At 44.6% G+C, this 49,264-nt stretch carries 39 protein-coding genes (1 of these 39 running past the window's edge); 18 read left to right on the forward strand and 21 right to left on the reverse strand.

Features of this window, described 5'->3' with window-relative positions; genetic code table 11:
• The 5 genes from ACRD6K_RS17360 to ACRD6K_RS17380 all read right to left on the reverse strand — a co-directional run.
• Positions 1 to 579, reverse strand: the 5' portion of a protein-coding gene (locus ACRD6K_RS17360; RefSeq protein ID WP_430974306.1) for a rhomboid family intramembrane serine protease. 294 nt of this gene lie to the left of the window's left edge; 579 of the gene's 873 nt are visible here — the first part of the coding sequence; it begins with the start codon at positions 577 to 579; the stop codon falls past the left edge of the window.
• Positions 580 to 588: 9 nt separating this feature from the next.
• A complete protein-coding gene (locus ACRD6K_RS17365) occupies positions 589 to 1,329 on the reverse strand; it encodes a rhomboid family intramembrane serine protease (protein ID WP_299583205.1) in 741 nt (246 codons plus the stop codon).
• Between the two features lie 82 nt (positions 1,330 to 1,411).
• Positions 1,412 to 3,286, reverse strand: a complete 1,875-nt coding sequence (gene mutL, locus ACRD6K_RS17370; RefSeq protein ID WP_430974307.1) for a DNA mismatch repair endonuclease MutL — start codon at positions 3,284 to 3,286, stop codon at positions 1,412 to 1,414.
• A gap of 9 nt (positions 3,287 to 3,295) precedes the next feature.
• Entirely contained in the window at positions 3,296 to 3,592 is a 297-nt protein-coding gene (locus ACRD6K_RS17375; RefSeq protein WP_299583199.1) for a hypothetical protein, read from the reverse strand.
• A gap of 112 nt (positions 3,593 to 3,704) precedes the next feature.
• Positions 3,705 to 4,502, reverse strand: a complete 798-nt coding sequence (locus ACRD6K_RS17380) for an ion transporter (RefSeq protein WP_430974308.1) — start codon at positions 4,500 to 4,502, stop codon at positions 3,705 to 3,707.
• A gap of 119 nt (positions 4,503 to 4,621) precedes the next feature.
• On the opposite strand from ACRD6K_RS17380, the gene ACRD6K_RS17385 reads away from it, so the two are divergent.
• From ACRD6K_RS17385 to pbpC, 3 genes are all read left to right on the forward strand, one after another.
• Positions 4,622 to 6,160 carry a YifB family Mg chelatase-like AAA ATPase gene (locus tag ACRD6K_RS17385; RefSeq protein WP_430974309.1) on the forward strand — a complete coding sequence of 513 codons (1,539 nt, stop codon included), beginning with the start codon at positions 4,622 to 4,624 and terminating at the stop codon, positions 6,158 to 6,160.
• Between the two features lie 143 nt (positions 6,161 to 6,303).
• Positions 6,304 to 11,862 (forward strand): alpha-2-macroglobulin family protein, encoded by a 5,559-nt coding sequence (locus ACRD6K_RS17390; RefSeq protein ID WP_430974310.1) that lies wholly within the window; start codon positions 6,304 to 6,306, stop codon positions 11,860 to 11,862.
• Positions 11,863 to 11,943: 81 nt separating this feature from the next.
• Positions 11,944 to 14,244, forward strand: a complete 2,301-nt coding sequence (pbpC, locus tag ACRD6K_RS17395; RefSeq protein WP_430974311.1) for a penicillin-binding protein 1C — start codon at positions 11,944 to 11,946, stop codon at positions 14,242 to 14,244.
• On the opposite strand, the gene ACRD6K_RS17400 is transcribed toward pbpC, so the two are convergent.
• Complete coding sequence (locus tag ACRD6K_RS17400) at positions 14,241 to 14,921, reverse strand: hypothetical protein (RefSeq protein ID WP_299583181.1); 681 nt, start codon at positions 14,919 to 14,921, stop codon at positions 14,241 to 14,243. The genes pbpC and ACRD6K_RS17400 overlap by 4 nt on opposite strands.
• Positions 14,922 to 15,327: 406 nt before the next feature.
• Between ACRD6K_RS17400 and ACRD6K_RS17405 the strand changes: the two genes are divergently transcribed.
• A complete protein-coding gene (locus ACRD6K_RS17405) occupies positions 15,328 to 15,993 on the forward strand; it encodes an inorganic pyrophosphatase (protein WP_299583178.1) in 666 nt (221 codons plus the stop codon).
• A 50-nt stretch (positions 15,994 to 16,043) separates the two neighbouring features.
• Here ACRD6K_RS17405 and ACRD6K_RS17410 read toward each other — a convergent pair whose 3' ends face one another.
• From ACRD6K_RS17410 to ACRD6K_RS17430, 5 genes are all read right to left on the reverse strand, one after another.
• On the reverse strand, positions 16,044 to 16,538 hold the full coding sequence (locus tag ACRD6K_RS17410) for a dihydrofolate reductase (RefSeq protein WP_430974312.1): 495 nt from the start codon (positions 16,536 to 16,538) through the stop codon (positions 16,044 to 16,046).
• 13 nt (positions 16,539 to 16,551) lie between these two features.
• Positions 16,552 to 17,346 carry a thymidylate synthase gene (locus ACRD6K_RS17415; protein ID WP_430974313.1) on the reverse strand — a complete coding sequence of 265 codons (795 nt, stop codon included), beginning with the start codon at positions 17,344 to 17,346 and terminating at the stop codon, positions 16,552 to 16,554.
• A 165-nt stretch (positions 17,347 to 17,511) separates the two neighbouring features.
• Positions 17,512 to 18,507, reverse strand: coding sequence for a substrate-binding domain-containing protein (locus ACRD6K_RS17420; protein WP_299583169.1), 996 nt, complete (start codon positions 18,505 to 18,507; stop codon positions 17,512 to 17,514).
• A 208-nt stretch (positions 18,508 to 18,715) separates the two neighbouring features.
• The gene (locus tag ACRD6K_RS17425) at positions 18,716 to 20,173 is read right to left on the reverse strand and encodes a NupC/NupG family nucleoside CNT transporter (RefSeq protein WP_430974314.1); all 1,458 of its coding nucleotides are present in this window, start codon (positions 20,171 to 20,173) and stop codon (positions 18,716 to 18,718) included.
• A 17-nt stretch (positions 20,174 to 20,190) separates the two neighbouring features.
• Positions 20,191 to 20,769 (reverse strand): bifunctional nuclease family protein, encoded by a 579-nt coding sequence (locus ACRD6K_RS17430; RefSeq protein ID WP_299583163.1) that lies wholly within the window; start codon positions 20,767 to 20,769, stop codon positions 20,191 to 20,193.
• Between the two features lie 266 nt (positions 20,770 to 21,035).
• Between ACRD6K_RS17430 and rplU the strand changes: the two genes are divergently transcribed.
• The 3 genes from rplU to serS all read left to right on the forward strand — a co-directional run bounded on the left by rplU (position 21,036) and on the right by serS (position 23,144).
• The gene (gene rplU / locus ACRD6K_RS17435; protein ID WP_299583160.1) at positions 21,036 to 21,347 is read left to right on the forward strand and encodes a 50S ribosomal protein L21; all 312 of its coding nucleotides are present in this window, start codon (positions 21,036 to 21,038) and stop codon (positions 21,345 to 21,347) included.
• A gap of 18 nt (positions 21,348 to 21,365) precedes the next feature.
• Positions 21,366 to 21,635 carry a 50S ribosomal protein L27 gene (gene rpmA, locus ACRD6K_RS17440; RefSeq protein WP_299583157.1) on the forward strand — a complete coding sequence of 90 codons (270 nt, stop codon included), beginning with the start codon at positions 21,366 to 21,368 and terminating at the stop codon, positions 21,633 to 21,635.
• A 234-nt stretch (positions 21,636 to 21,869) separates the two neighbouring features.
• Positions 21,870 to 23,144, forward strand: a complete 1,275-nt coding sequence (gene serS / locus ACRD6K_RS17445) for a serine--tRNA ligase (protein ID WP_299583154.1) — start codon at positions 21,870 to 21,872, stop codon at positions 23,142 to 23,144.
• Between the two features lie 83 nt (positions 23,145 to 23,227).
• On the opposite strand, the gene ACRD6K_RS17450 is transcribed toward serS, so the two are convergent.
• The 4 genes from ACRD6K_RS17450 to ACRD6K_RS17465 all read right to left on the reverse strand — a co-directional run bounded on the left by ACRD6K_RS17450 (position 23,228) and on the right by ACRD6K_RS17465 (position 27,124).
• The gene (locus ACRD6K_RS17450) at positions 23,228 to 24,490 is read right to left on the reverse strand and encodes a diaminopimelate decarboxylase family protein (RefSeq protein ID WP_430974315.1); all 1,263 of its coding nucleotides are present in this window, start codon (positions 24,488 to 24,490) and stop codon (positions 23,228 to 23,230) included.
• 114 nt (positions 24,491 to 24,604) lie between these two features.
• Positions 24,605 to 25,465 carry a diaminopimelate epimerase gene (dapF, locus tag ACRD6K_RS17455; protein WP_430974316.1) on the reverse strand — a complete coding sequence of 287 codons (861 nt, stop codon included), beginning with the start codon at positions 25,463 to 25,465 and terminating at the stop codon, positions 24,605 to 24,607.
• A gap of 133 nt (positions 25,466 to 25,598) precedes the next feature.
• On the reverse strand, positions 25,599 to 26,165 hold the full coding sequence (locus ACRD6K_RS17460; protein ID WP_430974317.1) for a hypothetical protein: 567 nt from the start codon (positions 26,163 to 26,165) through the stop codon (positions 25,599 to 25,601).
• 41 nt (positions 26,166 to 26,206) lie between these two features.
• Positions 26,207 to 27,124 (reverse strand): lysophospholipid acyltransferase family protein, encoded by a 918-nt coding sequence (locus tag ACRD6K_RS17465; RefSeq protein WP_430974318.1) that lies wholly within the window; start codon positions 27,122 to 27,124, stop codon positions 26,207 to 26,209.
• Between the two features lie 132 nt (positions 27,125 to 27,256).
• On the opposite strand from ACRD6K_RS17465, the gene ACRD6K_RS17470 reads away from it, so the two are divergent.
• On the forward strand, positions 27,257 to 28,033 hold the full coding sequence (locus ACRD6K_RS17470) for a glycerophosphodiester phosphodiesterase (protein ID WP_430974319.1): 777 nt from the start codon (positions 27,257 to 27,259) through the stop codon (positions 28,031 to 28,033).
• Between the two features lie 109 nt (positions 28,034 to 28,142).
• On the opposite strand, the gene ACRD6K_RS17475 is transcribed toward ACRD6K_RS17470, so the two are convergent.
• Positions 28,143 to 29,024, reverse strand: coding sequence for an N-acetylmuramoyl-L-alanine amidase-like domain-containing protein (locus ACRD6K_RS17475; protein ID WP_430974320.1), 882 nt, complete (start codon positions 29,022 to 29,024; stop codon positions 28,143 to 28,145).
• Positions 29,025 to 29,194: 170 nt separating this feature from the next.
• Between ACRD6K_RS17475 and ACRD6K_RS17480 the strand changes: the two genes are divergently transcribed.
• From ACRD6K_RS17480 to ACRD6K_RS17500, 5 genes are all read left to right on the forward strand, one after another.
• Positions 29,195 to 29,683, forward strand: a complete 489-nt coding sequence (locus ACRD6K_RS17480; protein WP_430974321.1) for an RNA polymerase sigma factor — start codon at positions 29,195 to 29,197, stop codon at positions 29,681 to 29,683.
• Positions 29,680 to 30,576, forward strand: a complete 897-nt coding sequence (locus ACRD6K_RS17485) for a FecR family protein (protein ID WP_430974322.1) — start codon at positions 29,680 to 29,682, stop codon at positions 30,574 to 30,576. Before ACRD6K_RS17480 ends, ACRD6K_RS17485 begins: the two co-directional genes overlap by 4 nt.
• Before the next feature lie 6 nt (positions 30,577 to 30,582).
• Complete coding sequence (locus ACRD6K_RS17490; RefSeq protein WP_430974323.1) at positions 30,583 to 33,102, forward strand: TonB-dependent receptor plug domain-containing protein; 2,520 nt, start codon at positions 30,583 to 30,585, stop codon at positions 33,100 to 33,102.
• A gap of 168 nt (positions 33,103 to 33,270) precedes the next feature.
• Entirely contained in the window at positions 33,271 to 33,924 is a 654-nt protein-coding gene (locus tag ACRD6K_RS17495) for a hypothetical protein (RefSeq protein WP_430974324.1), read from the forward strand.
• Between the two features lie 90 nt (positions 33,925 to 34,014).
• Complete coding sequence (locus ACRD6K_RS17500) at positions 34,015 to 34,920, forward strand: hypothetical protein (protein ID WP_430974325.1); 906 nt, start codon at positions 34,015 to 34,017, stop codon at positions 34,918 to 34,920.
• 17 nt (positions 34,921 to 34,937) lie between these two features.
• Here the strand turns inward: ACRD6K_RS17500 and ACRD6K_RS17505 are convergent, their stop codons facing one another.
• The 3 genes from ACRD6K_RS17505 to ACRD6K_RS17515 are packed head-to-tail and all read right to left on the reverse strand — an operon-like array spanning position 34,938 to position 37,300.
• Positions 34,938 to 35,618 carry an NAD(P)H-binding protein gene (locus tag ACRD6K_RS17505; protein ID WP_430974326.1) on the reverse strand — a complete coding sequence of 227 codons (681 nt, stop codon included), beginning with the start codon at positions 35,616 to 35,618 and terminating at the stop codon, positions 34,938 to 34,940.
• Entirely contained in the window at positions 35,615 to 36,679 is a 1,065-nt protein-coding gene (locus ACRD6K_RS17510; RefSeq protein ID WP_430974327.1) for an SDR family oxidoreductase, read from the reverse strand. Before ACRD6K_RS17510 ends, ACRD6K_RS17505 begins: the two co-directional genes overlap by 4 nt.
• 57 nt (positions 36,680 to 36,736) lie before the next feature.
• On the reverse strand, positions 36,737 to 37,300 hold the full coding sequence (locus ACRD6K_RS17515) for a TetR/AcrR family transcriptional regulator (RefSeq protein WP_430974328.1): 564 nt from the start codon (positions 37,298 to 37,300) through the stop codon (positions 36,737 to 36,739).
• A 313-nt stretch (positions 37,301 to 37,613) separates the two neighbouring features.
• Between ACRD6K_RS17515 and acs the strand changes: the two genes are divergently transcribed.
• From acs to ACRD6K_RS17530, 3 genes are all read left to right on the forward strand, one after another.
• Positions 37,614 to 39,527: an acetate--CoA ligase gene (gene acs / locus ACRD6K_RS17520; RefSeq protein WP_430974329.1), complete on the forward strand. Its 1,914-nt coding sequence runs from the start codon at positions 37,614 to 37,616 to the stop codon at positions 39,525 to 39,527.
• 281 nt (positions 39,528 to 39,808) lie between these two features.
• Positions 39,809 to 43,279 (forward strand): PPi-type phosphoenolpyruvate carboxykinase family protein, encoded by a 3,471-nt coding sequence (locus tag ACRD6K_RS17525; protein WP_430974330.1) that lies wholly within the window; start codon positions 39,809 to 39,811, stop codon positions 43,277 to 43,279.
• A 141-nt stretch (positions 43,280 to 43,420) separates the two neighbouring features.
• Positions 43,421 to 44,347: a putative 2-dehydropantoate 2-reductase gene (locus tag ACRD6K_RS17530; protein WP_430974331.1), complete on the forward strand. Its 927-nt coding sequence runs from the start codon at positions 43,421 to 43,423 to the stop codon at positions 44,345 to 44,347.
• A gap of 95 nt (positions 44,348 to 44,442) precedes the next feature.
• Here the strand turns inward: ACRD6K_RS17530 and ACRD6K_RS17535 are convergent, their stop codons facing one another.
• Both ACRD6K_RS17535 and ACRD6K_RS17540 read right to left on the reverse strand, forming a co-directional pair.
• Entirely contained in the window at positions 44,443 to 46,152 is a 1,710-nt protein-coding gene (locus ACRD6K_RS17535) for a peptide MFS transporter (protein ID WP_430974332.1), read from the reverse strand.
• Positions 46,153 to 46,332: 180 nt separating this feature from the next.
• On the reverse strand, positions 46,333 to 47,856 hold the full coding sequence (locus ACRD6K_RS17540; RefSeq protein ID WP_299583102.1) for a peptide MFS transporter: 1,524 nt from the start codon (positions 47,854 to 47,856) through the stop codon (positions 46,333 to 46,335).
• Between the two features lie 645 nt (positions 47,857 to 48,501).
• On the opposite strand from ACRD6K_RS17540, the gene ACRD6K_RS17545 reads away from it, so the two are divergent.
• Together ACRD6K_RS17545 and ACRD6K_RS17550 are read left to right on the forward strand one after the other, a co-directional pair.
• Complete coding sequence (locus ACRD6K_RS17545) at positions 48,502 to 48,966, forward strand: hypothetical protein (protein ID WP_430974333.1); 465 nt, start codon at positions 48,502 to 48,504, stop codon at positions 48,964 to 48,966.
• A gap of 62 nt (positions 48,967 to 49,028) precedes the next feature.
• On the forward strand, positions 49,029 to 49,264 hold a 236-nt coding region (locus ACRD6K_RS17550), incomplete at its 3' end, for a PadR family transcriptional regulator (RefSeq protein WP_430974334.1).

Consider the following 49,264-nt stretch of genomic DNA (forward strand, 5'->3'; position numbering starts at 1 on the left):
GTTGCCGCCTGAGTTGGATGAAGCAATGCCAATAACATACATGGCCAGCGAGACCAACGCAATGTATTTCATGCGCACAGGCCCGATGAATAGCAGGTTGATGGTGTGATTGGGCGCCCACATGGCCACTGCAATTACAATGGCGATAACCGAGGCTGAGGCTCCCAGCAAACGGGAAAAAACAACCACTTCGGTAAAGGCAGGAAAGAAATTATAGGCAGCCAGAAAAAAGATTCCACCGGCTAGCCCTCCCAGCAGGTAAATGCCCAGCAATTGCTTTTCGTTAAAGTAGAACAGAAATATTTTACCAAGCCAATACAGCCACAGAATATTAAATAAGATGTGGAGAAAGTCGAAATGTAAAAACATGTAAGTGGCCAGTGTCCAAGGCTTGTAGGCCAGCTGATGAATGTCAGCCGGTAGGGCTAGCCAGTTCAGTACCGAGAAATCCTGGTCAAGCAAGAAGAAAAACACATTAATGATGCGAATAAAAAGGAAAACGCCAAGGTTTACGTAGATCAACCGGGTGAGGACTGAGCCCTTTTTGAAAGATTCCTTTATTTCGTCAATAATACTCATAAGGCTTTTTTAATAGAAATTTCGACTGTTCTTGTTCCAGTAGCGAATAAGCAGGTAGCCAAAAAGCATCCCTCCAAGGTGTGCAAAGTGAGCTACGTTACTTCCCGGACGAGCCAGCCCCAAGTACAATTCAAGAACGCCATAACCAATAACAAAGTATTTGGCTTTGATTGGAATTGGTGGGAAAAGTAGCATCAGTTGCGTGTTGGGGAACAACATTCCGAATCCAAGCAACACGCCAAACACGGCTCCTGAAGCTCCAACCGTAGGAACATTGAGCAATAAGTTGAGTTTGCCCATCAGCGGGTCGGTGTAGTTTTTCCCCTGCATCCAGATGTCGGCTCCGTTTTGCATGACCAAATCAATATGTTCTGGCGACATTTTTGAAATCACCGACTGGTATTCAATAAAGTTGACAAACGTGTGCAAAACGGCAGCTCCTAATCCAGTTGCAAAATAATAGATAAAAAATCGCTTGGGCCCCCAAACGCTTTCCAGCACACGGCCAAACATCCATAGGGCAAACATGTTGAACAAGAGGTGGGTGAAGCCACCATGCATGAACATGTGGGTGACAATTTGGTACGGCTCAAATTTGGGTGAAGCAATATAATGTAGCCCGAGAATCCGCGTTAAATCAATGTTTTGCATGCTTAGAACAAAGGTTGCAAAAAGCATCAGCACATTAATAATGATCAGGTTTTTAACAACCGGAGGTATCGAGCCAAAAGAGGGTCTGAAATTCTGCATAGCTGAAAATTTAGTTGCGGGCCACAAGAGCCACGCCAAAAATGGTTTTCAATACAAAGTAAACAATTCTATAGACAATTTGTCACTTCAAAAGTTTTTCAAAATGTTCAATCGGCATGATTGTTAACACTTGTTTTCCCGTGGGCGAAAAGTTTGGTGTTGAACAGGCAAAAAGCTGGTCAATCAACTGGTTCACCTCTTCTTCTTTCATCACATAGCCATAGGAAATAGCCGAAGCTTTGGCCAGTGAGGCGGCAATTTTTTCGCGCGCTTTTTCCTGCAAATTGTCCGCCGAACTTTTGATGTCTTCCAGCAAGCTTTCAACGACGGACTGGGGCGATGAATTGTCAAGCATGCCCGGTGTGCCGTGAATGATAAAGCTGTTGTTGCCAAAATTGCTGATGTCAAAACCAAGGGCTCTAAGATCGTTTAGTACGGAATTCAGCAACTGGGCATCAGCCGCATTAAGGTCGAAGGTATGCGGAAACAGTTGCTTCTGACTAACAATTTCATTGCTGTCAATAACACTCATGAAATTCTCAAAGAGAATTCGCTCATGAGCCCGTTTCTGGTCAATCACCATCAAACCCGATTTGACAGGAGTTAAAATGTATTTGCCTTTAAACTGGAAGAATGTTTTCCCCGAGTATGTTTCTTCATGCTGAATTTCATGATGTGTAGCCGGCTCCAATTCCTGAGACTGCAGTTCTTCCTCTTCTTCGGGAAATTCGTCCTCCTCGTGTTCCTTTTGCGTGAAATCCTGGTATAACTTTTCCCAGTATTGCGCTTTTGGTGTTTTTTTTGGTGTTTGGTTAAATGGATTGGTTCCGGTAAAAACCACTTCTTTTTCAAAGGGGTTATAGGTCGGATCAATCTCAATTTCCGGTGGGCGGATATCGTCAGAACTTTTGGGCGCAACCGGAATGTCAAAGCTGCCTGCCTGATCAAAATCAATGGAAGGAATAACATTGTGTTTTCCCAATGATTCGCGTACGGTAGCCTTAATCATTTGCCAGATAGCTGATTCATCTTCAAACTTGATTTCTGTTTTGGTGGGGTGAATATTGATGTCGATATTTTCAGGATCCACCTCAAAAAATAAGAAATAGGAAGGAATACTGTCGGGCGGCAGAATTTTCTCATAGGCTTGCACCACCGCTTTGTGAAAAAACGAATGACGCATAAATCGCTTGTTGACAAAGAAAAACTGCTCTCCAAAAGTTTTGCGGGCATGTTTGGGTTGACCAATATACCCGGTTATTTTCACCAGGGTTGTGTCGGTATTTACCGGAATAAGCTTTTGAATACTGTGCTTTCCGAACAGGGCGACAATACGTTTGCGAATATTGTCCTGTCCCAGTTCATAAACCGGTTGCTTGTTGTTGATCATGGAAAAGGCGATGTCTGGGTTCGCCAGAGCTACGCGCTGAATTTCATGAATAATGTGTTTGAGCTCAGCAGCATTCGATTTTAGAAATTTGCGACGGGCGGGCACATTGAAAAACAGGTTCTTAACCATGAAGTTGGTTCCGCTGGCACAGCTGGTTGGTTCTTGTTTCAATACATTTGAACCATTGATGTGGATGAACGTGCCGATCTCCTGATCGTGCTGTTTTGTATACAGTTCCACATCGGCAATGGCAGCGATAGAAGCCAGTGCTTCACCACGAAAACCCATGGTTCGGATGGCGAATAAGTCGTTGGCTGCTTTTATTTTTGAGGTGGCGTGGCGTTCAAAAGCCATGCGCGCATCGGTATCCGACATGCCACAACCGTTATCGCTGATTTGGATGAGCGTACGGCCGGCGTCTTTCAGGTTAATTTTAATATGCGAGGCCCCGGCATCGATGGCATTTTCCACCAATTCTTTAACAACGGAGGCAGGGCGTTGAATAACTTCTCCTGCAGCAATTTGGTTGGCAACGGAATTAGGAAGTAATTGAATTATATCTGGCACGGACGATTTTTAAAATTTAAATAAAAGGTATGCGGCAATTGAAATAATAACAATCAACAAAAGCAATCGGGTATTGGAACGGCGCCTGGAATCGGAGGCCGATTTCGACGAATGATTCATTGATCGGCGAAACTGCCCTTTAATGTTGGGTCGATAATTTTCGCCTGTTTCTTTTTTTTCATGAATCCCCAGTTCTTTCTTTATTCGGTCTTCACGGTCTTGCATCTCTTCTTTCTCCGGGTTGTAATACCGAAAGGGCATGCTGAAACGGCGATGCTTGGGTAAATGAAAAAAACTTCCGATCATGATTTTAAATTATTGATTGACTTGCAAAAATACAAAAATCAAGCCAGATCATGAAGGGGCAATGGTAAAAAGTAAGAAAACTCCTGACTTACGGAGTGGAGCTAAAAATGCCCTAATTGAGTTGTTTTCCGCACTTTTTGCAGAAAATAGCATCGTTCTCATGTTGATCGTGCAAGCAGTGCGAACAGACTTGGGTGTTTGATTTTGATGAGGAGCGTATCATCTCGGCTGTGACAATTCCGGTAGGAACTGCAATAATGGCATAACCCGCGATCATTAAGGCGCTGGCCAACATTTGTCCGGTAGGAGTTTGCGGTGAGATGTCGCCATAACCTACAGTGGTCATGGTTACAATGGTCCAGTAAATACTCGTAGGAATGCTGGTAAAACCATTTTCTGGTCCTTCAATCAGGTACATTAGGGTGCCAACAATCACAATGATGTTGAGCACGAAAAACAGGAATACAAATATTTTTTCGCGGCTTTGGGCGAGGGCTCGCCTTAGGTTGTTCCCAGCGGCGGTGTAGCGGTTAAGCTTCAGAATCCGAAAAACCCGAATAAGCCGAATGGCCCGGATGACGACTAAACTTTGGCTTCCGACAAAGAACAAGGTGAGGTAAGACGGGAGAACGGCCAGAAAATCGATGATGCCATAAAAGCTGAAGATGTATTTTGAGGGACGCTGAACGACCAGGATACGAAGCAGGTATTCGGCTGAAAAAAGGATCGTAATGATCCATTCCATGAGCCGCAAAGCTTCCCGGTGATCGGCATTGATGGAAGGAACACTCTCAAGCATGACCAGTGCGATGCTTAAAAGGATAACCACCAATAAAACGACATCAAAGAGTTTTCCTTTTGGGGTGTCGGCTTCAAAAATTACCTCGTATACTTTTTGTTTTAACGTCATGTTTTTGAGCTTGAATAGCGTTTAAAGATAGGAAAATGCCGGCTAGGAATAAAACTTGCAATTCACACTTAGTCCTTGTAAATTTATGTTTTGTATCGATATTTCCTAAATCCACTTCTATGATGATCAAAACTTTTGCTGCCGCGGTTCATGGAATAGATGCGACGACCATCACCATTGAAACCGATGTATCACAGGGAATTAAGTTTTTTCTGGTAGGACTGCCCGATAGCGCCGTTAAAGAAAGTCAGCAGCGTATTGAATCGGCTTTACGGTTGAATAACTTTAAATGGCCGCGCAAAAAAATCGTGATCAATATGGCACCGGCTGACATTCGAAAGGAAGGGTCAGCTTACGATCTTCCGTTGGCTATTGCCGTTCTGGCGGCTTCAGAGCAGTTGGTCTCGGAAAAGCTTGAGCGTTACCTGTTGATGGGAGAGTTGTCGTTGGATGGAACGCTTCAGCCCATAAAAGGAGCTTTGCCCATTGCGATTAAGGCACGCGAAGAAGGTTTTGAAGGGTTTATTCTTCCCAAAGAAAATGCCCGAGAGGCTGCTGTGGTAGATCAGCTGAAGGTTTATGGTGTGGAGAACTTGATGCAGGTTGTCGATTTTTTCAACAATGAAGGAGAACTGGAAGAAACAGTTGTCAATACGCGTGAAGAATTTTATCAGAAACTTAATGATACCGATTTGAATTTTTCGGATGTGAAAGGCCAGGAGAATGTAAAACGTGCCTTGGAAATATCTGCGGCGGGCGGACACAATGTGATCATGATTGGACCTCCAGGTGCGGGGAAAACAATGTTAGCCAAGCGGATTCCAACAATCTTGCCTCCTTTTACCTTGCATGAGGCTTTGGAAACCACCAAAATTCATTCGGTTGTGGGAAAGATTGACCGGGATACTTCGCTGATGACCGAGCGTCCATTTCGTAGTCCGCACCACACCATATCTGATGTAGCGTTGGTAGGGGGTGGAACCTATCCACAGCCTGGCGAAATCAGTTTGGCACACAATGGCGTGTTGTTTTTAGATGAGTTGCCGGAGTTTAAACGGACTGTTTTGGAGGTGATGCGACAGCCGCTTGAAGATCGGCGAATAACTATTTCCCGGGCAAAGTTTTCAGTAGACTATCCAGCCAGTTTGATGTTGGTGGCCTCCATGAATCCGTGTCCTTGTGGGTATTACAATCATCCGACCAAGGAGTGCGTTTGTGCTCCGGGCATGGTGCCGAAATACCTCAATAAAATATCTGGTCCATTGTTGGATCGGATTGACATTCATTTAGAAGTGGTGCCCGTTCCGTTCAAAAAATTATCCGAATTGGATGAGACCGAAAGTAGTGAAACAATTCGGGAGCGGGTGATTCATGCCCGTGAAATTCAATCTGTGCGCTATCGGGAAGTGGAGGGTGTATTTTGTAATGCTCAAATGTCATCCCGGCAAATTCGCGACTATGTGGAGCTGGATGAAGCTAGCAATTCGTTGCTGAAAAATGCGATGGAGAAGTTGGGGCTTTCTGCCCGTGCTTATGATCGTATTCTGCGTGTGGCGCGCACCATTGCCGATCTGGATGATTCAAAACCCGTTGATGCCCACCATATTTCAGAAGCCATTCAATACCGGAGTTTGGATCGGGAGAATTGGGGAAGCTAACAGGCTCCAGTTTTTCGAAAATTAAAATAAAGTAACTTTTGACTAATTTGAAGCAATCCTGACAACAATTGCTGTTCATTATAGTTAATACTCTTATTTTAGTCATTGCTTTTTTAAAAATCAAGCTAACCAAATTATTTACGATGAAGAGTTATACTCGCCTTCCTTTTATTTTTTTCGTTTTAAGTTTTGTCGTTGCGGCTTGTGGCGATCAAAAGTCAAAGCCAAGTGCTGCTGTCGACAGTGGTTTTACGCAGTTTGTAAGCAGTTACACCAGTGGTGTAATTTCGTGCAAATCACCAATCTTGGTTGAATTTAGCCAAGATCCCTTGCATCCGGGACAGCCGGGCGAGGAAGCAGCTGCTGAGCTGATCAGCCTTTCGCCTAAAGTGAAAGGAAAGGTGCAGTGGGTTGATGGAAATACCCTGGCTTTTATACCTGGGGAAAAAATGAAGTCGGACACCGATTATGAGGTGCATGTGGCTTTGGCTAAAGTGCTGGGGGTGCCTACTGAATACAAAACCATGAAGTTTGTGGTGAAGACCATCAAGCAGTCTTTCAACCTGAATAATTTGGCTGTAAAGGCGTATGACAGTCAATCGCTGGAAATGCAGTATTTGTCGGGAGTTGTATATACGGCTGACTGTGCCGAGGACAAGCAAGTGGAATCGCTTGTGAAGGTGAGTAAAGACAATCGTCAACTAAGCTTAAATTGGACTCACAATGCCAATGGAAAAGAGCATACTTTTCGGGTAGATAGCTTGAAACGAACGGAGGAGACCCAGAAGATTCAGGTGGAATGGGATGGTAAAGCGATTGGCGATGAGAAACAGGGGAGTGAAGAAGTCGAATTGCCAGCGTTGGATGTTTTTAAAGTGGTTGATGTGCGTGTTGTTCAACAACCTGAACAGTACTTGTTGGTGCGCTTTTCCGATCCTTTGTTGCCGGGACAAAACCTGACTGGACTGGTAACGATCGATCAACTTGATAATTTGCGCTATCAATTGGATAACAATGAGCTAAAGGTGTATTTGCCATCGCGACTGGCAGGAGATCATGAGGTGTATATTTCCAGCGGAATACGAAATGCACTTAGCTTCAAACTGAAAGAATCTACGACTTTGCAGGTGCGCTTCGAGGATCTAAAACCTGCCGTTCGCCTTGTGGGAAAAGGAGCGATTGTCCCTTCTTCCGGAGAATTGGTTTTCCCTTTTGAAGCAGTTAACCTGCGATCGGTTGATTTGCGGATTATCAAGATTTTTACCAATAATATTCACCAATTTTTTCAGAGTAATAACTACGACCAGAGTTCGGATGTTAAACAGGTTGGACGCTTGGTTTATCAGGATAAAATTGATTTGGATGTGGCTTCTTTTGCTGAGTTAAAGCGATGGAATACCTACCGGGTTGACCTGACAAAACTGATTCAAGTGAAGCCAGGTGCCATTTATCGTGTGCAGTTACGATTTAATAAAGATTATTCGCTGTACGGACAAGAACAATTGCCGGATAAAAAGATGGTTTCGTCGGCGGAGAAACTAATGGCTGATCAGGAGTTGAAGAATGAAATGGACGAATGGGATCGTCCGGGATGGTATTCCGACTATTATTACCCTGACGGTTTTCAGTGGCGTGAGCGCGAAAACCCGGATCATATTTCGTATTATAATTCGGACCGCTTTGTTGCGCGCAATTTGTTTGCAACCAATTTAGCCGTAATTGCTAAAGGAGGAACAAATCAGCGCATGCGTTTTGTGGTGACCAATTTGGTGACAGCGGAGCCAGAGGCTGGTGTGACGCTCAAGGTTTATAGCTTTCAAAAGCAATTGATGGAAACTGTTTCAACAACGGCTGATGGGATGGCGATGGTTGAGTTGAAGCATAAACCCTTTTTGCTGGTGGCCGAAAAGAATGGCCAGTTTGCTTACCTACGTTTGGATGATGGCTCTTCCTTGTCGCTCAGTAATTTTGATGTAAGCGGGAGTGTTGTTCAAAAAGGAATTAAAGGGTATGTCTATGGCGAACGTGGTGTGTGGCGGCCGGGAGACAAGATTTTTCTGACCTTCCTTTTAGAGGATAAACAAAACAACTTACCGGATGATCACCCGGTCATCTTTGAGTTGATTAATCCCAAAGGACAAGTAGTGAGCCGCCAGGTTCAAAGCCAGGGGATGAATGGTTTTTATTGTTTTACAAGCGAAACCGATGCCGAAGCTCCAACAGGAAACTGGACAGCCATGTTGAAAGTTGGGGGACAGTCTTTCAGTAAGCGAATTAAAGTGGAAACGGTAAAACCCAATCGATTAAAAATTGACTTGAAGTTTGATACTGACCCATTGTCAATTGATCAGGGGAATGCCGAAGGACAACTAAAAACAGCTTGGTTGCACGGAGGTATAGCGAAGAATCTGAAAGCCCAGGTTTCATTAAGCTTTTCCAAGTCAAAGACTGCATTCAAAGACTTGTTTAACTATGTATTTGACGACCCGGCCAAAGACTTCTATGCGGAAGAACAGGAGGTGTTTAATGGCAAGGTGGATGAGAAAGGGAATGCAGATGTCAACTTCAAACTACCCAAAATAAGCTCGGCTCCGGGAATGCTGAATGCCCATTTTTCAACGCGGGTTTATGAAGAAACCGGAGACTTCAGCATTGATGTGCAAACGATACCCTATGCGCCGTACGCTTCTTTTGTTGGGGTGAAACTGCCGGCATCCGAATCAAATTGGTATAAAACAGATACAAGCTATCCATTGGATTTGGTAACAGTGGATGGAAAAGGAAATAAGATTGACCGAAAAGGACTGGAAGTAACGGTTTATAAGGTCGATTGGCATTGGTGGTGGGACTCAGGCGAGGACAACCTGGCCAGGTATGTAAACAACTCCTACAATAAGCCAGTCATGCGGGCTAAAGTGGCTACGAAGAACGGACTGGCCAGTTTGCCATTGCAAATAAAATACACGGACTGGGAAGATAATGGCCGGTACCTGATTCATGTGAAAGACCCGGAAAGTGGGCACAGTACTGGTTTAACTGCCTATTTCTCGAAATGGGGGTATTGGGCGGCTGATGGCATGCAGGGCGCAGCTACGATGCTGTCGTTTAAAACCGATAAAGATAATTACCAGGTTGGTGACAAGGTTACGGTTACCATTCCTTCCGGGAAACAAGGAAAAGCCTTGGTCAGCATTGAAAACGGTTCGGATGTGCTGGATTTGTTTTGGGTGGAAACGAAGGAGAAAAATACGGTCTTTAGCTTCGAGGCAAAAGCAGAAATGGCACCCAATGTGTTTGTGCATGTTTCTTTAATACAACCGCATGCGCAAACCGAAAACGATGCACCAATTCGCTTGTATGGCGTAATTCCAGTGTTGGTTGAAGATCCGGAAACGCATCTCACACCTCAGATTAAGATGAAGGATGAACTGGAGCCAGAAGAAGAATATGAGGTGAAAGTGTCGGAGAAAGATGGACGGAAAATGACCTATACCTTGGCTGTTGTTGATGAAGGCTTGTTGGATCTGACTCGTTTTGGTACGCCTGACCCGTGGCCGTCGTTTTACGCTCGCGAAGCTCTGGGGGTGAGAACCTGGGATTTTTATGATGATGTGATTGGAGCATACGGTGCACGCCTGGAGCGGGCCTTTGCCGTTGGTGGTGATGAGAACCTGACAGCTTCGAAACGGAAAAAGGTGAACCGTTTTAAGCCGGTGGTTTCATTCATCGGGCCTTTTTCTCTGGATAAAGGAAAAACCAATAAGCATAAACTGAACATGCCAAACTATGTGGGAGCTGTTCGGGTGATGGTTGTGGCCGGAAATCAGGGAGCTTATGGAAATGCAGATAAATCGGTTAAAGTTTTAAAACCATTGATGTTGCTGGCAACCTTACCACGTGTACTTGGTCCGGGCGAGGAAGTGATGCTTCCGGTGAATGTTTTTGCGATGAAGCCGGATGTTAAAAATGTTACCCTGAGCATTGAACCAAATGAGTTGCTAAGTCCCGTGGATGGAAAAACGCAGCAAGTGAAATTTTCAGAGGTGGGTGACCAGATTGCTGGATTTAAGCTGAAGGTGGCTGAGAAATCGGGTGTCGGAAAAGTGAAGATTACAGCTCAAAGTGGGAATCACAAGGCTTCTTATGAAATTGAACTTGAAGTACGTCTATCCAACCCTCGCATTGTAAATAATGAAGAAACCGTCATTCAACCTGGAGAAAAATGGGAAATGGCAGTGACAGCTCCGGGAATGGAAGGAACCAACTCGGCCCGTCTGGAGTTGTCAACAATCCCGCCGATTGACTTAAGTCGTCGTTTGAATTATCTGATTCGCTATCCACATGGATGTATTGAGCAAATTACCTCGGGCGTATTTCCGCAGTTGTTGCTTAATCAACTTACTGAAGTTTCGGATGAGCAAAAGCAAGAGATTGAAGTTAATATTCGGACTGCGCTGAATAAATATCCTCGCTTTTTAACTTCGGAGGGTGGCTTTGCCTATTGGCCCGGAAGTCGTTACTCGTCGTCGTGGGGAACAAATTATGCAGGGCATTTTATGTTGAAAGCTGAAGAGGCCGGATACAGCCTGCCATTTGGCCTGAAAGAAAAGTGGTTGAACTACCAGAAAAATGCCGTGCGCAATTGGCAGCGTTCTGAACGGACTTATGAGCGATCAGAACTGGTTCAGGCTTATCGTTTATATACCTTGGCTTTAGCGCAGTCGCCTGATTTTGGTGCCATGAACCGCCTGCGCGAAGAGAAGGGCCTTGATGCAATTGCACAGTGGCGTTTGGCAGCGGCCTATGCTTTGGCTGGGCAACCTGAAGTTGCTGAAAAAATGATTGCCAGCTTGAGTAAGCGTATTCAGCCCTTCCGTGAACTTTCCTATACTTTTGGATCAGATGTTCGAGATAAAGCGATGATCCTGGAAACTTTGGTATTGCTGAATAGGCAAAAAGAAGCTTTTCCTTTGGTGACCGAACTTTCTGAAGAGCTTTCGGCTGATTCCTGGATGAGCACACAAACAACCGCTTACTCCTTGTTGGCAATAGCCGAGTTTGCAGGAGGTAAGTTGGACGATAATCCACTAAAAGCAGGCGTCTCAATAAATGGATCGTCGTCAAAAACGATTTCAACAAATGCTCCGGTTTGGCAGGGCGAAGTAGCCTTTAAAACTAATCAAACAGCAACGGTTGAAGTTGAAAATAAGACTGACAAGGTGATGTATGCCCGTGTGATGAGTGAAGGAATTCCGGTGACCGGAGATACGACATCGGCTCAGAATAACCTGTTTATGGAAGTGGCTTACACTGATATGCAAGGCCAAAAGGTAAATCCTGAAAAATTGACGCAAGGGACGGATTTCGTCGCAGTAATTCGTGTTCAAAACCCTGGGCAGCGTGGTGTTTATAAAGAAATGGCTTTGACAACGATTTTCCCATCCGGTTGGGAGATTATCAATCATCGTTTAAATGATATTGATAGTCCGTTAAAGAGTGATGTTTCAAATTACCAGGATATTCGGGATGATCGGGTGTTGACTTATTTTGATCTGAAAGCGAATGAGAAAAAGACCTTCCGGATTCTTCTGAATGCGTCGTATGAAGGAAAGTTCTATTTGCCATCTGTTCAGTGCGAGGCGATGTATGATAATCGAATCAATGCGCGCCAGCCAGGCCGCTGGGTGGAAGTGGTGAAGTAGGTAGTATTCAGAATTACTGGGAGCTGGAAGAAAAAATTGGAAAAGGTAAAGAATAGATTTAGGGTCGGAGCTGTCATTTTTATGGCAGCTTTCCTTGTTTGGTGGTTTAGCTTGCCGTCACCGTTGTTTTCTGATCCTACGTCCACGGTCATTGAAAGTCGTACAGGGGAGCTTTTAGGCGCACATATTGCCGAAGATGGCCAATGGCGTTTCCCGGAGGTTGAGGCGGTACCGGAGAAGTATACAACCTGTTTATTAACCTTTGAAGATCGTTATTTTTACTACCATCCCGGATTTAATCCGGTTTCGCTGGGACGGGCACTGATCCAAAATATTCGCAATGGGCGAGTGGTTAGCGGAGGAAGTACGATAACCATGCAGTTGATTCGCCTGTCAAGAAAAGGGAAAGCCCGAACGGTGAGTCAAAAGCTGATTGAGTTATCATTAGCCATACGAGCAGAACTCTCTTATTCCAAAGAGGAATTGCTTCGGCTGTATGCATCCAATGCGCCATTTGGCGGAAATGTGGTTGGCCTTGATGCTGCTGCCTGGCGCTATTTCGGACGAAATGCGGCAGACCTTTCATGGGGGGAATCCGCAATGCTGGCCGTCTTGCCCAATGCCCCTTCATTGATCTATCCGGGAAAGAAAAACAACTTGCTGCTACAAAAGCGAAATCGCTTGCTTGACTTGCTTTACGAAAACGGGGAACTGGATGAAACAACATTGGAATTAGCCAAGTTGGAACCTTTGCCCGAGAAGGTTTATGCTTTGCCTCAAGTGGCTCCCCATTTGATGAATCGTGTTTTAACTGAACACAATGGCGAGCGGATGATCACCACAATTGATGGTGACTTGCAGCAGCATGTAAACGATTTGGTGCGGCAGTATTTGGTAAAACTCCGTGCCAATGAGATTCACAATGCGGCTGTGTTGGTGTTGAATGCCGCCTCAGGAGAAGCGCTGGCCTATGTTGGTAACTCCCCGGATATGGCTGAAGGACAACATGGAGAGCAGGTGGATATTATTGGGGCTCCCCGGAGTTCCGGAAGCATTTTAAAACCGTTTCTTTATGCAGCCATGCAGGATGACGGGCGGATATTGCCCCATACCTTGGTGGCAGATGTGCCAACCCAGATTGGGGGCTTTAGTCCTCAAAATTTTAATTTGAGCTACGAGGGAGCTGTTCCGGCATCCAAAGCTTTGTCCAAGTCTCTCAATATTCCGGTTGTTCGAATGTTGCGTGACTATGGTGTTGAACGCTTTTATTCGCTTCTAAAGAATTTACACTTTTCAACCATGAATCGTCCAGCCGATCATTACGGGTTGTCTCTTATTTTGGGAGGAGCAGAAGTTAACCTTTGGGATTTGGCGGGTGCTTATTCCTCGATGGCTCGATTACTGATTCATTATGAGGAGAATGATGGCTTGAGTTTTAAAGATGACTTTCGGCAACCAAGCTATTTGCCAGTAGTTTATTCAGAAGAGGAAGCCTTGACGAATTCAATTTCTGCCGGTGCGTCGTGGTTAATAATGGAGGCGCTTGTGCAGGTCAATCGGCCGGATGAAGAATCGGGGTGGGAGTCGTTTTCATCATCGCGGCAAGTTGCATGGAAAACCGGAACCAGCTTTGGCTTTCGCGATGGTTGGGCTGTTGGGCTCGATCGAAATTTTGTGGTTGCTGTTTGGTGTGGAAATGCCGATGGCGAAGGCCGTCCGGGCTTGACCGGTACTTCGGCTGCTGCTCCCCTGATGTTTGACGTGTTTAATTTATTGCCGGCTGGAAAATGGTTCACCCAACCTGTTGATGAGATGGAGCAAGTTCCGGTTTGTGCGACCAGTGGTCATCGCGTTGGACCCTACTGTGAGCAAACGGATTCGGTTTGGATTATGCAAAAGGGCTTAACGACTTCAGCCTGTCCCTATCATCGTTTGGTTCATCTCGATCCAACAGGGCAGTTTCAGGTAACGAGTAAGTGCTTGTCGGTGGATGAGATGAAGCATCAATCCTGGTTTGTTTTGCCTCCGGCCATGGAATGGTATTATAAACAACGCAATCCGTTTTATCGGTCGTTACCTCCATTTATGTCGGGCTGTTCGGAAGAGGTTCAGGCGGTGATGGAAATGATTTATCCGCGGGAGAATAACCAGGTGTTTGTGCCTGTGCAGTTGGACGGAACTCCCGGGCAAGTTATTTTAGAGGCAGCACATGCCTCTTCTGAGTCCATTGTATATTGGCATCTCGATGAGCAGTACTTGGGGCAAACCTCGGGCCTTCATCAGATGCCGGTTCATCCGCAGCCCGGTGTGCATCGCGTGACCTTGATTGATGATCAGGGAAATGTTTTTCAACTGCGCTTGCAGGTTGCAGCCAAAGATTAAAGCTTGCTATCTTGATAAATTGAATACCCAGACATGAGTGTCGATAACTGCTTGGGTTTGTAGTAAATCTTTCGTTTGTATTTTTTGTATTTCTCTGACACCCGATCATCTTGTAAAACATATTCTGAAAACTCCTTGACTTGGTGTCCAAGTCCATGGGCAATGGTTATCTCATCCACTTTGTGTTCCAGCTTTCGGCGCAAGGGATGAAAGAGGTAGCCAATTCCGGTAAGCACGACACCCATGGTTGTTTTATTTTCATAGTCAACAATGTGTGCAAGCTCGTGCCCAATTACCCCAACCTGCGCGTCATGCGGAACATCACTAAGGAGCAATCCTTGGCCGTTTTTTACTTGGGTGTCAATATAAATTCGGTATCGTCTGTTTTTCTTTTTTCGAAAAATGAAATCGAATGTTGGACGGGAAGCCATCGTTGTTTTTATGTTTTTTCGGACAAACTCGATGCTCACTCCTTTTAATTCAGGATAATGACTAATGGCTATTTGTGCTTGCTCCTGGTAGGAAGCGTCCAGCTTTGTGTTTTGATAGGATTCTGCAGATTGTTTGTTTTGGCGGACTGTTGCTGAATCGGTAGTGAGCACGGAGGTGGGATGGGGTAACAAAGCCTGTGAATGGGCTAAAATCAAACTAAAAATAAGGGTTAAAACGTATTTCATGGGGGGCGAAACTAATTAATATTTGCTGCGATTCCAAATCTGCCCTGGAGACTTATGTTGTTGATTAGTAGTTGTTATGTTTTTCAAAACAACATTCTGATGAGGAGGTCTTAAGTTGGATTAATTTCATGGACTGGGTTTGCAAAACTGCTCATCCCGTTTGATATTGGGAGTTATTATGACAGGCTGAAAAAGAAAAAAGAACTGAAAAGAGATTGTTGTCTCTAGTATTGAATTCTGTGCTCGATTTTTCTGAAATCATGCATCAGGATTAAATTCAATGAAAACAGGCTTGTTTAGCCTGAGATAGCTGGCACTCCTTTTTATTTTGCTTAAATTGCGGGTTCTTTAGAACATTTTTGTTTTAATCAGGTTTTACACTCTAAACGAATAAATTAAACTAAATATGGTTGACAAATTATCTGATCCTATCGGCCGATTGATGGGACTGCGTTATAAGTCACATCCATGGCATGGTATTTACATCGGTAAAGATGCTCCGGAAAAGGTCACCGCTTTTATTGAAGTTGTGCCAACGGATACGGTGAAGTATGAAATAGACAAAGACAGTGGATACTTGCGATTGGACCGTCCGCAAAAATACTCGAATGTAGTTCCTGCCCTTTACGGATTTATTCCGCAAACTTTTTGTGGCGATGAGGTGGGAGAATTTTGCATGCAAAAAACCGGGAAGAAAGGTATCAAAGGAGATGGTGATCCGATTGATATTTGTGTGCTGACAGAAAAGGACATCACCCACGGAGATATTTTGGTACATGCGCGCCCGATTGGAGGTTTTCGGATGATTGATGGCAATGAAGCCGACGACAAAATTATTGCTGTATTAAGCAATGATGTGGTGTACGACACATATAAAGATATTACTGATCTCCCATCGATTGTTATTGAGCGGTTAAAGCATTACTTTTTGACATATAAAGATATGCCCGGACGTAACAAGGACACAGAGATTACCCATACCTATGGGGTGGACGAAGCCCTTGAAGTGATTCGTTATTCGATTAGCGATTATCAAAAGCGCTTCGATAACTTAGGAAAACTAATGTACTAGTGATATAAAAAAAGTCCGGTTAGAGCCGGACTTTTTTGGTTGTATCGTGATTACTTTCTTACCAGGTTGATGTAGGAATAGTCAAACCCATTTTTTTCGTCGTGAAAATCTTCGCGGCTTTCCTGTTCCCAATTGCTGTAGTCAATCTCAGGGAAGTAAACATCTGCTTCGAAATCCTGATGAACCACAGTGAGGTAAAGCTTATTGGCCAGTGGATAAAACTGCTTGTATATCATTCCTCCGCCAATGATGAAAGCTTCCTTTTCATCTTTTACTTTTTCAATGGCTTCTTCAATGGAGGCCACCATTTCGCAACCTTCAAAACAGTCGTCAGGCTGATCGCTGATGATAACATGGCGACGGTTGGGTAACGGCCATTTGGGTAATGAAAGCAGGGTGTTTCTACCCATAATAATGGTATGCCCGGAGGTGATTTCCTTGAAGTGTTTCAAATCGTTTGGCAGATGAAACAACAGGTCGTTGTTTTTGCCAATAGCAAAGTTTTGGGCGATGGCTACAATAATGGAAATATTTTTGTGAATCATAAATTAGTGTGTTTTATACTGAGACCTTTCCTGGAATATGAGGATGAGCATCGTAGTTAACCAGTTCAAAATCTTCGTATTTGAAGTCGAAAATAGAAGTCACTTCAGGATTGATTTTCATCTGTGGCAGTTTTTTAGGCTCCCTTGTTAACTGAAGTTGTACTTGTTCCAGGTGATTCTTGTAAATGTGAACGTCTCCTCCGGTCCAAACAAATTCGCCGGGTTCCAGTCCGGTAACCTGGGCCATCATCATGGTCAGTAGGGCATAAGAGGCAATGTTGAAAGGAACGCCCAGAAAAACGTCACAGCTGCGCTGATACAACTGACAGCTCAATTTTCCATCAGCCACATAAAACTGGAAAAGCAAGTGGCAGGGAGGCAGATTCATCTGATCCAGTTCGCCCACATTCCAGGCGCTTACGATGAGGCGACGCGAGTCGGGATTGGTTTTAATAGCGTTGACCACTTCTGAAATCTGATCAATGTGTCTGCCATCAGGCGTTGGCCATGAGCGCCACTGGTAACCGTAAATATGACCTAAGTCGCCATCCTCGTTGGCCCACTCATTCCAAATACGAACCCCTTTTTCTTTCAAGGTGTTGTTGTTGGTGTCTCCATCCAAAAACCACAACAGCTCATGAATGATGGATTTTAGGTGGAGTTTTTTGGTGGTCAGTACCGGAAAGCCTTCTGCAAGATTGAACCGCATTTGATAGCCAAAAACACTAACGGTTCCGGTTCCGGTTCTATCATCTTTTTGGGTGCCATTCTTTGTGACATGATCTAGTAAGTCAAGATATTGCCTCATGATTTATCTTTCAACAATGTTTGTAATCTGTCTGTTTTTTTGAGTGGGGAAAGTTACGCTTTTTGCTTGAATGGGGAAAGTAAACTTATTAACAGCAGGAATAGCAGCCATAAAAAGAGCGCAAGCAAAACGCCCGCGCTCTTTCGCAAAATGACCGGTTTGGTATCATTCAAATACTTCCTGTTCGGCTACAAAACCTTCAGAAATGACGGTCATTCGTACGTTTTGTTTGTTCACAATTTGTCCTTCCAGAAGAATGGCTGGAACCAAGCGGTGCCCATTGTTAACTGTGAAACTCATGTTGTCAGTTGGGTCTTTTCCCTTGGCCATTTTTACTGCTGCAATAGCTGCGTTAAAGGCCAATGATTCCAGCGGTTTATAAACCGTAATGGTTTGGTTCCCAAAAACAATGTTACGAATGGCATTGATGTCAGCATCTTGTCCGGCAATCAACACCTGCCCGTCCATTTCCCGTTCATGCAGCGCCTGAATGGCTCCACTGGCCAGTGCGTCGTTGCCTGCAATGATGGCATCAATCGTTTCTCCTTTGTCCAGCAAGCCTTTGACGACTTTATAACCTTCTTCGGGCTGCCACTTATCGACAAAGGTGTTGGAAATAATGTTGATATCTCCTTTGTCAATCAAAGGCTGGAGTACATTCATCCAACCCAGGTACAGCTGAACCGAGTTGTTGTCGGTTGTTGGGCCGCCAATTAAGGCATAATTACCTTCGGGTTTGGACTTTGTCAGAAATTCAGCCTGCTTTTCGCCGATTTGAATATTGTCGGTGGAGATGTAAAAATCCAGATCGCAATCCCAAATCAGGCGGTCATAGGCCAATACGGGAATACGTGTTTTTTTGGCTGTTTTTACAATTCCTGCGGCTACGGTTTTATCGACTGGAATAATAACAAGAACATCAATTCCTTCATTGATTAAATCAAGCGCTTGCTGAAACTGAACAGAAGGATCAGAGTCGGCAATTTTTACGATCACAGAGCCGCCCAATTCATTCACTTTTTCAACAAACAGGTCTCTGTCTTTTGCCCATCTTTCGCGTTCTATGGTGTCCATTAAAAGACCCACAACAGGTTTGGTATTGCAACCGGAAAATAGAAAGATCAACAAGAAAAATCCGAAAATTACGTTGATGTGTTTCATAACGGAAAGTTTTTGAATGATTTATATAACTGATCATACGTTGATAACCATTTGATTGTTAGCTATTCAAAAACATGGGGAGCATTGTAACATTTTCCGGAATTGGGCTAGAAGGCTGTAGCAGTGTTTTTTAATTCAACTTACGAAGGGCATAAGTAGGGCAGAATAAGCCATGTCAGCCGGCAAAGAGCTCCTTTTAGCGTTCCTGTTAACCTAAAATCATGCCGATAATGGTGGCCGACATCAGTGAAGCCAGAGTGCCTGCAATCAATGCAGGGAGTCCGTATCTGGATAAGGTGACGCGTTTGCTTGGAGCCAAGGCTCCAATACCGCCAATTTGAATGCCGATGGATGCAAAATTGGCAAATCCGCACAGGATGTAGGTTGCCATGATAATTGATTTTTGCTCAACAAAGGCGCCGGCTGTTTTTAGTTCGGAAAGGCTGATGTAGCCAATAAATTCAGTGAGGATCAGTTTCTCGCCAAGCAGACGACCAACCAGGATAATGTCTTGGGTGTTGATGCCAATTAACCACATAAAAGGCGCAAACAGGTAGCCCAGTAAAAACTGCAGTGAAAGCTCAGTGAATCGGCCGTCTGTTCCCTGGATAATCAGCTCATTGATTCCGGTCCAGTGCCCTACCTTACCAAAAATGAAATTGAACATGGCAATCAAGGCTAAAAAGGCCAACAGCATAGCACCAACATTGACGGCCAGTTTCAGACCCTCAGAGGTTCCGTTGGTGATGGCATCCAAAATATTGCTGCCAATGCGGTCCTTGCTAACTTCAATGTCCTTATTGACTTTGTCCGGGTTGGGAACCATAATTTTGGAAAAGATGACGGCTCCGGGAGCGGCCATCACAGAGGCGGTGAGCAGGTGTTTGGCAAATTCAAGCCGAAGGACGGGGTCGTTACCGCCAAGCATACCAATATAAGCTGCCAGTACAGCTCCGGCCAGGGTGGCCATGCCACCGGTCATGACGAGCATAATCTCTGAATTATTCATTTTCGAGAGGTAAGCTTTAATCATCAGCGGAGATTCGGTTTGTCCCAGAAAAATATTGCCGGCAACCGAGAGTGCTTCAGCACCCGATAGTTTCATTAATTTAGTGAAAACCCAGGCTAGCGCCCACACCACACGTTGAATGATTCCCCAGTAGAACAATAAACTGGTTAAGGCTGAAAAGAAAATGATGGTTGGCAGGATCTGAAAGGCGAAGATCATCCCAAACTGATTGAAGTCAACCAGATTTCCGAATAAAAATTCGCTGCCTACTTTGGTGAAGTCGAGTACTTTTACGAAGATTTTGCCGAAAAAATCAAATCCACTTCGAATAAAAGGAACGTAAAGAACGCTTAAGGCAAGCACAATTTGAAAAATCAGGCCAACGCCAACTGTTTTCCATGGAATGTTTTTGCGGTCTTTGGAAAGCAACGCGCCAAGACCTACCAGAACCAGCATGCCCATAAGGCCTCGAAGAATGGAGTTGAAGTTAAAGCTGCGTTCGCCGGAATGCGAAAGCAGTACGTTTGCGTTGGATGGAGACTGCGTTTGAACCAGTGTCACCTGATCATTCCCTGTTGGTTCAGCCGAGTAAGACAGTTGTGGCAAACTAAGCATCAAGCAACAGGTTGCCAGAAGTAGGATTAGCAGTCTAGTCATTTTTTTTCAGCGGTTTGTTATTTTTCCCGTCGTTTCAGTTCATCTCTGATTTTGGATGCCCGTTCGTAGTCTTCGTTGTTGACTGCCTCATTGAGCATTTCGTTCAACTCATTCTCATTGTAACTCTCAAATTCACTTTTAGGTCCTGAAGAACCTTCTTCAGCATGAAGGGGGCTATCTTCTTCGGTATCCATAACAATGCCCGCTTTGTTGAGAATATCTTCGTTGGTGTAGATGGGGCATTTGAAGCGAAGGGCGAGGGCAACGGCATCCGAGGTGCGCGAGTCAATTCGGATTTCTTCTTCGCCCATGGTGCAAATTAGCTCCGAATAGAAAATACCTTCTTCCAGTTTATAAATAACCACTTCAGACACGTTGATGTCGAAGGCAAAGGCCAGGTTTCTGAACAAATCATGCGTGAGTGGACGGGGAGGTCTCAATCCTTCCAATTGGATGGCAATGGCTTGGGCTTCAACTGGTCCGATGATGATTGGGATGCGTCGGTCTCCGTTTTCTTCTGCTAAAACCAAGGCATAAGCGCCTGATTGTGTCTGACTAACTGAGAGTCCAAGGATGTTTAGTTTTTTTTTCTGCATAAGCGTCGAACATCAGCAATGTTTGCTAGCAAATATAACAATAGTTTTAGTGTTTTATTAAATTCTGCGACTGTTTCTTAAACAGCTCATCAACTGAATCCTTGATCCGAAACGTAATTCAATTAGACTCAGTAAAAAAGATGCCGGAATCTTTGCTTGTCAATAAAAAATATCTACTTTTGCAGTCCGAAGTTTTCGAGTAGGCTCTAAAAAGTGGAGTGAGGTATTGTTCCCGCCTGCCGGAGGAAATTATAAAAGTATAGAACATGTACGCTATTGTAGAAATTGCCGGACAGCAATTCAAAGTAGAAAAAGACAAAAAGATTTTTGTCCACCGTCTTCAGGAAGAAGAAGGTGCAAGTGTTGAGTTTAGTAACGTTCTTTTGGTTGACAACGATGGTGAAGTCAAAGTTGGAACTCCAAAAGTTGATGGCGCTAAAGTTAGTGCAAAAGTAGTGGAGCACTTGAAAGGTGACAAAGTAATCGTCTTCAAAAAGAAAAGAAGAAAAGGTTACAAAAAGAAAAACGGTCACCGTCAGTATTTGACTCAGATTCAGATTGAAGAAATTATTGGATAACCCTAAAAACATTAGACCATGGCTCATAAGAAAGGTGTCGGTAGTTCGAAAAACGGACGCGAATCGGAAAGTAAACGACTTGGTGTAAAAATTTACGGCGGTCAGGTTTGCAAAGCTGGAAACATTATTGTTCGCCAGCGCGGAACTTCTCATCATCCTGGGAATAATGTCGGTATGGGAAAAGATCATACATTATTCGCCTTGATTGATGGAACTGTTGTTTTCAGAAAGAAAAGAGACAACAAATCGTATATCTCTGTTGAACCTGTTGTGGCAGCAGAAAACTAGACGATTTTAACGATATGTTTAGGAAAATCTCCTGTCTTGATTAGGCAGGAGATTTTTTATTTTATAGCTGTATCAAACCGATTGCTGTTTTGAAAGTGATTGGTGATTTCGTTTTATCCAGGCATTGATCGGTCGGGAAATCAATGCGTGATTCTAAAAAAGGCTGAACATAGAAGTATACAGCTAGTCATTATTTTATAACTTTGCCCGACAAAATTAAAAACCTCTTCAGAAATGCTCAATTTACGTTTTATCCAGGAAAACCCGGAATTGGTTGTTGAAAAGCTTAAAAAGAAAAATTTTGACGCTTCGGCGATTGTAAGCCAGATTAGTGATTTATATAAAAGCAAGAATGAAATTCAGGTTAAAGCCGATCAGTTCAAATCGGAAATGAACAAGCTGTCGAAGGAAATCGGGCAGTTATTCCGCGAAGGAAAGCAGGAGGAAGCCAATCAGGCTAAAGCCCGCACTTCGGAACTGAAAGATAATATTAAGCAACTGGATGATGACTTTGCCCAAATTGATGAGCAGGTTTTTGCTTTGCAGGTGCAGCTCCCCAACTTACCAGCCGATATTGTGCCTGCAGGAAAAACTCCGGAAGATAACGAGGTTGTAAAAACCGGAGGAGAACAGCCTAATTTAGGAGCCGATAAATTACCTCACTGGGAATTGGCTGAAAAATATGACTTGATTGATTTTGAATTGGGTGTGAAATTAACGGGTGCCGGATTCCCCGTTTATAAGGGAAAAGGATCGCGTTTCCAACGGGCTTTGATCAATTTCTTTTTAGACGAAGCTCAGAAAGCTGGTTATTTGGAAGTACAGCCTCCGCTGGTGGTCAATGAAGACAGTGGTTTTGGTACCGGACAGTTGCCTGACAAAGAAGGGCAGATGTATCACATTACCGAAGATAACCTGTATTTGATTCCAACAGCCGAAGTGCCGGTGACCAATTTGTACCGCGATGTTATTTTGGATGCCAAACAACTTCCGGTTAAAAATACGGCCTACAGTGCCTGCTTCCGTCGCGAAGCAGGTTCGTACGGAAAAGATGTTCGGGGTTTGAATCGTTTGCACCAGTTTGACAAAGTTGAAGTGGTGCAAGTGGCACATCCGGACCAGAGCTATGCTATTTTGGATGAAATGGTGGCGCATGTGGAAAGTCTGGTGAAAAAGCTGGGATTGCCTTACCGTATTTTACGCCTTTGCGGTGGCGACATGAGTTTTACTTCAGCGTTGACTTACGATTTTGAAGTCTACTCTGCAGCTCAGGAAAAGTGGTTGGAAGTAAGCTCTGTTTCTAACTTCGAATCCTTTCAGGCCAATCGTTTGAAACTGCGTTTCCGCGAAGAAGGTCAGAAAAAACCACAAGTGGCGCATACACTGAATGGAAGTGCCTTGGCACTGCCACGTATTGTAGCTGCTTTGCTTGAAAATTACCAAACTGCTGATGGCATTAAGGTTCCGGATGTATTGGTGCCTTACTGTGGTTTTGATATGATTAACTAGTATCGAACTTGTTAAACGAAATAGAAAAAGGTCATTTCACTCGTGAAATGACCTTTTTTCGTATGTTTTATTCTGTTGTCGTTTTATTCAAACGTGTTGGCTGCATCAAAATCCAGGGTGGCAAACAAGTCGTCCATAGTTTCTGCTCGTCTGATTTCAACCACTTCGCCATTTTCGCGAAGAAGTAATTCGGCCGAACGCAATTTTCCATTGTAGTTGAATCCCATGGAATGACCATGAGCACCGGTGTCGTGAATAACAACGATGTCGTCCGGAGCAATTTCCGGAAGCAAGCGGTTAATGGCAAATTTGTCGTTGTTTTCGCACAGCGATCCGGTTACATCATACAGGTTGGTGTGAGGAGCTGTTTCCTTACCCATGACGGTAATGTGGTGATAAGCGCCGTAAAGGGCCGGACGCATCAGGTTCGCCATGCATGAATCCAATCCCGCATATTTCTTGTAGGTTTCTTTGATATGGAGAACTTTGGAAACCAAAAATCCGAATGGGCCGGTAATGGCACGTCCTGATTCGAAATAGACTTTTAGCGGAGCCAGTCCGTTGCCTGCAATCACTCGATCATACACTTCTTTGATACCTTCACTTACCCGATTTAAATTAACAGGCTTGTGTTCGCTTTTGTAAGGAATTCCAATTCCTCCACCCAGGTTAGCAAACTCAAAGCGAATGTCAAGTTCTTTGGCGATGTCGGCAATAAGATCAAAAATGATTTCAGCTGTTTCAATGAAGTAATCCGCATCCAGCTCGTTGGAAGCGACCATTGTGTGAATACCAAATCGCTTAACACCTTTGTCTTTAAGCTTTTTATAGCCTTCGAAAAGTTGCTCACGAGTGAATCCGTATTTTGAATCTTCGGGGTTGCCAATAATAATGTTACCACCTTTCAGGGCACCCGGGTTATAGCGGAAACTGATCAGTTCAGGCAATCCGGCGTGTTCCTCCAGGTAATCAATGTGTTTGATGTCATCCAGGTTGATAACAGCACCCAGCTCCATCGCTTTCTGGAATTCAGCAGCGGGTGTGTCATTGGAAGTAAACATGATTTCTTCACCCCGCATGCCAATTTTCTCGGCCAGCAATAACTCGGCCATTGAGCTGCAGTCAATTCCAAAGCCTTGCTTGTGAAGGAGCTTCATCAAGAAGGGGTTTGGGGCTGCTTTGATGGCGTAATATTCCTTGAAGCCTTCGTTCCAAGAGAAAGCCTCGTTGAACTTTTGGGCATATTCTAACATCCCTTTTTCATCGTAGATATGAAAAGGAGTTGGGTGGTTTTCAATAATCTTTTCTAATTGCGCTTTGTCAAACGGTAATCTTTTCTCCAGCATAAATTTGTAGTTTTTAGCAATTACAAAGATAAAAATTTGTCTGCATTATTTAGAATAAATCTGCTTAAGGGAAATGGTATTAACGAATATTTGACATGCTAGTCTTACTCGTTGCTAATTTAAGTCTTCCAAAAGTTCGGTACTCAGGTAACCGGAAGCAATTTCCCGTACTTCTCCAGTCATTCGGATTTGCCAGTCTTCTGCAATTTCAAGTTTGAGCTTACCTCCGGGCATTTTTATGGTTAGCTTGCGGTTGGTCAGCCCTTTTTTCACCATCACGGCAGCCACTGCACTGGAAGAACTTCCGGAGGCCAGCGTGTATCCGGCACCACGTTCCCAGATAAGGATTTCCACTTCGTCGGGCGACAAAACTTTGGCAAACTGCAGGTTGATGCGGTTCGGAAATTTTGGGTGATTTTCAATTTCAGATCCGTATTGCCGGATTTCAGTTTCTGACAGCTCTTCCTTTAAAATGACACAGTGGGGATTGCCGACTGATACGCAGTTGATCAGATAACTCTGGTCTTTTAGTTGTAGTTCCTCATCCAAGCACGCTTCAAGCTCACTTTTCACAGGAACTCTGGCTGGTTCAAAAATAGCTTCTCCCATGTCAACCTGAATCAGAAACGCTTTGTCATTTTTTGTTTCAATGACTTCGGCAAAAACCACTCCGCCCAAGGTATCGATGCTGAAAGTTTTGCTTTTGGCATAGCCATAGTCAAACAAATATTTGGCAAAAATACGCAAGCCATTGCCACTTTTTTCAGCTTCTGATCCATCCGGATTCAGAATTCGCAGCCCAAAGTCAGCCCGTTCACTGTCAACAAGCAGCAAAATACCATCTGATCCGATTCCATAGTGCACATCGCAAATGGTTTTTATGTTTTCGACATTCATCTTAAAGCTGATGTCGTGGCTGTTCATCACCAGGTAGTCGTTACCCAATCCATGTGTTTTGACGAAAAAATTATTCATAGGATTAAAATTGTTTGTTCTCAAAAGGGTTTGTAACAAAAGTAGCAACTGTTTTTGACTTCGGGGCCCAATTAAGGCTGAAAGTATTCGAAGGCAGTTTGGCATATCTGCGTAACTTGCTGCATGACTGGATCTAGTTATTTGGGAGTGCAGGGGTGTCCTGCTCCAACCGGATGGGAGCGTTTTCGGTGTTGTTCAGTTGTTGCTGTGCCTGTTTCAGTTTTCGGCTGGCCTCCTGAAGTTGAGTTTGTCCCGATTCGAAATCTTGTAGCAGCAGGCTAAGGTAGCTATCCAGGTTGTACGATCCGTAGTTGATAAATTCGTCAATTTTCTTCATCACACTCTCCTGTGTCTTGGTGTTTTTTTGAAGCAGTTTTTTTATTTCTTCTGTGCGGGTTTTTAGTTTTTCAGCGCCGGCATCTCTGGCAAAATAAGCGGCATCCGAACTTTGGTAGGTAGCCTTTTTACTGTACGTAATGAGGCTGTCCAAATCTTCGCGGGCCAAGAGCAGGTGTTGGTTTATTTCAGCGGTTTCATAAGCACCTTCCAGAAAACGAAAGTGCTCTGCTGCTTTTTCGGCTGCCGTATTGGCTTTTAAAACTGACGAACGGGCTTGCTTTAAGGCTGACTCCAACATCGTTTGCGCCTGAATTGCTGTACTCAGGAGGACGAACAAAATGAAGATTAGCCGTAGTTTCATAAGCGGGTTGTTTTGTAGTTCAAAACGCTGTTGAAGCTGTTCTATTGTTTCGGTTTTGTTGGCAAGCGGTCAATCATTGCAATGTCTTCCGGACGTTGGTGCTTCCAACGGCGATGCGACCACAGCCAGTAGGCAGGCTGTTCACGAATAATTTCTTCCATTTTATCAATGTATGTCAGCAAAATGGTTTCCGGCTTTTCATGGCGTGGTTCGACGATTAACTCTGTCAGTATAATTTCATATTTTCCGCGTCCCACTTTTTTCGTGTGATGAAAAAAGACGGGTTGGTTGGTTTTGTGTGCAATCTTTTCGGGGCCACTAAAAAAGGGTGTTTCCTGGTTTAAAAACATGGTCCAGAACTTGGAAGACTGCGCCGGCGTTTGATCCGCGCCGAGCCATAAAATCCCGGGATGTTCGGTTTGATCAAACTGAATGGCCATTCGAGCCGACCTGTGCACAGGAACAGACATTCCTCCAAAACGTTCACGAATACTGAGTATGAAGTTTTCCAGTTCCGGATTGTTGCGTACCGGGTTGTAAACCATAAAGAATTGATGATTGGAAAGGCGTTGTACCGAAGCTCCCCATTCCCAGTTGTTGTAGTGCATGGCCAGTACAATGATGCTTTTTTGCTGTTTGAAGTAGGCTTCCATTTTTTCAACCCCATAAACCTTCAAGCGCTTGTTCAACTCTTCTTCGCTCATGCTGTGCAGCTTAATCGATTCGAACGAAACATCGCACAAATGATGATAGTATTCGCGGGCAATGCGGTCAATTTCCTCTTCCGTTTTTTCCGGAAATGAGTTGCGAAGGTTGGAATAGACAACGGCTTTTCGGTACCCGATAATGTGAAAAAGGAGAACAAAGGCAATATCACTGATCAGGTACAACAAAGGAAAAGGCAGGTGCGAAAAGGCTTTTAAAAAGAGGACGATAAGGTTGTTGAGAAATTTACCCATGTTTATTTACTTCAAATCATGCAAAATTAAGATTTTTTTAAGAAGTCTTTGTGGATAGTTTCAGCATAAATTGACAACTTCGGACAATCATAAATATTCTGTTGTCATTATTTTATAAATTGAATTAATACAATGAAAAAGTTAACCTATTCCTTCTTGCTTTGGCTGGCAGCCTGCCCGGCCTTTTCACAAACTCAAATTGTAGCGCATCGTGGCGCCTCGTACCTTGCTCCTGAAAATACAGTAGCTGCAGCCGACCTGGCCTGGACTTTGGATGCCGATGCTGTTGAAATCGATATACATCTTTCCAAAGACGGGGAGGTGGTTGTGTGTCATGATCATACCACGAAGCGCACCGGAGGTCAGGATTTGGTGATTGCAGAAACGAATGCGAAAGACCTGCGCAAACTAGATGTAGGTGAATGGAAAGATCCTAAATATAAAGGGGAGAAAATACCTTTGATTTCCGAAGTTTTCGAGACCGTTCCGAAAGGTAAAAAACTGGTGGTTGAGATTAAATGTGGGCCCGAAGTGTTGCCCGCTTTAAAAAGGGCAGTAGCTGCCAGTGGGAAAACAGACCAAGCCATATTCATCGCTTTTGGCTGGGAAACCATTTTGGCTACTAAAGAAGCTTTTCCGTCCAATGCCTGCTATTGGCTGAGTGCGAAGAAAGAAGGTCTGTCGGAGCGTTTGGAGGAAGCTGCCATGCTTGGACTGGATGGGGTGAACTTGCATTACCGCATTGTAGATCAGGATGTGATGGCACTGGCCGATCAGCTTGATTTGGATGTGTTGTGCTGGACCGTGGATGATCCGGAGGAAGCCAAACGATTGGTTGATTTGGGAATTATGGCAATTACCACGAACCGGCCGGCCTGGTTGCTGGAGCAACTGGAAGCAAAGAATTAACCTTCTCCTGTTTTATCCTCTCGATGGAGGTATCTTTTGGTGTAATCAAGGACGGCTGTTTACCGGAAATACCGAGGAGCTGTTCCTGATTACACCAAAACAAAATTGGCTAATCAAGCGGACGGGCAACCAAAATGCCGGTGTAACTTTTTTTAGCCTGAAGGAAGTCTGCCAACGGCTCTTCAGAAATAACGACCTGCATTGCTGAAGTGGAAGCATGCATTAAATGCCGGCGTCCATTAACCACAACAACAATCCCGACATGGGTAACATCAAGGCCTGCAATGCTGGTAGCTAAGCCCACCAGGTCACCTTCCTGCAAGTTTGCTTCCTGCTTTTCAACTTCTTCTTTCGGAATAAAATAGTAGCTCCGCCCGGAAATGGCTTTTTCCTGTCCGGCAAGTGTTTGTACCAGCTCTGGATTGGCTTTTAGTACCGGGTAGCTGTCCGGGTGGGTCGACATAAAATTAACCGTCAAATCCAATGCTTGTCCAAAATTGCTGGCCGGCTGACTGACGATCCCTTTTTGTTGGTTGTCAAAAATCCAGTCGCTGAAATAATGCAGACGTGAAGTGTAGCCCTCCCGCTTTCCGTTTCGATAACGGATGGTTTCAAGCTCATGAGCAAACTGAGAGAAGTCCGGATTTGGTTTTTTTAGTGTGCGGGCCAGCGCCAGAGCTGTTTCGGCAAAGGTGGTGCAGTCCAGTCCTTCCAGCTCAATGGTCAATGGCTCATCCTCGCCATGTTCCAACGTTTGAGCCACATAAGGCACTGCTAAAAACTGCTTACCAACTTCGGCAACCAATTGGGGCATATCCATGGAGGAAACGTCAGAAAAATGGGCCATGACCGATTCAAACTTCAAACTGTCTGCCCGTTCGCACAATACATGCTGTTTGACAGGTGTTGATGCGTTGGCTTTTTCCTTGTTCACCTGTTGACAAGCCACCATAAAAAGAAAGCCGTAGAGGAGATAAGTTACTTTTTTCATATCCGGTTGATTTGGCGTTCTGAAAATACAAAAATATATTCCGAATGCAAGGTAGGGTAAAATGCTTTTTAAACGGTTAAGGAATGAAAAGCAGCGAATATTGCTTAACTTTTCAGGGCGAATAGCCGCATGGACAAAGAAAGGAGTTTCGAAACCAAGACAAGTTGACCTTGACACGACAAGATTTTAAAAAGTTGTTTGACCAGCATTTCGATGCCATTCGTAATTACATTTTTTACCGGTCGGGCGATGCAGATTTGGCAACAGATTTGGCGCAGGAGGTGTTCATGCACCTGTGGGAAAAACAGCTGGAATATCATCCGAAAGCGACGGTTGGTTTGCTGTATAAAATGGCGAGCGATGAGTTTGTCTCTCATTATCGTCGGCAAAAGCTAGAGTTGAATTATAAAAACGCGTTAAGCTTCAAGTTGCAGGATGTTTCGCCCGAAGAAGAGCTGGAATACAAAGAGCTGCAGCAAAAGTATGAAAAGGCCCTGGCAGGCTTGTCCGAAAAGCAGCGGGTGGTTTTTTTAATGAGCCGGATGGATGGTTTGAAGTACCATGAAATTGCAGAGCGCTTGCGCATCAGCGTCAAAGCGGTTGAAAAGCGGATGAAATATGCCCTTGACGATTTAAAATCGAAAATTAAAGTAAAATGAAAAACGGCAGTAACCATACCAATCAATCAAATGATATTCTGGCTGAGCTGGATCGGCTGGATACGCATTTGGAGATTCCGTACGCTAAAAACCGGGAAGAGGTTTGGAAGGCGATGGAGGCTCGGCTGGAAACGGGGGCTTCGAAAAAAACGATCAGCTTGTTTCGCCGACCGGCTGTGCGCCTGGCCATTGCAGCATCGGTTTTGCTTTTGCTTGGCTTGATTGGAGTCATGCGATTTTATACGGTTGATGTCACAAGCTCGCCCGGGCAACTTTTGGTGGTTGAGCTTCCGGATGGTTCGGCTGTACAAATGAGCGCTGTTTCAAGTCTGACGTATCATCCGTATTGGTGGCGCTTTTCACGGGAGTTAAGTTTGGATGGAGAAGCTTTTTTCGAGGTCGAAAAGGGAAGCCGTTTTTCGGTGAAATCAGAAAAAGCAACGACTTCGGTGTTGGGCACCCGTTTCAACATTTATGCTCGGGACGAATCGTACCGGGTGGTCTGCCAAACGGGCAAGGTTAAAGTGGTAGGGCAAGCGGATGGCTCGGAAGTGATTTTGACAGCGAACCAAAAAGCAGAATTGAAAGCGGGGGATGGCTTTGACGTGCAGCAGAATATTAACGTTCAGGCAGAGACCGCCTGGATCAACGATGAATTTAATTTTAGAGACCGACCCTTGAAGGAAGTTTTGGAAGAAGTGGAACGGCAGTATGGAGTGAGCATTCAGGGTAAAAATTTATTAAACGATGGAAATTATCAGGCAAGCATTTCCAGCCGAATGGTACGTTCTGAACTAGATGCAGAAGACATCCTGGAAATGATTTGTACCTTGTACAAGCTTCAGTATGAAAAACTGGGGCCAAACGAATACCGGATTAGCCCAAAGAAATAGGAGAAATTGAAAAAGAACGTTTTATTGCTCGGACTGCTCTTTTCATGTTTGCTTAGCCTGGCGCAGCAAGTTGAACTGGATTATCAGGAAAAAAGCCTGAACAGCATTCTTATCGATCTTTGCGAGCGCTATGAATTGCAATATTCTTTGGATGATCACTACTTTTCAACATTTAATGTGACGGTTTCGCAAGCGTTTGCTTCGCCTGAGAAAGCTTTTGATTTTTTGTTGAAAGACCTTCCGGCAGCGTATAAAAAATTAGGATCGGTGTATGTGTTTTACGAATTTCATGCAGATCCAATTCCCCAAAGTTATGTTTTGAGCGGTGGTTTTTACGACCACTTAAGTTCGGAATCGTTGCCTTACACACATCTTCAAATTAACGGGACAGGTTTACTCAGTGATCAAAATGGAAGTTTTTCCTTTGTTGGAAAGGACAAACACTTTCATTTGCAGGCTTCTTATCTTGGCTACTTCATGTTGGATACGCTGGTTGAAGCTGGAGGGAATCATCAGTTTCTAATGCGCCCTTCCAATTATCAGCTTCAGGAAGTTGAGGTGAAAGGGTTGAAGGTTGTGCGATCCCTGCAGGTTGGAAATAAGCCGGGAGTACTTCGCTTAAATCATCAGGTTGCGCAGTTTTTACCCGGCAATGGCGATAATTCGGTTTTCAACCTGCTGCGGTTGCAGCCCGGAATTCTGGCAGCAGGCGAACAGTCCAATGATTTGGTTATTTGGGGAAGTTATGAAGGGCAAAGCCAGGTGCTTTTTGATGGGTTTACCTTGTTCGGAATGAAGAATTTTAACGACAACATCAGTGCTGTGAATCCGCTGATGGCAAAGGATATTCAGGTGCTTAAAGGTGCTTATGGCGCTGATCAGGGCGGACGGGTTGGTGGTTTGGTGAACATTACCGGCGTTGATGGAGACAGGCATCGTCCGCATGTCAAAATGAGTGTTAATAACATGACGCTTAATGGGATGTTGAGTGTGCCGGTGGCTCAGCAAGCGGCACTTACGCTTGCGTTTCGGCAAACGTATTACGAACTGTATGACAGTGAGCAACTGACCTTTCGAAGCGGTCGCTCCGGCAATTCGCGCAATATCAGCGAACGGACCATCTCTCCGGATTATAATTTTCGCGATTTAAATCTGAAATATTCGGGGATCACTAACAACGGGGATTCTTACGGAATTAGCGCCTTACTTGGCGAAGATCGTTTTTCGTATTCTTTGGATGTGGAGAGTGAGCAGTCTCAGTATGATTACGAAGATCATGAACATAACAGGCAGTATGCTGTTTCCGGCTTTTTTCAGAAGAAATGGGAAAATGGAAGTCGGACTAAATTGTCCGCGGCGTATTCGAAGCTGGATAAAGAGGTGAGAACCTTGCGATCGATTGGTCGCCAGTCCTCCGGACAGGGGGGACAAGGTCGTGGGTCCGGAACAGGTGGCTTCGATAATGTATTGAATAAAAATCAGACTTTGTGGAATGCCGTAGCTGAAGCAAAAGTGAGGCTTAGCCATCAAAAGGCGCTGGCCGAACGCCATCAGCTGGAGTGGGGTGCGGAATGGGTGTTCAACCCGATTCAATTTCAGGAAGATTCATTTCTGGTGCAGTTGACCAATCATCAGGTTGAGGCCTCGCGTTTGAATATTTATGTGCAGGATGCCATTGCCGTAACATCGGGGTTTGATCTTAAGTTTGGTTTACGCTCAAATTATTCAATCAACCTCAATAAATGGTATTGGCAACCACGGTTCTCGGCCGGGCTTGCATTGGGCAAAGGATTTAAACTGAACCTGGCAGCAGGACGCCATAACCAGTTTATAACACGTAGTTCGTTGGTGGACGGAGAGGGCAACTACCACTATTTGTGGTCGGTTTGTAATGACGGTGCTGTTCCGGTTTTGGATGCAACACATGGTGTGGCTGGTTTAAGCTTCCATCGGAATAAATTGCTGGTGAGCCTGGAGGCTTTCCGAAAAAACACAAATGGGCTGACGCGCTATGTGGACCAGTTTGCCGCACCAAATTTATACGAAGGTGAGAGTAAAACACATGGACTTGATTTCTTCATCAAACAGGAATATAAAGGGCACGAAGCCTGGATAAGCTATACTTTGAGCGAGACCCTGGAGCATTTCGATTATTTTGCGAGCACGGCTTTTCAGCGGGCTTTGCATGATCAGCGGCACGAGTTGAAAGCGGCGCTTCTGCTGAATTTTGATCCGGTTCATCTTTCTTCCAGTTATGTTTTTGGTTCTGGCTTTCCCGATCCGCGTTTGGCTGTTGACGGGCTGTCGGAACAGAATTACAATCGGTTGGATCTGGCAGCTACTTATCGTTGGGCTGCACCAACCTTTTCCCTTGAAGCCGGAATCTCGATTCTGAATGTCTTGAACCATTCCAATTTGAAGTATGCGAACTTTATCGTGTTGCCCGAAGAACAGGATGTCTCTTTAAACCTGCATGCTGAAGCCATTCCGTTTACGCCAACCGTTTTTCTTAATTTGTCCTTCTAGCCAGAATAAAAGATTCCACTTGCTTAGCCGGAAATGAATTGCTTGTTGCCCGGTAATTGGGGAGGCGAACATCGTTTCAGAAAAAATAATCAGGCAAGGTAGGGTAAACGGAATTTCATGCGGTTTACAGGTGAAAGATATTTAGAAGGAATCATAAAAACACATGTTATGAAAGCAATCATTCGAACATTCGCAGCATTAGCCCTACTTGTGGGGATGACTACCACCACCGTATGGGCGCAGGGGAATGGCACCCAGACCCGTGACCGAATTCATCAGGATCAGGATGCCGATCAGGACAAAGATCAGACACAGGATCGCCTTCGACTGAGAGATCAATCGTTGAAACTTACCGGTGAGCAACAAGCCATTTTGAATCAGGCTCGTGCCAAAGGAAAAGAATTTAGAGATGCTTTCCGGGCTACGTTCTCGGAAGAACAGCTGGCCATTTTGGAAAATACCGAAATGACCCGGGAAGAAAAACGGGAGGCTTTGCAGGCTTCATTTACCGAAGAGCAAAAGGAAATGTTGGAAGCACATAACCAACTTCGGCAAGAACAGCGGGCACAAATGCAAACCAATATGGGAGCAGGTGAAATGCAACAGGTACGGAAACGACTGCAACAACAGGACAATGCAGAAGGCATGGGTAGTGGTGTTCAACAACGGATGCGCAACCAAATTCACCAGGAAACACAAACTCAGTTGAATGAGCAAGTTCAACAGCAAGCGCAGCAGCAAGCACAACAGCAAGCCCAGCAACAGGCGCAACAACAAGCGCAGCAGCAGGCTAAAAGAGGAAATGGTAAGGGGGGAAACTAAGCTATTGAGCCCAAGAGGCCCGTTGATGATCCTTGGTCGTCACGGGTCTTTTCTTTTAAACGAAAACTGATCAATCAAAAAATACATCTCATGAAACGAATTTTTGCATTTGTCATCGTGCTGCTTATTTTCTGGAATACCGGACTGAAAGCCCAGCAGCCCAATGTGATTGATGATTTAGAGGAAGCACGACTTGACTCCTTGTTGAACGAGGTGATTTTTAATGATGATGAGTTGAGTTACCTGTTTGGCGTGAAGCAAAACTATCAATTTTTGTATTGGCGAAGTAACTTCGATTCGCAGACCTTTTTTGCCGGACGGGAAATTGGGAATCAGCAGTACAACTTGAGCAGCCAGCTTTTTTACCTGCACTCCAAGGGTTTTTATGCCGGAATAGCAGGCGCCTGGTATAGCCAGCTTGAACCGGGCTACGGAACAACAGTGCTGACGGCAGGCTATGCCCGAAGTCTGAAAAAGATGAAGTTTTTAAGGTATCGGCTATCTTACGATTATTTTATTTACAACAATGACGATCCGGATTTTGATCCCCTGTACAGCAGTGGTGTAGACCTTGGGGTAACCTTAAAAAGTGAGCACTTCGGTACCCGCTTCGATAGTTACTTTTTACTGGGCAAGGAGCTTGGATCAACCCTTTCCTGGGATGTGTATGCCTACCTCAATCTGGTGCAACTGGGACGATACGATAAAATCAGGTTCGAACCCGAACTGTCGCTTTACTTTGGTTCTGAGTTGGTCGAATACCAGCTTAATGCGCCCATCATTGATCCGGACACCAACACAGAAATCATTACCGACTTTAAAGATGTCTTTGGCTTGATGAATATACAGCTGCAACTGCCTTTGAGCGTGAAGTACAAAAGCTTCGATTTTGAGGCTGCCTGGATTTATAATATTCCCCGAACGATGGATGAAGGGCTGGATTATCCGAACAATTCTTCCTTTCGTTTTTCTCTGGGATACATTTTCAATCTGTAACTAGCTTCAGGATTGGTTTATGTCTCTTTGGTCAGTTCGCCGCTGGCCAAAGGAAACAGTTCATCCAGTTCGTAAATGGTACAGGAGGGGACTGCTGTCTTGCTGAAAAAGGCATTAATCATTGCTTGTGCAACAACTTTTGCATGAATGGGGCGGTACCTTTTGAATATAAACTGGGTAAGCCAACGCATTGCGCTGAGGCCAATCTGTTCGGCCGTGCGCTGTTCCTGGCGTTCCCCATCCAAAAACGATGGTCGAAGAATGGCCACCTGCTTAAAGCCTGCTTGCTGGACCGCTTCATCCAGCTGACCTTTTAACCGGCTGTAAAATAGTTTGGATTTGGCATTGGCTCCTGCCGATGAAACCAGCACATAAGAAGCAACGCCATTGCTGGCTGCAGCTTTTGCTACCTGGTACTGATAGGTGTAGTCAATAAGAAACTGCTTCTCTTTGCTGCCTGCTTTTTTCAGGGTGGTTCCCAGGGCAGAGAAAAGCACATCGCCCTGAACAGAATGAGCCCAGTTGGAGATTTGATCAAAATCAACCAGGTGTTCCTGGAGTTTGGGGTGAGATAAACCAGTGCTGCGGCGCCCGAAAACTAGAACCTGATCAAAACGTTTGTCTTGAAGCAAGAGCCTGATTAGATGATTTCCAACCAGGCCCGTGCTTCCAATTACAATGGCAGATTGTTTTTTCATGTGCGTAAATCCGGGATTAATCCATCTTCTGCCAGCTGGTTGAAATGATCTGTAATCGTCTTTTCAAAGGAGATGAAGCTCATCTTTAAATCCTTCTTGATGTAGGAATTATCAAAGACAAAGTCGTAGCCCATATTGCGTTTTACATACTTCCGCGAGAATCCCATGAGTGGTCCTATGAGTTGAAACAGCCACTTCGGAACATATTTTTTGGGCAGTGGATAATTGGGGTGTCGCTTCCGGATCATGTTGGCAATAGCCAGAAAATCTTTTTGATGGGCTGCAGCCAGGTGGCGACCACTTGCCGTTGGTATCAGTCCGGCCAGAATATGGGCTCGGGCCACATCGCGAACGTCAACAATGGCCTGGTCGCCTGTTGGAACGCCGGATTTAAATTTGCCAGAGAAAAGCTGAATCATCAGGTTGATGCTGGTAGAGTCGGAGTGCTGGCTAAGGGATGGACCAAGGATAAAGCCCGGGTTGATGACGACCAAGTCCCAGCGGTTTTGTTTTTCTGCAATCTTCCAGGCTTCTTTTTCTGCAATTGTTTTCGAATACGGATAAGGCTGATACTCCGCGGAGCTGCTGGTATTCCAGCTTTTCTCATTGAATACACCGTTGTTCTGTTCTTTTACATCGCGGGCATCGCCTACCATGGCCACAATGCTGGAGGTGAGCACTACCCGCTTGACCGATCCCGAATCGTTGGCCGAGAATAAAACATTTCGGGTACCTTGAAGAGCCGGTTGAATCAGCTCTTTATCGGCATTTTTTATCGCTGTTATTTTAAATGGAGAGGCAGTGTGAATGACCAGCTCACAGCCTTCCATCGCTTCCTGAAACGAATGATCCAGCAGCAGGTCTGCTTCATAAATGGCTAATTTTCCTTTACTTTTCGAGGCGATATCCAGCAAGTGTTGGTATTTCTTTTGGGCTGACTTATCTCTTACGGTTGTATTTACCTGAAAGCCCTCGTCCAGCAACTGCTTGATAATCCATGAAGCAAGATAGCCGGTGCCGCCGGTTACCAGTATGGGTTTATCTCTGTCTATTGTTGTCATTGTCTTGCTATTTTGTGCGATTTGTTTCTTTTTCCATGGACTGATTAGTCTGTTTGTTTAGCCCTTTAAGGTATCCCAGTATAAAGTAAAAGCGTTTTCGAGACACAATTCATCTGTAATCTTTTCAGGGTGGGTAAGCAAGTATTTGGTAATTCCCATCAAGGTGCCATCAATGGCTTCAAACATTAAATCAATGTTTATAGGTTTCAGAATTTCCTTTTCCTGTCCTAATTTCAGAATGTCGTAAATAAACTGAAAACGCCGATAACCAAGTTCTCTTGTTAGGTTAGTGATAAAGGGGGAATTGCTGTACTGGCTGTAAAATAGTTGATGCTCCGGGTGGGCTACAGACCAGTGTATTGCATTGAAAAAAATCTGTCTCAATTTCCCTTTGATGGTTTCTTGTTCATCTACTTTGATAGAAAGCGATTGGATCATTTCTTCCTTGGTTTCCAGGTAAAGCGTGTTAATCAGTTCCTCCTTGGTTTTGAAATGATGGAACAAAGTACCCGTGGCCACCCCCGACTCTTTGGCAATTTGGGAAGTGGGCGTAGCATGAAAACCATTGGTTACGAATAATCGCAAGGCTGTTGTTAATATCTGTGCTCTTTTTTCACTCATAATAAATTGACTAATCAGTCTACGAAATTGGCAAGGAATATTGAATTTTCCAAATCGAAATTAGGTGAATTTTTAAGACATTTTTTGGGTGGATTGATTGCACCTCGCTTGGTATTTGGAATGGATGAGAACGACTGTTTTTGGGCATCTGACTGCAAGTGTTAGTGCCTCGTTTAAAAAGTGGGGAAGATGGACGTACAATCAAAAGAAGTTGATTTAATTACGAATAGGATATATTCTTGCATCTTATTTTTATTCAGTTTAAATTAGTATAGTCTAATTTTTTAAGAAAACAACCTATAAAACGAATAAAATGATAAACAAGATTCATAGCCTGGGAGGCTATATTCACGAGTACCAAAAAAGCATTGCTAATCCTCAGGCATTCTGGGCCCAGCAAGGAGAGAGCTTTTTTTGGCGTAAACGTTGGGAAAACGTGATAGATTGGAATTTTGACGAACCCAGTATTAAATGGTATGTGAACGGAAAGTTGAATATTACCGAAAATATCTTCGAGCGTAACCTCTATACGCACGGAGATCAGGAAGCCATTATCTGGGAGCCCAACAACCCCCAGGATGAGTCTCGGGTTTTAACCTATGCTGAACTTTTTTCTGAAGTGAATAAGTTTGCCAATACGTTGCGACGTTTAGGTGTTGGCAAAGGCGACCGGGTGGCTATTTACATGCCCATGGTTCCGGAGCTGGCTATTGCCTTGCTGGCTTGTGCCCGTATTGGTGCTATTCATTCTGTTGTGTTTGCCGGCTTTTCAGCGAATGCTTTGCAGGAACGGATCAATGATGCGTCGGCTAAGGTATTATTAACTGCGGATGGCGGCTTCCGTGGAGATAAAATTACCCCATTGAAACAAATTGCAGATGAAGCGCTGGAGTCGTGTTCAACCATTGAGACGGTGGTGGTGCTGAAACGGACCAATTCGCCCATTGAGATGATTGTTGGCCGCGATATTTGGTGGCACAAGGCCGTTGACGGGCAATCGGATGTTTGTCCGGCCGAGATTATGGATTCAGAAGACCCCTTGTTCATTCTTTATACCTCGGGGTCTACCGGCAAGCCCAAAGGAATTGTGCACACGGTAGGCGGGTACATGGTTTATTCTGCCTATACGTTTACCAATGTTTTTCAATACCACGCCGGCGATGTTTACTTCTGCACCGCTGATATTGGCTGGATAACCGGCCACTCTTACATTGTGTATGGACCTTTGCTGACAGGAGCGAAAACCCTGATGTTTGAAGGCGTACCCACCTGGCCTGATGCCGGACGGTTTTGGGACATTGTTAATAAATACCAGGTCAATCAGTTTTATACGGCACCAACAGCCATTCGAGCCCTGCTGGCCAAAGGAAATGAGTTTCTGGAAAATAAGAAGCTGGCTTCATTGAAAGTGCTTGGAACGGTTGGAGAACCCATTAATGAAGAAGCCTGGCACTGGTATCACGATCATGTAGGGATGAGTCAATGCCCGATAGTGGATACCTGGTGGCAAACTGAAACCGGTGGCATTATGATTTCACCACTGGCAGGAATTACGCCCACGAAACCCTCATTTGCAACTTTGCCCTTGCCAGGCATTCAGCCGGTCATTGTTAATAATGAAGGCAAGGAATTGAGTGGAAATTCGGTGGAAGGAAATTTGTGTGTCAAGTTTCCCTGGCCAGGAATGGCAAGAACCATTTGGGGCGATCATGAGCGTTTTCGGACTACTTATTTTTCAACTTACAGTAAAATGTACTTTACCGGAGACGGTGTTAAGCGCGATGAAGATGGCTATTACCGGATCCTCGGCCGGGTGGATGATGTTATTAATGTGTCAGGACACCGACTGGGAACGGCAGAGATTGAAAATGCGATTAACGAACACCCCTTGGTTAATGAATCAGCTGTAGTTGGGTATCCGCATGCCATTAAAGGACAGGGCATTTATGCCTTTGTGGTTTGTGGCGAGCTGTCAACTGGTGGTGAAGAAGGGATTCGGCGAAGCATCATGCAGGGTGTCACCAAGATTATTGGACCCATTGCCAGGCCCGATCTGGTGCAGCTGGTTCCGGGGCTTCCTAAAACCCGAAGCGGTAAAATTATGCGTCGGATTCTTCGGAAAGTTGCTGAAGGTGATGCTTCTAATCTGGGCGATATTTCAACCTTGCTGGATGAAGATGTTGTGGATCAGATCATCGAAGGAGCACTTGTGGATGTTAAAGTATAAACAAGCCTACGTCATAAAAAGGGAGCCCGAGAGCTCCCTTTTTTTAGGATGTGATGTTTGCGTTAAACTTAGAGCAATTGGGCTTCCGGCTCTGGCAGACTATCCTTTTTCTGTTTAATTTTGAATGTGCACCAAGACGCTATGAAGCATTAGTTTATACGAACTTTTGTTTGATAATTCGTTTGTCTTTGTTAAATAATCAACCGGGGAAACTTGGTTTAATTTGGAGATTTTGAGTTGAAAATGTGTTCTTCTAAAATCAACACTAAAAAATAGATATCATGACTGTAAACAGAACCTTTGGAATAGTAGGCATTGACAAAAATGAGCCTATGGTATCGGACAAGAAAAAGATTCAATATATTAACCTGAAGCTGGCTGCTGACGGTTATCCTACGACAATTAACGGCACGAAGTCTGACTTTTTGGAGATGGCCATGCCTTTGTTGAATAATTACAACATCAAGTCGCGACTGTTGGATAGCAACAGTTCGCCTATGGGGGAGCGGATTCAAAAGTTTCTGGATGACTATTTAAGTGATGTGCCTGGCGACAATACCATCACTTTTCCGGGACACCCGTTTATTCTTGATCGCTATGGATTGGCCCGGATGGTTTCGCTTCCGTTGAATACGGACTACCATGAAACCGACATCATCAAGTCCTATCGGACATCGCAGGGGATTTTAAATAATCCGAAAGAAGACCGACGGACAACCAAAGGCGTTTTTCACATTGCCGAGGGTGGACTGCCTATCCCGGACGATAAGAAAGCAGTGCCTAAAGCTACTTTCTGTAAGTTGTTGCAGGCTGCACTGAATCCGCCGAAGGAGAGTTTAAAGCTGCCGTTTACGGCCAAACAGGAAGAGCCGGCTGAATTGTTTGTAAGCTTGATGCTGCGCCCAATTGTGGTACCGGAAGTACATGGCGTAATGAAGGAAAAATCTATGGAAGTTAACTTCCTGGCTCCGGGAAGTTTGGTATCCAACCTCGATTTTGTAGAGTCTATTTTTGGGAATGCAGGCGATCCGTTTTTGCCCGAGAATGATGCGGCACTTTCGCCTGAAAACTGGACCGGACATACCGGTTGTGTAATTTTGGCGCCTCACCTGACCAAGATGACTAAAAAGGAACTGGGACTTCCTCATTTTGATAATGCTACCGAGCGTCAGCGTCGGGATGGCATGTGCTGGAAAAAGGAGGACGAAAAATACAATGATGGAACGGCCTTCAAAATTACTGCACGTGATGAGCGCGGCGTGGTTGTTACTTTGATCGCGGATAACTACTATGGCTATTGCAAGAAAGAAGTAAAAACGATGATTGGTTACTCGGCGAACCTTTATGGTTTGGCTGAAGAAGAGCATGCCGGTGGCGCCATCGCCTTTCGCAGTTACAACTTGGGCGAAAAATGCTACCTCGACGAACGGCTTCCGTCTAACGGACTTGATTTTGCCTCTTTTATTTACTTGTTTGCCGACCTGATTGAACTTAAAGAAGAAGGCTATGCGGTTGATAAAAATTACCCGCAGGTTATTTATATCCCGGAGGATGCGAACTTCGATTTACTAAAACAAACGATCAGTTGGGACAAAGCCGGCGAAAAGCAGACCATTAAGTTGTTGCCTTATAAATATTACATCTATCCGAATGGTTACCGGGTAGAAATGAAAAAACGCATTGAAGGACCAAAATGGCATTTGGTAGGAACTCAGGCCGAAGGAACTTTGTGTCACAAGCCTTGTACCGTTTCGGGTGGTGGAAAGTCGGAGATTTCAAAATCGATTAAAGATGCCATGATTCAAGGATCGGTGATTGTGACTGACTTGAATGCTGACCTGGATCGGGTAGAAGAAATTATGTCGACAGATTTCTCGAAACGATTTAAAGTTCCGGCCGATTACTCGGTCAACAAATCACGTCACATCTTGAGCCGTCGTCGTTCACTGGGTTCTGTGATTAAATTACTGACTCCTTCGGATGAATACACGGATGAGTACAATGCCTGGCTGACTTCCATTCCACAGCACATCAAAGTGTTGGTCTATGTTATCAAAGGAAACTACAGCGAAGACTGGGATAAAGATTGGCGGAAATACTTCTCTGTAGATAAAATTAACGGTGTGCCGGGCAATGAGCTGAAGTTCCAAAACAATAAGTTGTTGTCCAATTATCTGCGTGTAGGCCATGATACGGATAAATCCTGGCGCCTGTTCTTGTTGCGTCAAGATTATAATCCTTCCAGCAAAGTGCAGGTGGAAGATGATATTACCGCTTCGGTAACGCTGGATGCCAGTAAACTGGAGAACCTCAATCCGGAGTATGCCAATACCAGCGTGAAGATTGTTAAGAACTGCGAATCCCGCTTGTTTCAGCGTCCGGATGACTGCGTAATCAAAGGCTATGACAAGCAAGGAGAAAAAGACCTTTCCAGTCCGAATACCTTCTTGTCCAACTTTGAGCCGCTTACACGTGAGCAGGTTCAGGAAATTAAAGATGACGCGATTGGTTTTGAGTTGTATACTCAACCCGTGAAAGACTTAATTAATACGTTTCTGGAAAGTTCAAAACCAGAATACCTGGTGGTTCCGTCAGAGCCACGCTTGGTTGACGGTGTACCTTCCAAGAATCCCCGCTACTTGCAAATTCGGCCCGATTTGGTTGAGCCGGTCGAAAAATACATTGCCGAAATGTCCACACGGATTTTCCGGAAAATTCCACTGGAAAAACCTGTTCATTTGCCGGTGAATTCGGTTTTACCTGGACGGAGAAACAACCCGGCCGAACCGGAAATTAATGTTCCACCTTTGGCGGTTTATAACCCCATTCACTATCAGGAGTTGCCAGAGTTATTTATTGACTTTATTTGCAGCATTACCGGTAAATCTCCTTCAACTACAGGATTTGGTTCAGAGGGAGCTTTAACCAAGGGACCTTTTAACTCCTTGTTGCCTGCAGCAGATTTGAATAACGCTTTCTTGTCTTACATCCTGACTGGCTACCATGGCTATTCATCGGCAGCGGGCTATGTGGGACCTAAGTATAAAGTGGATCATGATATTAGCCTGCTGGTTCCCGAACTGTGGTGTCGCATGTCGGTTGAGGAGCGCGAGCCGGAGTATTTGATTAAGCATGGCTACCTTGAGAAAGTGGAGAACTTCAAACACAAAGGAAAAATGGTGGATGCCAGTTTGCTGGGTTACCGTATTACTTTGCGTTTTGTTACGCACTTTATGGGCCGTATTTTTAGTAAGCCCGAAGCCGTATTTAGCGATGAAATGCTGAAACCTGAAATGCAGGATATGGATATGTTTGTGGCTTCGATTGAAAACCTGTCGGTAACACAAAAACGGGTTGCTGAAGGGTTTATGAGAGATGGAACGATTGATCTGCTTTGTCCTCCGCTAAAAGCACTTGTCCACATCATGGTTGATGGTCAGTATAAAGGAAAAGACCGGAGTCATCCGGATATTCGTGCCATGTTTACCCGCGAAGCCGTCTTGAGCAGCGCCTGGTATCAGGAGCGCTTGGTTGAAAAGCAGAAGCGTGATATTGCCCAGCGGACAACTAATGTAGCGTATATTGAAGAGGTGATCAATCGGAAGAACTTTGCTGAAACGTCAGTTCGTCTCAACTTGCCAGAGCGCCTGAAAGCGGCCAAAGCACGCTTGGCGAAAGTTTCTTCACCGGCTTACCTGGATGACCTGAAAGGAACAATCGGTGTGGATACGCTCCGCCCGATTCAGGATTAGCATATTTTGTTGAAAGAAAGAATAAACGATAGAAAGGAGTCCCCAAGGGCTCCTTTTTCACCTTTAATGTGTTCCAAAATGGTGTGTGATAAAACCAGTTTAGGGATTATTTTTTTATAAAAACCAATAAAAGAAGTAGCTATGAAATTGAAATATGCCTTAATCGGTGCCGGTGGGCTGGGAGGCTATTATGGTGGAAAACTGGCGCAAGCAGGTGCTGATATCCATTTCTTGTTGCGCAGCGATTATCAACAGGTTGTTAATAACGGCTTACGGGTTGATTCGGTCAAAGGGGATTTTCACCTTCACCCGGTTTCAGCTTATGCTTCAGCAGAAGATATGCCGGTTTGCGATGTGGTGTTGGTTTGCCTGAAAACAACCAGCAATCATTTGCTCCCTGAGCTTTTAAAACCAATTGTTCATGACCAAACTTTGGTGTTGCTAATCCAGAATGGATTGGGGATTGAAGATGAATTAGCCCAAGCAATGCCCGGATTAAATGTGGCTGGTGGGTTGGCTTTTATTTGTTCTCAAAAGGTTGGTCCCGGTCACATTCAGCATCTTGATTTGGGCCGGTTGATTTTGGGCATGCATTCTTCGGAAGGAGAAGATGTGCTTAAACAGGTTTGCCAGGATTTTGAACAGGCAGGTGTACCTACGACATTTTCTGAAGACCTGGTTCTCTCGCGATGGCAAAAGTTGGTATGGAATGTGCCTTTCAACGGACTTGCTGTTGTGTTAGACGCTTCAACGAACCAGATGATGGTAAATGAAGATGCCAAAGAGCTGGCGCAAGAATTAATGTTGGAAGTGGTTCATGCTGCTAACCATTGCGGTTGTTCGCTGGAAGAAGAGTTTGCTGCTAAGATGATCGCAACTACAATGAATATGACTCCATACGCACCAAGTATGAAGCAGGATTTTGATTATCAGCGACCAATGGAAATTGAGGCTATTTATGCACAGCCTGTAAAAACTGCCAGAGCAGCTGGTTTTGAAATGAAGAAAACCGCGATGTTGGAGCGTCAGCTGCGTTTTATGGAAGCTCGTCAACAAGCCAAAAAATAAATTCGGTTGGAATAGAGAATTTACAAATTGAAGACAAAGAAGAGGCTGTCCTTTTAAGGACAGCCTCTTCTTTGTAGCGTGTTTCTTGTTTCATTTTAATGGTGCATGTGCTCGTTGTACACCCGCTTGAGCCAGGGGAGTAACAACAGAATAATGAAAAATGCACCTAAGGTGAGGATTGCATTGGTCAGGAAGAAATTGGATTTCTTTTCAAACAAATCCCACATTCCGGAAAGGACCCCGGAAAGTTTGTTACCAATAGCCGTTGATAAAAACCAGCCTCCCATCATCAGGGCAGCAATGCGCCGAGGGGCCAGCTTCGATACCAGTGAAAGTCCCATTGGACTTAAACACAACTCTCCAACAGTAATAACACCATATACGCCAAACAGCCAGGCAACTGAAGCTTTATCGGCGCCATTGCCCGATAATACTGCTGCGGCAACCATTACCAGCCACGACACTGCAGAGATGAGCATTCCCCAAGCAATTTTGCCGGGAGTAGAGGGCTCTTTTTTACGACGTCCTAAGAAAGTAAAAAAGGCAACCACCAGCGGAGTAAGGATAACCACAAAAAACGGGTTGATGGAGGCTTGCAGCTCAGTTGGCCAAAGCGTTAGTTTGCCAAACTTGCCGGTTGAGCTTCCTTTTACTTTCTCCCATTCTTTTTCGGTCAGATCGCCAGGCTTTCCTTCCAGGTTTCCTTGCGGAAGCTCTTTGTTGTAATTGTCGAAATAATAGCTTGGGCCAACTTCTGTTCCCAGTTTTTCGCCATGCAGGCCAACTACTTGACGTTCGCGTGGAACGGTTGAAACCTCTTCGGTGCTGGCAATTGTGTTGATCACCTGCTCCATTTTGGGGCCAAGTTCACGGTCCGTGTTGTTTTGTGCCCAATAGGTCAGGGCCGAGCCATTTTGATGGAAAACAGCCCAGAAGATGATGACAACTCCGAAAATGGAAAGCAAAGCTGCGATTGGGGCTTTTTCGTTCTTGTCGGCTGTGCGCCAGGTATTGTAGAAGAAATACAGCACGGGCAAGCAGAAGAAGATGAAAGCATCGTTGGAGTCGGAACCAAAAATGTTATCAGGAATGATCCAGCCAATAGCTGCTGCGGCAAAAGCTGGTAAGAACAAAACGGTGAAAATTTTTGCCAGTGATAAATCGCCTGGACGAGCAGGTGAAATTTTATCTGCTTCCTTAATTTCCGGAACGCGCCAGTTTCCGAAGGCAAACCATACCAGGCCAACCAACATACCAACTCCGGCTGCTGCAAAAGCCCATCCCCAGCCATAGGAAAGACGAAGCCAGGCAGCTACGAAATTACAGACAAATGCACCAATGTTAATTCCCATGTAGAAAATATTGTAGCCCGAGTCTTTCAAATGTTCGTATTCGGGCTTTTCGTACAGTTTTCCCAAGAGCACCGAAACATTGGGTTTAAACAAGCCATTTCCTAAAATAATCATTAGCAGCGAGAGGTAGAAAGCCATCATGCTGTTTGGAATGGAAAGGCCGATGTAACCGGCTGCCATAAATAAGCCTCCAAGGTAAATGGAACGCCGGTAGCCTAAAAAGCGGTCAGCGAGCAAACCACCGAAAAATGGGGTGAGGTACACCAGTGCCAAGTAGGTACCATAAATATCGGCTGCTTCCATATTGCTCATGCCAAGTCCGGCAAACCTGGCCGTTTCCGGGGCAATCATGTATAAGGTGAATATACCGAGCATCAGGTAATAACCAAAGCGTTCCCACATTTCGGTAAAAAAGAGGATCATAAGTCCTTTTGGATGTTTGTTTTTCGCCATAATTTAATCTATTTCTGTTGTAAAATTTCGTACTGCAATGATAAGCAGCGTCCAAGTTACTCAAAATGATAAAACCCCAAAATCTGAAGTTTGATTTTTGCATTGATATTTATCGCTGGCCTAAAAAAAAGAAAACCCGGTCCAAATGAACCGGGTTCTGCATATATGAAAATTGTATCGTTACTTGATGCCTTTCATCATTTTTTTCAGCCAGGGAGAAAGAGCCACCAACATCAGGGCTATAATGGCCGATTGAATGGCAATTAACCAGAAAACCTGTACTTCCTGCCCGATGGCAGCTTCCAGTTTCATGGAGATGGCTTTCATTTGCGAAGCAACAAAGTTACCGGCTGCAAAGGATCCCATCCAAACTCCCATCATGGTTGAAACCAATTTCGGGGGCGACAGTTTTGTTACCATCGACAAGCCGATAGGAGAGAGACACAGCTCGCCAAAGGTGTGCAGCATAAATACAAACACAAGCCAAAGGGGGCTCACTAGTGTGATGGCCTCTCCGGTAGTTGATTTGGTGTAAGCAATAGCCATTACAACAAAACCAAGGCTCAGCATAATCATTCCCCATGCAAATTTCATGGGAGTATTGGGGTTGAGGTTTTTCTTATCCAGTTTGGCCCAAAGAATACTGAACAGGGGGGCAAAACCTACAATAAAGATGGCATTAACACTCTGAAACCAGCTAGCAGGAATTTCCCAGCTGCCGATCATCCGTTGTGTATTGTCACGTGCAAAAATGTTGAAGGTTGTTCCGGCTTGTTCAAAACCGCTCCAGAAAAAGATATTGAAAACAGCCAGTACCAGAATTACAGCTACCCGACTCCATTCCGTTTTTCCATTGGTTCCGCGGAAAATATTGAGCAACAGATAACCTGTACCTCCCACAGCAATAATGCGTACCAGCCAGCTTTGAGCCGATGCAGAGATTGTACTCCAGCCCATAATGATTCCGAAGACTAGGCCTACAATTCCGACCACATACAGCACAATGCTTACCCAGTCGTTAATCGCTAAGCGTACCCGTTCGCTTTTTACTTTAGGGGGCATTCCAATGTGCCCGAGTGTGTGGCTTCGAATAAAAAACCAGAGTGTACCGATTAGCATCCCTGCTCCTGCAGACATGAATCCGTATTCCCAGGCAATTTGCTCACCTAGTTTTCCGGCAACCAGCGGAGCAATGAAGGCTCCCAGGTTGATACCCATATAGAAAATGGTAAATCCACCGTCTTTGCGCGGGTCATTGTTGTCGTAAAGTTCCCCAACCATGGTTGAAATGTTGGGTTTAAAAAAGCCGTTTCCGAGGATGAGAATTCCAAGGCCGGCATAAAAAATCATTTGACGTAAATCCATATCACCTCCGTCAACCATTGCACTTGCAGCCAGCAAAAACTGTCCGCAAGCCATGGTTAGCCCGCCAATGTATATCGTTTTGCGTTGTCCAAGAACCTTGTCGGCCAGCATCCCCCCAATAATCGGGGTAACATACACCAGCCCTGTAAAAATACCGTAAATGGTAAAAGCATCCAGTTCGGCCATTTCAAAACCACCGTTGGCAAATGTGGCAGTTAAAAACAACACCAGCAATGCCCGCATACCATAGTAACTAAATCGTTCCCACATCTCGGTGGCAAATAGAGAAGACAGCCCGACTGGGTGTCCAAAGAAAGCAGTACTCTGATCTTTAGCCATATTCTTTTATGTTTAAATTCAAGCAAGCAAAGATAGGTATCTTTTTGTTTTTTGACTTGGTTTAATGTCAGCATTCTTGGCTTGGAGGCTAAAAAATGATGACAAAATCGTGCTTCGATCGGATGCTTTTGCGTGCGGGTGTTATTTGTTCTTTGTTGTTTAGCGAGGGCAACAACTAGTGGTTAAGTGGTAAATGCTGTTTTTAGAATAGAATATGCAGGTGAAAATTGGTGACAGACTGTGTCAGCCTTCCCCTTCCAACCTCTCTTTTCTTTTTCTCGATTACTTCCTGGCATAAAAAAGAAGTCCATTTTAGTGATTTTAAGCTCTTTTGCTCCATCCTTGAAAAAAAGATTAAAATTATCTCGGTATTTAATGTGTCCTAAATCAGACAATTAGAGGGTTTCGCCGAAAATATTTTCAAAAAAGATGGTACTTTGTATTGCATAGAACCATTTAATGTTTGTATATTTGTAATACCGAATTCAAGGTAAAAGATAGAAATAGTTTAAAAAAAGTTCTATACAGAGTGTAACGAAAACAGAAACCAGTCGTCTTAAAAACGGAAACAGAAAGCAAACAAGTTCTCAAAGCCATTAGAAAACAGAAAACAGAAAACAAGAAACAAAACACAGGAGGCCCATCATGAAAACACAAGAGACAAACACCGGAAACAACAACAATCAGACAGAACGAGTATTGTTAAGAAGTGCTGCGGTAATTATCAGCTTTGTATTAATCAGCTTTACTGTGAGCGCACAAGGATTTTGGAAACAGTTACTGACCAACAACAGTTTTGGACAGGTAGCCTTATTGATGGTTGAAGAAACCACTGCCGCCGAAGTAAGCGTACCAGCCGCAACGGAAAGCACCGCCTTTTATTTGGAGCAAGCCACGGATGCCGAACTGGAAGTGGAAGCGTGGATGACCGACGATGTTTATTTCGGAGCCCACACCCACCTGGCCCTTCCGGCCGCAGAACCTGCACTGGAACTGGAAAGCTGGATGAAGGATGAAAATCATTTCAAAAGCCACCTGATGGATGTTGACCAGGAAGAGGAGTTGGAACTGGAAGCGTGGATGACAGACAACGACTACTGGAGCTTGTAACCGTAAGCTTCGTATAGCGGGAAGATTGAGATACTAAACAGAGAAGAGAGAGGGAGCAAATTATGAAGATCGAGAATACAAAAGCACAAATGCGCAAAGGGGTTTTGGAATACTGCATCTTACTGGTGCTGGATGGGAAACCCCTTTATGCAAGCGACATTATTGATGAGTTGAAAAACTCCAAAATGATCGTTGTAGAAGGCACACTTTACCCGCTGCTGACCCGATTGAAAAATGCCGGTCTGCTGGCCTACAACTGGGAAGAGTCAACCCAGGGGCCACCCCGGAAATACTACGA

The organism is Sunxiuqinia rutila (genome assembly GCF_050589705.1).
In the GTDB taxonomy this organism is placed as follows: Bacteria; Bacteroidota; Bacteroidia; order Bacteroidales; family Prolixibacteraceae; genus Sunxiuqinia; species Sunxiuqinia rutila.

Excerpts from the sequence above, each read along its gene's own strand:
- ACRD6K_RS17375 (WP_299583199.1), bottom strand. The coding sequence starts at position 3,592 with ATGATCGGAAGTTTTTTTCATTTACCCAAGCATCGCCGTTTCAGCATG.
- ACRD6K_RS17485 (WP_430974322.1), top strand. The coding sequence starts at position 29,680 with ATGAAAAACGGCAGTAACCATACCAATCAATCAAATGATATTCTGGCT.
- ACRD6K_RS17470 (WP_430974319.1), top strand. The coding sequence starts at position 27,257 with ATGAAAAAGTTAACCTATTCCTTCTTGCTTTGGCTGGCAGCCTGCCCG.
- ACRD6K_RS17400 (WP_299583181.1), bottom strand. The coding sequence starts at position 14,921 with ATGAAATACGTTTTAACCCTTATTTTTAGTTTGATTTTAGCCCATTCA.
- ACRD6K_RS17525 (WP_430974330.1), top strand. The coding sequence starts at position 39,809 with ATGACTGTAAACAGAACCTTTGGAATAGTAGGCATTGACAAAAATGAG.
- ACRD6K_RS17540 (WP_299583102.1), bottom strand. The coding sequence starts at position 47,856 with ATGGCTAAAGATCAGAGTACTGCTTTCTTTGGACACCCAGTCGGGCTG.
- ACRD6K_RS17500 (WP_430974325.1), top strand. The coding sequence starts at position 34,015 with ATGAAACGAATTTTTGCATTTGTCATCGTGCTGCTTATTTTCTGGAAT.
- ACRD6K_RS17380 (WP_430974308.1), bottom strand. The coding sequence starts at position 4,502 with ATGACGTTAAAACAAAAAGTATACGAGGTAATTTTTGAAGCCGACACC.
- ACRD6K_RS17515 (WP_430974328.1), bottom strand. The coding sequence starts at position 37,300 with ATGAGTGAAAAAAGAGCACAGATATTAACAACAGCCTTGCGATTATTC.
- ACRD6K_RS17430 (WP_299583163.1), bottom strand. The coding sequence starts at position 20,769 with ATGCAGAAAAAAAAACTAAACATCCTTGGACTCTCAGTTAGTCAGACA.
- serS (WP_299583154.1), top strand. The coding sequence starts at position 21,870 with ATGCTCAATTTACGTTTTATCCAGGAAAACCCGGAATTGGTTGTTGAA.
- acs (WP_430974329.1), top strand. The coding sequence starts at position 37,614 with ATGATAAACAAGATTCATAGCCTGGGAGGCTATATTCACGAGTACCAA.
- ACRD6K_RS17530 (WP_430974331.1), top strand. The coding sequence starts at position 43,421 with ATGAAATTGAAATATGCCTTAATCGGTGCCGGTGGGCTGGGAGGCTAT.
- ACRD6K_RS17510 (WP_430974327.1), bottom strand. The coding sequence starts at position 36,679 with ATGACAACAATAGACAGAGATAAACCCATACTGGTAACCGGCGGCACC.
- ACRD6K_RS17460 (WP_430974317.1), bottom strand. The coding sequence starts at position 26,165 with ATGAAACTACGGCTAATCTTCATTTTGTTCGTCCTCCTGAGTACAGCA.
- ACRD6K_RS17415 (WP_430974313.1), bottom strand. The coding sequence starts at position 17,346 with ATGAGGCAATATCTTGACTTACTAGATCATGTCACAAAGAATGGCACC.
- ACRD6K_RS17545 (WP_430974333.1), top strand. The coding sequence starts at position 48,502 with ATGAAAACACAAGAGACAAACACCGGAAACAACAACAATCAGACAGAA.
- ACRD6K_RS17495 (WP_430974324.1), top strand. The coding sequence starts at position 33,271 with ATGAAAGCAATCATTCGAACATTCGCAGCATTAGCCCTACTTGTGGGG.
- pbpC (WP_430974311.1), top strand. The coding sequence starts at position 11,944 with ATGGCAGCTTTCCTTGTTTGGTGGTTTAGCTTGCCGTCACCGTTGTTT.
- ACRD6K_RS17465 (WP_430974318.1), bottom strand. The coding sequence starts at position 27,124 with ATGGGTAAATTTCTCAACAACCTTATCGTCCTCTTTTTAAAAGCCTTT.
- ACRD6K_RS17450 (WP_430974315.1), bottom strand. The coding sequence starts at position 24,490 with ATGCTGGAGAAAAGATTACCGTTTGACAAAGCGCAATTAGAAAAGATT.
- ACRD6K_RS17475 (WP_430974320.1), bottom strand. The coding sequence starts at position 29,024 with ATGAAAAAAGTAACTTATCTCCTCTACGGCTTTCTTTTTATGGTGGCT.
- rpmA (WP_299583157.1), top strand. The coding sequence starts at position 21,366 with ATGGCTCATAAGAAAGGTGTCGGTAGTTCGAAAAACGGACGCGAATCG.
- ACRD6K_RS17425 (WP_430974314.1), bottom strand. The coding sequence starts at position 20,173 with ATGACTAGACTGCTAATCCTACTTCTGGCAACCTGTTGCTTGATGCTT.
- ACRD6K_RS17410 (WP_430974312.1), bottom strand. The coding sequence starts at position 16,538 with ATGATTCACAAAAATATTTCCATTATTGTAGCCATCGCCCAAAACTTT.
- ACRD6K_RS17535 (WP_430974332.1), bottom strand. The coding sequence starts at position 46,152 with ATGGCGAAAAACAAACATCCAAAAGGACTTATGATCCTCTTTTTTACC.
- dapF (WP_430974316.1), bottom strand. The coding sequence starts at position 25,465 with ATGAATAATTTTTTCGTCAAAACACATGGATTGGGTAACGACTACCTG.
- rplU (WP_299583160.1), top strand. The coding sequence starts at position 21,036 with ATGTACGCTATTGTAGAAATTGCCGGACAGCAATTCAAAGTAGAAAAA.
- ACRD6K_RS17405 (WP_299583178.1), top strand. The coding sequence starts at position 15,328 with ATGGTTGACAAATTATCTGATCCTATCGGCCGATTGATGGGACTGCGT.
- ACRD6K_RS17420 (WP_299583169.1), bottom strand. The coding sequence starts at position 18,507 with ATGAAACACATCAACGTAATTTTCGGATTTTTCTTGTTGATCTTTCTA.
- ACRD6K_RS17390 (WP_430974310.1), top strand. The coding sequence starts at position 6,304 with ATGAAGAGTTATACTCGCCTTCCTTTTATTTTTTTCGTTTTAAGTTTT.
- ACRD6K_RS17505 (WP_430974326.1), bottom strand. The coding sequence starts at position 35,618 with ATGAAAAAACAATCTGCCATTGTAATTGGAAGCACGGGCCTGGTTGGA.
- ACRD6K_RS17365 (WP_299583205.1), bottom strand. The coding sequence starts at position 1,329 with ATGCAGAATTTCAGACCCTCTTTTGGCTCGATACCTCCGGTTGTTAAA.
- ACRD6K_RS17385 (WP_430974309.1), top strand. The coding sequence starts at position 4,622 with ATGATGATCAAAACTTTTGCTGCCGCGGTTCATGGAATAGATGCGACG.